The sequence below is a fragment of the Paenibacillus thermotolerans genome (assembly GCF_028745515.1).
GTDB classification, from domain to species: domain Bacteria; phylum Bacillota; class Bacilli; order Paenibacillales; family YIM-B00363; genus Paenibacillus_AE; species Paenibacillus_AE thermotolerans.
The window spans coordinates 56,924-101,681 of sequence record NZ_JAQZSG010000020.1 but is presented as its reverse complement, the minus strand read 5'-3'; the positions used below and the strand labels follow the sequence as shown (position 1 = coordinate 101,681).

The following is a 44,758-nucleotide window of genomic DNA, read 5'->3' as shown; positions in this document are numbered from 1 at the left end:
TCTGAAGTGGTTAGGAGTGTCCAAATGGATTAGGGGGCTATATAGACACGTTCCGTTACAACGCCGTATTATGTAAACTTTCCCTTTTTAGCGGACATTCGTTTCCGTTAGTGATTGTCAACTAGCAAGTGTCCGGCCCCCCGACGGGCGGAAGATGACCGGACATAAAAAAAGCCCCTTCGGGCTTTAAGATATTTCCGGCTCGGGCACGCTGCCGTTAAAAAGCAAACAGCGCCACCTTGCGCCGTCAAATTGCAGTATCGTTAATGATGCGTTGTCCAGCGCGCCTTCCGGCACGTCTTGATCTGTCAGCAGCGCCGGCAGCAGATGCCTGATGAAGGCGCCGTGGCTCACCGCGAGCACACGCTGATTCGCATGCCGCTTCAGAACTGCGTCAATAAACGCCATTCCGCGCTTCAATACGTTCTCGGAGGTTTCTACCTCCGGGTGTTCCAGCGCACGCTCTCCCCATTGGGAGAAGCGTTCCTCGCGGGTTAAGCCTTCAAGCAGTCCGAACGAACGCTCCCGCAGCAAGATGTCGGCTCGAACCGGTTCTAATTTCGTATGTATGCTTACAATGTGGGCCGTCTCCGCCGCTCTGGACAAATCGCTGCTGTATAGCACATCCCAAGCCCGAGGGGGGATTCTTCGGCCAAGCGCATGCGCTTGCCGCCTGCCGGTTTCGTTCAAAGGAATGTCCCGCTGACCTTGCGTTCGTCCGAATTCGTTCCAATCGGTAATTCCGTGTCGGATTAAGCCTAGAATCAGCGTCATCTTTGAAGCCTCGAAAACCAATTTAAAGTGAGCAGCGCGCAAACGAACCCAAGGAACGAGAGCACCAGCATCAAGTCGGGATAAGAATCGACTGACGGTATGGCGAGTACGACCGGATCGCCGATCGAGGCAATTTCCACTTCACCGAAGCCTTCGATAGCGAATTCGTTATCCTCATCCCCGCCTAGCGATCCAACCGAAATGACGCCCGAAGTCGGCCGGGAGGACAGAGCGTCGCCGGGTGTAACGATTTGATATAAAAATCCGCAAACGAACAGTGCGAGACAGCATGCAATGATGGCGGTAAAGCGTACGCGAAGGCGTTGCGGAATAGAGTAAATGCGGGAAGCAACCGGAATGCGCCACGTTTCGTCCGCATAAATCCGATCCATCACTTTACGGGACATGACGCCCTCGGTATTCGGAAGCGATTCGTCGGGTACGAAAACGGCGGACGATTGAATCAATTCGACGCTTTCCTGCCACACTTTAAACTCTGCCGCGCATTCGCCGCATCGTTTAATATGCTCATCCACCCGAATCCGGTTCCAGTCGTTCTCGGGCAAATCCCAGTAATCCCCGAACATTTCGCGGATCTCGTTGCACTTCATCGCTGCTTCATCCCTTCATATTCCTCATGAATCGGTTCCAGAACATAAGACTCAAGCTGAGTCTTCACGCTCGCTCTTGCCCGGAATAACAACGATTTTACCGAGGAGACGGTTTGCCCGAGAATGCCGGCAATCTCCTGGTAGTCCAATCCGTCGTACTCCCGCAAAATCAGCGCCGATCTCTGCTTCTCCGGCAAGCTGTTAATCGCTTCCCGCACCATGTTGACCTTCTCGCTTCGAAGCACGGTTTGCTCAGGCATCGTCTCCGGAGGAGTGAGCGGCACATGAGCCGTATCCTCCAAATATACGTTGCCGTTGCGCCCCTTCCGCAATTCGCTTAGGACCGTATTTCGTGCAATCGTATAGAGCCATGTCGAAAAGGAGGCTTCAATTTCCCGGAAGGAATGCAGGCTTCGATACGCTTTATAAAACGTCTCTTGGCACATATCCTCCGCCATATGCTCCATCCGCGAGTTTTTCAACATATGAAAAATAAAAAGCAGGATTTTCCGCTCGTAACGCGAGACCAGTTCCTGATAGAGCTGAACGTTTCCGTCTTTTATTTCCCGAATCAGCTGGGAATCGGTCATGGAAAAGCCTCCTTGCTCATCCTTGCTCGTTCCCCGTTCAGCTATACAATATTACACCGGGGAACTGAAAAAGTTGCGCCGCATAATAAAAATCAAAAGTTGATTGAAATTTCATGAATATTTAAAATAGTCCGAAAAACCTATTGCGAATATGTATTCTATTATTCTTCCTATTTCGATAAAATCCTTCACGATTCGACGAATTGCCATTCGATTCCTGAATTCACCCACCCTATTTTACTATACAATTCCAAAATTAGGTACTGAAATGTATGTTAAAGACAAAAAAAATACCGCCTTTCGGCGGTTGCACATTGTGCCATATATCGGATAGGAGTGGAGAGAAACCATACTGTACTTTTAGTATATGTATACGCTTCCATTTTGTCAACAACAATTTTTAAAACGCTTTCTTTTTTGTTAAAGAAAAAAACGGACGGTAGTCCCGCCGTTTTTCCTACTTCTATATTTCAAAAATGGACCCGATATCCTAAATGTCTTAGCAGCTTGTCCGCTTCCTCCATTTCGGACGCATTTCCGAACGACAGCTTGAGCGCTCCCGGATACCCGGGCCCCCGCTCGAAAATACCGATGTTCCGCAAATTGATGGAATGCTCGCCGAGCAGCATCGTCAGCTTGCCGATCGTCCCCGGCTGATCCGCGACCTCGACGTAAAATTCATGGTGCGTATGCGCGAAGCCTTTGCGTCTTTCGGGGAGTCCGCTCCGGAAAGTCGCGGCATCGGCGAACGCCGACTCGATTCCCCGCTCGTCGCTTTGCTCCAGCAGCGCTATAAACCGTTCGGTTTCGCGAATCCATTCCTTAAGCAGCTTGAGCAGAACCGGCCGGTTGCTCATGCTTATGTCACGCCATATGACGGGATCGCTTGAAGCAATCCGCGTAATGTCGCGGAAGCCGCCGGCAGCAAGCTTTTCATATGCGTCATTGTCGGAATTCAGCTTGGATATCATATTCACCAAGGATGCGGCCACGATGTGCGGCAAATGAGAGACTGCCCCTACGACTTCATCATGTACGACGGGATCGAGCCTTACAATGTTCGCTTTCGTTTCGGCCAGCAGTGCTGAAAGCCTCTCATACGCTTCTTCCGGCGTCCGAATGGAGGGAGTAAGCACATAATAGGCGTTCTCGAATAAATAGGAGGTCGCCGCTTCAACGCCGGACCGTTCCTTGCCCGCCATCGGATGGCCTCCGATAAACACCGCTTCACCGAAGTCGAGCCGGCTTGCTGCGGCGACGACGTCCCCCTTTGTGCTTCCTACGTCCGTAATGACGGCCCCCGGCTTCAAGGTTATCCGCGCCAATGCCTCCAGATAATCCGGCAGCATGCCGACCGGGACGCAAAGGAACAAAAAGTCCGCATCGGACGCCGCCTCCTCCAGCGATGTCGTACCGCGGTCCACTACCCCGCGCTTCACATATTTCTCGACGGAGGCGGGGTTTGGGGAATGGCCGACAACCTCATACCCGCTCTTTCCTTTAAAGCATAACGCAAGAGAGCCCCCGATCAGTCCGACGCCGAAAATGGCGATTTTGGTCATTCCGCCACCACGGCCGTTTCGGAGAGCACCGCTTCCAATGCTTCAATGAATGCGCGGTTTTGCTCTGCCGATCCGACCGTTACGCGAATCATCGTCGGGAAGCCGATGGATGCCGTATGCCCTCCCCGTACGATAATGCCTTTGCGCAGCAGCGCCTCGAAGACGGTTTTCGCGTCACGTTTGACGTCCGCGAGAATGAAGTTGCCGTACGCAGGGAAGTAGGTTAGCCCCATGCGGCCGAATTCCTTGGTCAAGTATGCGATACCTTCTTTGTTTTTTTCGCGGCACGAACGGATGAATTGTTGATCCTTAATTGCTGCAAGAGCCGCCGCCTGGGCAAAGCCCGTCGTATTGAACGGCTCCCGGACTTGATTGATCGAGCGGATAATGTCCGGCGAACCGATGCCGTAGCCGACTCGCAGGCTCGCCAGGCCGTATGCCTTTGAGAACGTGCGCAGCAGCAACAGGTTCGGGTATTTTTTGAGAAGCTCAACGCCGTTCGGATATTCGCTTTCCGTTTCGGCATATTCGGCATATGCCTCGTCAAGGACGACCATAACGTTCTGCGGTACGCGCTCTAGGAATCGCTGGAGCTCGTCCGAAGTGACGATTGTGCCTGTCGGATTGTTCGGGTTGCATACCCAAACGATTTTCGTGCGGTCGGTCATTTTCGCGAGCATCGCGTCCAAATCGTGAACGCCGTTCTTCAGCGGCACCTCGATGACGGTTGCAGCCTCGACATCGGCGTTATGCTTGTACTGCGGGAACGTGCGGTCGGCCATAATCGTCTCGTCTCCAGGCGAGAGGTACGCTCTGGCGATCATCATAATCAGCTCGTCGGAGCCCGCTCCGAATACGATTTGATTCGTCTCTACGCCGAAATGCTCGGCAACCGCGGCGGTCAATTCGACGCTGGCCCCGTCCGGATAAATATTCGCATAATCCACATAGTTTACAATGGCTTCTTTCGCCCTAGGCGAGCAGCCGAACGGATTTTCGTTGGAAGCAAGCTTAATGACTTCGCTCAAGCCCAATTCTCTTTTTACTTCGTCAATCGGTTTTCCGGGCTGGTACACCGGCAAATGCATGATATGAGCTTTTGGCTTCATCGTTCCCACTCTCCTGCATGTCATCTATGAGTTTATATCATATTGTAGCTTATCGGCGTGCACCTTGCCACGATTTTTTGCTACAACGCGTTGATTCGGTAAAGAATGAGCTTAAACCGCCGATCCGAAGCGGGTTGTTCGCACCAAAACTTGATACTAGCTCGCACATTTCTCCTTCACCCGAGTCACTTTGTACCAATATTTGGTGCTAACTCGCACCTTTCACCCACCATCGATCTGCTTAGCACCAAAACTTGGTACTAACGCATACCTTTATCCCTCAACCGACTTACTTAGCACTAAAAACTGCTTATATCCTTGCGGACACAACCATTTCTTTGAAAGACGAAGGCTCTAACGGAACTAATTTCCGTTGGAGGCAGCTAGTTTGGGCGGTGGAGAGGTGGCAGCGGAATAAAGTTCCGTTCGAGGTCGGCGGTCAGGCGGTGCGCTAGGGTGCAACGGAACTAAGTTAAAACTAAGTTCTGGTGAAGCCAGCTAGTTCGGGCGGGTGTTAAGGTTGAAACGGAATAAAAATAACACCCGGCAACGAAAAAATCGGACCCTTAATCGAAGGTCCGATTTCCCGAAAAAAAACGATTATGCCCCTTTTAACTCGCGCACAAACGCGCCTACGCGCCGCACACCCTCGTCACGGTTGGAAGGATCGCGCAGCAGCTCCAGCTGTTCCTCGATTTTGCGCACGATGGCGCTGCCGACGATAACTCCGTCGCATTTGCCTGCAAACCGCTCCACCTGCTCGCGGCTGCTGATGCCGAAGCCGACGGCGATCGGCACGGAAGCCGCGCCGCGCACCGTGTCAAGGAACGCGTCGATATTGGAAGCGAATTGCGTTCTCTCCCCGGTGACGCCCAGCGACGACACGCAGTACACAAAGCCGCGCGCCTTGCTTGCGATCGATTCGACGCGCTGCTGCGAAGTAGGAGCCACGAGCGGAATGAGGTGGACGTTATGCTCCTCCGCAAGCGCGCGAATTTCCGCATCCTCTTCGAGCGGCAAATCCGGGATAATTAGACCGGAAATATCGTTCGCTTTCACCAGATCGAAAAACCGGCCGAAGCCGAGCTGAAGCACCGGATTGTAATAGGTGAACAAAATAAACGGCAGCTTCACTCCGCTCTCCCGCGCGCGCCGCGCCACACCGATCACATCCACGATCGTCGTCAGCCGGCCGGATAAAGCGCGCTCGGACGCCCGCTGAATGACGGGCCCGTCCGCCAGCGGATCGGAATACGGCACGCCGAGCTCGATCAGATCGGCGCCGGAGCGCTCCAGCTCTTGAATCAAAGCGACGGATGTATCCAAGTCAGGGTCTCCGATCGTCAGAAACGGGATCAACGCCGTCCCGCCGCTCTCCTTCAAACGCGCAAAAACCGCATCAATGGCGTTCATAGCCGAAGCCCTCCTTCATGTATTTCATAATCGATTCGACGTCTTTATCGCCGCGGCCCGACAGGTTGACGACAATCGTCTTGTCTTTTCCGAGCGTCGGCGCGAGCTTGATCAGATGCGCTATCGCATGCGCGCTCTCCAGCGCCGGAATGATACCCTCTTTGCGGGAAAGAAGCTGCAGCGCATCGAGCGCTTCTTGGTCCGAGCAAGGGACATATTCCGCCCGTCCGACATCTTTCAAGTACGAATGCTCCGGACCGATGCCCGGGTAGTCGAGCCCGGCCGAGATCGAATGCGCCTCCTGCACTTGACCGTACTCGTCCTGCAGCAAATAGCTCATCGAGCCTTGGAATACGCCGGGCTTGCCGTGCGTCATCGTCGCCGCGTGGCGGTCGGTGTCCACCCCCGCGCCTGCCGCTTCGACGCCGATCAAGCGGACGCTCTCGTCGTCGACGAACGGATAAAACATGCCCGCCGCATTGCTGCCGCCGCCGACGCATGCGATCACGACGTCGGGCAGGCGGCCTTCCGTCTCGAGAATTTGCTTCCGCGTCTCGTCGCCGATAACGCGCTGAAAATCGCGCACCATCATCGGGTACGGATGCGGGCCGACGACGGAGCCGAGAATGTAGAACGTATCGTCGACATTGCTTACCCAGTACCGCAGCGCTTCGTTGCCCGCGTCCTTCAGCGTCCTCGTTCCGGAGGTGACCGGTACGACTTCCGCACCGAGCAGATTCATCCGGAACACGTTCAATTGCTGGCGGCGAGTATCCTCCTCGCCCATGAACACCTTGCATTCAAGTCCGAGCAGCGCGGCAACCGTCGCTGTGGCAACGCCGTGCTGGCCCGCTCCCGTTTCCGCAATGACCTTCTTCTTGCCCATCCGCTTCGCCAGCACGCCTTGTCCGATCGCATTGTTGATTTTGTGAGCGCCGGTATGGTTCAAATCTTCCCTCTTCAAAAAGATGCGCGCTCCGCCGAGATGCTCGGTCAGTCGCTCCGCATAGTAAAGCGGGGTCGGACGCCCGGAGTATTGAACCAGCAGCTCGCGAACCTCACTCACAAATTCGTCGTCCTTCGAATAACGGCGGTACGCCTCCTCCAGTTCAAGGAGAGCGTTCATTAACGTTTCCGGCACGTAACGTCCTCCGAATTTGCCGAAACGTCCCTGTATGTCCGGAACTTGCGAAATGCTCATCTTCCCTTCACCCTTTCCGTGAATGTACGAATTTTCTCTATATCTTTCACGCCATCCGTTTCCACGCCGCTGGATACGTCCACCGCGCCGACCGCGTAGGCATCCAGCAAATCGCCAACGTTGCCGGAATTCAATCCGCCGGCCACAATGAGCCGGACGCCATTGGAATCGCACCAGTACTGATACGCCGGAATCGCTTCCCATCGAAACGTCGTGCCGGTGCCTCCGATCGTCTTCGGGTCCCATGCGTCGAGCAGAACCGTGTCGACGGCGCCTTCATACGGCCCAAGCCGATCGGCCGCAGCCGTCTCGCCATGAAGCGAATCGCCCGAAACGCCGAGCGCCTTCCACACCTCGACGCGAGGATGCCGCCGCTTCACTTCCCGGCAATACTCCGCCGTCTCGTCACCGTGCAGCTGCACGGCGTCCAGCGGAACGGCTTTAACGATCGCATCCAGCTCCTCCGGCTCGGGATTCACAAATACGCCGACGAAGCGCGGCACAGGGGCAGTCCCGCCCCCGAACGCCTGAGCGATTTCCTTCGCCCGCGCCGCATCGATCCGGCGCTTGCTCGGCGCAAACACGAAGCCGATATAATCGACGTCCGCTCCGGCCTCCTGCATCTGCTTCGCCGTCTCCGGCAGCATGAGCCCGCATATTTTCACCTGAGGACTTTCCAGCTTCAGCTTCAGCTTCAGCTCCAACTCCGGCTCCCTCATCGGACCAATGCTCCCATCAGCTCGTTCACCGCGGCGCCGATATCGGCTTGACGCATAAAATGCTCCCCTACCAGCACCGCGGCGGCGCCAACCGATCGCAAGTATTCGATTTCCTCCGACCGCGAAATGCCGCTTTCGCTGACCACGGTCTTCCCTTCCGGAATATGCCGGGCAAGCTCCTCCGTCACCTTCACATCGGTCACAAACGTATGCAAATTCCGGTTGTTGATGCCGATAAGCGGCGCATCCAGCTCCAGCGCCGTCTCCAGCTCCGCCCGGTCATGAACCTCGAGCAGCGTATCCAGTCCTAGTCCGGAAGCAAGCTCCATAAACCGCCTCAGCTCGTCCTTCGTCAGGATGGCCGCAATAAGCAGCACCGCGTCGGCCCCGATCGCTCTCGCTTCATAAATTTGCAGCGGATCGATCGTAAAATCCTTCCGCAGCAGCGGCAGCGCTACCGCCTTCCGGACGTTCGACAAATAATCGTTTGCCCCTTGGAAATGCGGCGCGTCGGTAAGGACGGACAAGCAGTCCGCCCCTGCCGCTTCATACGCCTTCGCGATCTCCACCGGATCGAAGTCCGGGCGAATCAACCCTTTCGAAGGCGATGCCTTCTTTACTTCCGCGATGAGCCCCATCGGTCTCTTGCGATCTTTCAAAGCCGCATGAAACCCTTTCGTTCCCGGCAATACCGATATAGCCCGCTCCAGCTCCGCAATCGAGGTTTTCTCCCGAAGCTCGGCCACTTCCTTCTTCTTCACTTCAACAATCCGATCAAGATACATGAGCCAGTTCCCCCGTCAGCTTCACCAAGTCGTCCAGCTTTTGCAGCGCCGCCCCCGAATCGATCGCATCCGCCGCACGCTTCACGCCTTCCTGCAGCGTGCCGCTGACGCCGGTCACATAGAAGCATGCCCCGGCGTTGGCAAGCACGACATCGCGGTATGCGCCGCGTTCTCCGGCAAGCAATCTGCGGATTTTCTCCGCGTTTTCCTTCGCGTCGCCGCCTCTTAACTCTTCTATTTTACACGATTTCAGTCCAAGATCGTCAGGAGCGATATCGTATGTGACCACATTGCCGTCCTTCAGCTCCGTCACCCGCGTCGCTGCGGACAGGCTGATTTCGTCCAGCCCGTCGTGGGAGCCGACGACGAGCGCGCGCCGCGAACCGAGCCCCTTCAGCACGTTCGCCATCAGCTCGGTTAAGTTCCGATCGAACACGCCGAGCAGCTGCCGGTCGGCGCCTGCCGGATTCGTAAGCGGTCCGAGCAGGTTGAACACGGTGCGCATCCCAAGCTCCTTGCGGGGAGCCGCCGCGTATTTCATCGAAGGATGATACACCTGCGCGAACATGAAGCAAATGCCAATCGCCTTCAAGCACCGCTCCGCAGACTCGCTGCCGAGATGAATATTGACGCCGAGCGCCTCAAGCACGTCCGCGCTGCCGCTCTTGCTCGACATCGCGCGGTTGCCGTGCTTGGCGACCCGAACGCCGCCGCCTGCGGCTACGATCGCCGCGGCGGTCGATATGTTGAACGTATGCTGCCCGTCCCCGCCGGTGCCGCACGTATCGAGCAGACCCTCTGCAGCCGTACTGACCCCGTTCACCTTCGAACGCATGCCTGCAGCCAAGCCGACCACCTCGTCGACCGTCTCTCCCTTCATGCGCAGCGTCGCCAGCAGCGCTCCGATCTGCGACTGCGTCGCTTCGCCCTCCATGATCGTCTCCATGACGGCTTGCGCGGTTTCCCGGCTTAAGGAGCGCCCGCCGATCAACGTTTCAATCGCTTCCTGCACAACCGTTTTGTTCGACATGTCCCTCATCCCCCGTCCTCAGTTTACCGGTAATAATCTTGATTGACCGTAACGGCCGCGTAGCGTTCCCCGCCGAAAATCGCTTCCGCCGTCCGAATCGACGACAGCAGCGCCTTCGCCTTGTTGACCGTCTCCTCGTATTCCCGGATCGGCACGGAATCCCATACGATTCCGGCCCCCGCTTGCACGTACGCTTTATGTCCTTTGAAAATAATCGTTCGAATCGTGATGCACGTATCCAGGTTTCCCGAAAACCCGAGATAGCCGATCGCCCCCGCATAAGCGCCCCTGGACTCCCGCTCCAGCTCCGCAATAATCTCCATAGCTCTCAGCTTCGGAGCGCCGGATACGGTTCCGGCCGGCATGCAGGAAAGGAACGCATCGTAGAAATCGCGGTCTTCTCTAAGCGTGCCGGATACGTTCGATACGATGTGCATGACATGCGAATATTTCTCGATATCCATGTAGGCATCCAACTGCACCGTACCCGGCTTGCTTACGCGGCCGATATCGTTGCGGCCAAGATCGACGAGCATCAGATGCTCCGCAAGCTCCTTCTCGTCGGCAAGCAGCTCCTGCTCGAGCCTCTGGTCTTCCTCCGGCGTCGCTCCTCTCGGCCGCGTGCCCGCGATCGGTCTCGTTTGCACTTTATCCCCTTCCACTCGCACCAGCAGCTCGGGGGACGTTCCGACAATCGTGTCTTCGCCCATTTTTAAATAGTACATATACGGAGACGGGTTCATCGTCCGAAGCACACGGTATACATGCAGAGGGGATACGTCGGTATCCATCTCGAACCGTTGGGAAAGCACCACTTGAAAAATGTCCCCCGCGCGAATATACTCCTTCGCACGCTCCACGTTCGCCAAAAACTGCTCCTTCGTCACATTCGACGTCAAATCGGCCGCATCGACCGGTACCGGTCCGGACACGGTTCGCGCCGCAGCGGTATAGCCCGCGGCAACGCCGCCGTGCAGCCTTCTTAGCGTCCCTTCAATCCGTTCGCCCGCCTCGGCGTACGCTGCGTGGATTTGCCCTTCGTCGGCTCCATCCGGGACATGCGCATTGGCGACGACATGCATCTGCTGCTTCAGATGATCGAAGACGATAATTTGGTCGCAGAACATAAACTGAATATCGTCCATCTGCAGGTCGTCCACACGGTGCGGCGACAGCTTTTTCTCATAATATTGAAGAAGATCGTAACCGAAAAACCCGACCGCCCCTCCCATGAAGCGGGGAAAGCCGTCCAGCTGCGGGCTTGCGTATCCGGAAAGCAGCTTTCTTAAATAATGGATCGGCTGCTCGGATACGTGCTCGACCGAGCCTTTGCGTTCCACTTCGATCGTGCCGCCCTTGCCTCTGACGACAAGAAACGGATCGGTGCCGATAAACGAATATCTCGCCCACTTCGCGCCGCCTTCGACGCTCTCCAGCAAGAAACAATACGGGTCGTCGCTCAATTGCTGGAACACCCGAATCGGCGTTTCCGTATCGGCCATAATCGTTTTGGTTACCGGGATCAAGTTATACCGGCCGCAAAGCCGCTTAAATGCTTCCATTCCGGGTTGGATCAAGGTCGGTTCCTCCTCTTGGTTTTTGCCGAGGAAAATAAAAAAGCCTCTACTGAGCGTAGAGGCCGTAATAGTTCATATGTGGATAAAGGACGAATCGTATATGTATGCGAAAACGAACACCCTTAATCGATTAAGGACGCGCATACAAACATATTCAACAAAGCTCTCGTCTCTTCTCGTCTCCACTAAACTCTACTCGGCTCTAACTAACTCGGCTGATTCTCACTATACACTATGTTCTTGCAAAACGTCAACGGTTCAATAGATCGGGTCTGAGCTTCTTTGCATCGTTTAAATATACATGTACGATTTCGTTTTGCCGCTTTGTCGTGTTGGCGTGCACCATCAGCCGGATGCAAAGCGGCAGCGAGCCCGCCACGGCAATTTCCAGCGAGCACATGACCGGCACCAGCTCCCATCCCGGCAAATTGCGAATCGCTTTAGCCGGAAAGGCCGCGTCGATGTCGGGGGTCACCGTTACCAAGACGCTGCAGATGTCTTCCGGAGCCAAGCTGTTCTCGGCAATAATGGCGGAAAGCAGCTCCGCGGTGTTCGTCAAAATTTCCTGCTCTTCATTATGCTTAACGGTAGTCGCGCCGCGAATTCCCCTAACGTACATCGCTCTGCTCCCCTTCCTTCAATGATTCCACGACGGAGCGGACAAGCTCCGACGGAATGCCCTTGCGAATTTCCACGTCGCCGATGCGCGTCGGCAGCACGAACACCATTTGTCCGCCGCGGAATTTTTTGTCGTGCATCATGGCGTCCATAATTTGATCGGTATCCATCGGTGCCGGAATCGCCGTCGGCAAGCCGAAGCGCGTCAGCAGACGCCGCGTTTCCCTCTCCACGGCTTCGTCCGCCGCACCGAGCCGCGCCGCAAGACGCGCGGAGCCGCACATGCCGATGGAGATCGCTTCCCCGTGCGTCAGCTCGCCATACCCCGCAACTGCTTCCAGCGCATGGCCGATCGTATGGCCCAAGTTAAGGATCGCCCTTAAGCCGCCTTCCCGCTCGTCCTTCGAGACGACGTCCGCCTTCACGCGGCATCCTTCGAACAGCGCATACGCGAGCGCTTCGCGATCAAGAGAAAGCAAAGCGTCCGCATGCTCCATGCACCAAGCGACGAACGACTCGTCGCGGATGAGCCCGTGCTTGGCAACCTCGGCAAGTCCCGAGCGCACTTCTCTGGCGGGAAGCGTTGCCAGCGTGTCGGTATCGTATAGGACGAATTCCGGCTGGTGAAACGCTCCGATAATGTTCTTGGCAAGCGGGTGATTGACCGCGACCTTGCCTCCCACGCTGGAATCGTGCGCCAGAATGGTGGTGGGCGCCTGCACGAAGCGAACGCCTCTCATATAAGACGCGGCGGCGAAGCCGGCCAAGTCGCCGACGACGCCTCCCCCGAGCGCGACAATCGTAGAATCCCGGTCGAGCCCGAGCTCCAAGGCGCTCGTCACGATGCCTTCGAGCTCGGACAAATTTTTCGAACGCTCCCCGGAGGGGACGACGCGGCTGCCGGCCGTATAGCCGGATTCCCGCAGCGAATCGAGCACCGTCTGCAAATAGCGCGGGCCCGTCTCCTCATCCGCAACGATCAGCAGCGGCGATTTCTTAGGCAGGCCGTTTCGCACGGCATATTCTCCGAACCGGCGGAGCAAGCCCGTTCCGATATAAATCGGGTACGACCGCTCGCCTAACTCAACTTGCAGTTCCTTCACCTGGCCGCTCATTCTAGTAATTCCTAACTTGTTCCAAGTAGCTTTCATAGTTTCGGCGAATTTCCTCGATGGAATCCCCGCCGAACTTCTCGAGAAACGCGTTCGCCACTTCCCACGCCACCACGTTCTCCATAATGACGCTTGCCGCAGGCACGGCACACGTATCGGAACGCTCCACTTGGGCGGTGTATTGCTCCTTCGTATCGATGTCGACGCTTTGCAGCGGCTTATATAGCGTAGAGATCGGCTTCATGACGCCGCGAACGACGATCGGCTCGCCTGTCGTCATACCGCCCTCGAAGCCGCCGGCACGGTTCGTGGCTCTCTTGAAGCCCGTCTCCGCTTTATATAGGATTTCGTCGTGAACTTTGGAGCCGCGCAGGCGCGCCGCTTCAAAGCCGATGCCGACCTCGACGCCCTTAAACGCCTGAATCGAAACGACCGCTTGAGCGATTCGCCCGTCCAGCTTCCGATCCCACTGGACGTGGGAGCCTAAGCCCACCGGGCAGCCTTCCACGATCGTCTCCACGATGCCGCCTAGCGTATCGCCGTCGTTCTTCGCCGCATCGATGGCGGCAATCATCCGCTCTTCCGTTTCTTTATCCGCTACGCGAACCGGCGAGTCTTCGGTCACGGCGCGCAGCTCATCAATCGGCAGCTGCACCGGTGGCGCCTCTACCTCGCCGATGCGAAGCACATGTCCGGCGATCTTGATGCCGAATTGCGCAAGAAATTCGCGGGCAAGCGCGCCGACAGCCACTCTGACCGTCGTCTCTCGTGCGCTGGAGCGCTCCAGAATGTTGCGCAGATCGCGCTGATTGTATTTCAGTCCGCCGTTCAAATCGGCATGCCCCGGTCTCGGACGGTTGACGCGGCGCTTCGCTTCCGCGTCGCCCTCCATCGGCTCGATGCCCATAATGGACGTCCAGTTTTTCCAGTCTTTATTATGAACGACCAACGCGATCGGAGCGCCCGTCGACTTGCCGTGGCGCACCCCGCCGACAATTTCGACCTCGTCCTTCTCGATTTGCATGCGCCGGCCTCGGCCGTAGCCCTTCTGTCTTCTCCCCAGCTGCTCGTTAATCGCTTCCGCTGTGACCGGCACATTGCTCGGCATTCCTTCCACAATCGCCGTCAGCTGCGGACCGTGCGTTTCCCCCGCTGTCAAAAACCTCACGTAAGGTTCCTCCCTTTTATGCCTTTAACGCTTTTATGCGCGAACGTGTTTTGAATCATTATAGAGGACGTCTCCCGATTTGACAAGGAGCATCGTTCTTTCGAATGCGGACAAAAACCGCATATTTTATGATCATACCAGAAAGACAGGCTGCAAAGAAATCAAAAGAACGGCAAAAACCCCGGACGCTTTATTGTCCGGGGGTCCGTGGCCAATGAAAAGCTGCTCTACACGGAAGTCGCCGTCGGCTTTTGCAGCTTCAGCGATTTCTCGGTCATCTGCGGATCGTTCACCAGCTTCATGATTTGCGGCGAATCGATGCCCAAAATTTGCGCGCATTCCTGAATCGTCAGAAAGCCGCGGCGGTATGCGGTAATGACCTTGCGTTTGTCCATGCGGTTGATCCTCCTGACCGAGTCGAAAGGCAAAAACGTGTGAAAGCCTTTTTCCTTAGTATAGGAATTGTTGGAAATCGTTATACATGGGCCGCGGTCACATTTTTCGGTAAAAGAACGTATCCGCCGATTCCAACCCGTATTGCCCCGGCGTAAAAATTTGTTCCGTGGAGCCGACAAACAAGAGGCCGCCGGTTCGCAGCGCCTTGGCGAATTTATGATACAGCTCGTGCTTCGCTTCTTCCGTAAAATAAATCATAACATTGCGGCAAATGATCAGATCGTGCCCGGTTTCGAAAGTGTCCGTGAGCAAATTGCCCTTCTTGAACACCACCGTTTTCTTCAAATCTTCCGTGACGGCAAACATGTCGCCTTGGGGTGTAAAGTAAGCGTTCCGATAATCCAGGGGAACGTCTCTAAGGCTCGCCGCCGCATAGACGCCCAGCTTCGCGCGAGCCAAAGCGTTATCGTCAATGTCGGTTGCCGTAATTCTGCTATCCTTCAAGGCGCCCAGCTTCGAAAGGATCATCGCCAGCGAATAAGGCTCCTCGCCGGTGGAGCAGGCCGCGCTCCAGCATTTCAGCCGGCCTGTGCTCTTAAGCAGCTCCGGCAAAAAAACGGTCCGCAGCAGCTCCCAACGGTTCGGGTTGCGCCAAAATTCCGATACGTTGATCGTCATCCGATCCAGAAATTCGGCCATAAGCGCCTTGTCCTTCGACATCGCAACAAAAAAGGAAGCGAACGAACCGAACCCTTTGCGTTCCCGCAACGTCGTCAATCGCCGCTTCATTTGCGCTTCTTTGTATAGCGACAAGTCGATTCCGGTCAGCTTCTTTACATCTCTAACAAACGCTGTGTAATCCGGATCGAGTTCCATAGGTTATATCCAGCTGTCAATGGCGCGGTCGTACGTAAGAAGCTCCTCGGGGCGGAAGAAGTTGTTAATTTCCCGCTCCGCGCTCTCCGGCGAATCGGAACCGTGAATCAAATTGCGCGGCGTATGTGCCGCATAATCGCCGCGGATCGTTCCGGGTTGCGCGTCAAGAACGTTCGTCTTGCCCATCATGGTGCGGGACAGCTGAATCACGTCGTCGCCCTGCCATACCATGGCGAATACCGGACCCGAGGTGATAAAATCGGTCAATTCGCCGAAGAACGGCTTTTCTTTATGCTCCTCGTAATGGTATTCCGCTTGCTCTTTCGTAACCTGGATCAGCTTCGCGGCAAGCAGCTTAAAGCCTTTGCGCTCGAATCTGGAGACGATGTCGCCGATCAAGCCTCTTTGTACGCCGTCGGGTTTTACCATCAGAAACGTCTTTTGCATCGTATGTACCCCCATCTAGAAATAAATAGAAATTTCTTTCTACGAATATTATCATACTTGTCGCAACGTTCGTTTGCAAACGGCTTCAATAAGAGCGGCTCGTTATAAAATGCGCGATTTGAACGAGGTCGTCTTTTTCCTTTTGGTCTGGAATGCCGTCGAGCGCATCGATCGCTTTATCGACGAACCGCTGCGCCAGCCGTTCGGCTTCCGCGACCCCGGGGCTGCGGCGGATGAGCCGTAACGCTTCTTCAAGCTGCGCCTCGTTCGGGTTTCCGTCTTGCGCCCCGCGCAGCGCTCGTTCCACGGAGCTGAACACGCTGCCGTCGCGCAGCGCGTACAGCACCGGCAGCGTAATGTTGCCTTGCCGAATATCGTTGCCCGGCGGCTTGCCGAGCTGCTCGGCCGTACCGCTAATATCGAGCAGGTCGTCTTGGATTTGAAACGCCATGCCTGCATTGTAACCGAACGAGTATAAACGCCGCGTCAAGTGATCGGGCACGTCCGCAGCCATCGCTCCCAGCTGGCACGATACCGCGATCAGAAGCGCTGTCTTTCTGCGGATCCGAAGCAGGTAATCCCGGACCGATTGGTCCAGCCGGTAAAACAGCCGAAGCTGCTCCATCTCCCCGATCACCATCTGAACGACGGCTCGCGAAAGTATGCGGTGAAAGTCGGGACGATCCACTCTGGTCGCTACCGTCAGCGCTTTTCCCAGTATAAAATCCCCCGTGTACATGGCGATTCGTTCGTCCCATTTTGCCTTGACAGTCGGCTTTCCGCGCCTCGTATCGGCATCGTCCACCACATCGTCATGAACGAGCGTCGCCATATGGATCAGCTCGAGCGTCACGGCGGCGTCGGTCAACCGCTCCAAATCGTAATTGCCGAAGCGTCCGGACAATAGTACGAACACGGGCCGCAGCCGTTTGCCGCCTGCTTTAAGCAGATGCGCCGCCGCTTCGTTCAGTTCCGCATCATCGGAACGGACGCTTTCTTCAAGCTTCTTCTCAATATATTGAATGTCGTCGCTTAGTCTGCCGAAAATTTCGAGAAGTTTCATTCGTTCACCCGCATTACATTGGGATGCCGCCACACGCGAAGTGACGGAATGTCCGGGAGAAGCCCCAGTTCGTACGCGTAAGAAAAGAAGAGAGAAAGTCCTTTCGCCTGTTCTTCCCCGAATTCATAGACAAGATTCGAAAAATAACGGCGCCAATACGCGGAATCGCCGCCGATCCGCTCTACGGCCGTATCCAGAAGAGCCGCAGGCAGCCGCAAACCGTCCCGCTTGGAAGAAATCAGCGCCTGATGCAGCAAAGCCGCCTGTTCGGGGTGCCGCTTTACCCATTGTTCACGAACGGCCCAGACGGCATACGTCATTCCGTGGCCTGTCCAATCTTTCCACATTTGCCCCAAATCCGAAACGAACAAGCCGTGCTCCCTCCAGCTCGCTTTAATCGCATCGTCCCCGATTAAGAGCGCGGCGTCGCAGCTTTCCAGCATCGAATCAAGGTCCGGCGGCATCGCTACATATTCCGGATTGTGGCGGTATCGTTTGGCCATAATGACTTTCAACAGGTGAACCGAGGTCGCCGATGCGTTCGTCAGCGCGATCCGCTCGGGCATATACTCATGCAGCGGCTTCTTCGAAAAGAGCAGCAGCGACCCGACCGCGCCTCGAGAGCTGACCGACAAATCCGGCAGCAACAACAGCTTATCGGAGTGTTTGGCGTAAGCGAACGAGGAAACGGCGGCGGCATCGATTTCTCCGCTTGCAAGCATCCCGTTCAATTCCGCGGGGGTGCCGGTAATCAGCTCGACCTTGTCCTCCATTTGGTGTTGCGGAAAGCCGTAAAAGACAGGCCATACGTTGGTGTACACGATTTTCCCCATCCGAATGCTCTCTGTCTCAGTGCCCGCTTTCGTTTGTGTCAGCTTCGGCAGCATCGCGTTTCTCCTCTCCCCACCGCTTGTAAAGCTCGTGCTCTACATCCAGGCTGTCCAATATTTTACCTATGAGAAAGTCAACCAATTCGTCCAGCGTTTGCGGACGATGATAGAAGCCCGGCATCGCCGGCAATATGCGAGCCCCCATCTGCGAAAGCGTCAGCATGTTTTGCAGATGAATGGAGTGCAGCGGCGTCTCTCTCGGGACGATCACCAATCGGCGCCCTTCCTTCAGCACGACGTCGGCCGCCCGTTCCAACAGGTTGTCCGACAAGCCGTTTGCAATCGCCGCAAGCGTCCCCATCGAGCAAGGGACGATAACCATGCCTTCGGTCCGGAACGAACCGCTCGCGATGCCGGCGCCGATATCGTTAATCGGATAATACGTGAATGTGCCCTCGAATCCGCCGAAATGCTCCAGAAGCGACTGCTCGCGACGCGCCGAATCCCATCCGTGCTCCTCGCGGAGCACGCGCCAGCCGGCATCCGAAATGACCAGGTGAACGTGCTTGCCGAGCGCAAGCAGCGCCTGAACGAGCCGAACGCCGTAAATGCCGCCGCTTGCGCCGGAAATCCCGACGATCCAGCCTCTTTCCGCCCTTCCGCTCATCCCAGCACCAGCACGTCAAGCAGCGTAAACGTAAAGACGACAATGCTGAGCGTTCCGTTCATCGTAAAAAACGCCGTGTTCATTCTCGACAGGTCGTTCGGCTTGACGATGATATGCTCGTAAAACAATATCGCGTAGCTGATAATTAGTCCCGCAGCGTACCACCACTGCAAATCGGCAAGCTTCCATAACGAGAAAAAAGCGACGGCCGTAATCAAATGAAACGACTTCGCAATTCCCAGCGCTCCTCGGATGCCGAAACGCGACGGAATCGAAAAGAGCCCTTCCCTGCGGTCGAAATCGGCGTCCTGGCAAGCGTATATAATGTCAAAGCCGGCAATCCAGAACGATACCGCGATATAAAGAACGAACGCCGTCAGGTCGAACGAAGCTGTAACCGCCACCCAGCCGCCCAGCGGCGCCAAGCCGATCGTAAGTCCGAGCACGAGGTGGCAAAGCCATGTAAATCGTTTCGTGTAGGAATATAGAGTAAGCAAAAACACGGCAATCGGCAGCAACTTCACGCAAAGTGAATTTAACTGAGACGCCGCGTAAAATAGAACGACAAAGGATACGACAATAAAAATGAGTACTTCTTTCTTAGAAAGCAGTCCGGCGGGAATGGCGCGAATTGCCGTCCGCGGATTTTTGCCGTCGATTGCGGCGTCGATGACGCGATTGAGCCCCATCGCGGCGCTTCGCGCGCCGACCATGGCGAGGGTGATCCATCCGATCTGCGGCCAAGTCGGAAGGCTGTCCAGCATGACGACCGCTCCGAGAATCGCCCCCATAAAAGCAAAAGGCAAAGCAAACACGGTATGTTCGAACTTGATCATTTCCATAAACGTTTTGATTTTGTGCAGCATTACTCCGACCCCTTCGTACCGATATGGAGCGCCGCAATTCCTAAGGACAACGGATAAATTTGAACGTCCTTCAGTCCCGCGGCTTCAAACCGCTCCCCGAGCTGAACCATATTCGGAAACACGGCCAGCGACTCCGGAAGCCACTTATATTGCTCGTAACGCTTGGCGAACAGTTTGCCGAGCATCGGGAGCATTTTCTCAAAATAGAAATAATATATCGAGCGGAACGGTTCTTTCATCGGTTTGGACAGCTCGAGGCAAACGACCTTGCCACCCGGCTTGACCACTCTTCTCATCTCAGAGAGCACCTTGTCCAAATCGGGAACGTTCCGAAGCCCGAAGCCGATCGTCGCGTAGTCGAACCGATTGTCCTCGAACGGGAGCTCCATCGCGTTGCCTTGAACGAGCTCGATCGTTTCGGACAAGCCTGCCTTGTCCACCTTCCGGCGCCCGACCTCCAGCATGCTCCGGCTGAAGTCGAGCCCGACGACATTCCCGCCGCCGCTTGCGTGCGCAATCGCGATCGTCCAATCGCAGGTGCCGCAGCACAGATCGATTGCGGATTGACCGGGGCGGACATTCATCTTGCGCATCGTAAACGAGCGCCAATATTTATGCTGGCGGAAGCTGAGCAGGTCGTTCATAAAATCGTACTTCGGCGCGATGCTTTCAAACACGGCGTGCACATGCTGTTCTTTATTCGTTCTATTCACCGCGGCAAATCACCTCGCATTTTCTCTAAGTGCGTTCAGTACAGGATGCTTCGAAAGTTGAAAAAGCGGCTGAACGAGCCGCCATATTTCGTCGGAAAACCGCTCCGGGCCGATGCCTTGGACGATCCCCTTCAGCTCGGCAAGCTTCGTCTCCAGCATTTCGGTGAGCTGCGGCGCAATCCGGTAGCGCTGAAGCATCGCGTCCACTTCGGCCTTCTTCGCGGAGCCCGAAAGCAAGGCGTCTCTTTCGGAGCTTGTACCGTGCTCAAGCACATACCACTGAGCCCAGCCGTCCCGAATGTTGCCGCTTTGAAGCCGGGACAGGTCGTCGGCGATCAGCTCGCACTCCGCGACGGCCCGGACGAGCGCCGGCCACGCTTTGCGGCGCATCTCCTCCATCCAGAACGTAAAGCTCAAGTATAGATGCGTCTTGATATCCACGGTTGCGCGAACATAGTCCTCTGCGGTCAGCAGCAGCTTCTTCGCCTTCCCGTACAACACCATCTTCATCCGGTTCACTTCGCAAATCGATTCGGAAAGCACTCCGATCGACTGCACGTCGCCCGCCTGCGACAGCAGCTGATAAAACCGGCTGCTGAAATAATCGCCGGCCAGCACCGTCATTTGTCTTGTGATGGTTTTCGCCGTTCGCTCCACCCGTTCATGCGTGTCCAGTCCCATCTGCACTAAAGACACGGCAATAGACACGATATCGCCGGCGGCCCGATTCGGTCCCGATGCTTCCGCCGCTGCGAGAAACGCCCGAAGCAATTTCGTTCGAAGCTCGGGAAAATCGGGAAGCGACGTATGATCCCGGATCATATCGTGGTTTATGTATTTATGCGCGGCACCCGCGATTTCTTCCATGTACGTGCACAATCCTTCCGATCGGTCAATAGCTGTTCGCTCATATTTAAGTTATTATAGCACAACCGAAAGTCGCGCGCACGGTCGGATGCCCGTCATAGGTTGCCGACAACGGTTCGCCACCGCTCGGTCGTCGTAATTTTCAGCTTGCCGCCGAAATAATCGGTCGCTTTCCGATTGCCTTCGCGCCATTCGGCAAGCTCGCGATCGGTAAAGTCGCTTCTTCCCGCCGACAGCGCCAGCAGAAGCGTTCCGTCCTTACCGGATGCGGCGTCCTGCTTTTTCTCGAGCACGCGGACGAACACGCGGGAAATATTGTCCGCGTCCGCAACGCCCAGCTTAGCCAAAGCGGCGATATCGTATTTGACTGTGCGCGCGGCCGGACCGGTCGGATCTATTTCGAGGTCCACTTCCAGCAGCCGATTGCCTACGCTCACCCTTCGAATATCCGAATGAAGCCGCAGCGAAACGAGCTCGTCTACGATCGTTTCTTCGGTGATCGCGCGGCTTTCGCCATGACGGAATACGACCATAGGCTCCCCGCTTTCGCCGGCGGCCTTCGGATCCAGTTCCGCAATCCAGGATATGCTTATAGCGATACCGATCGATATGAGCAATACGAAGCCAATGCGTCCGTACGCCGCCATGAGCTTTCGCCTCCTCTAAACTTCCTATATAACCATTGTACAAAAGAAAAAAGCAGGCTATGCCTGCTTAGCTCGCTTAGGATTCCGTGTCGATCTGCCCGTATTTCGTCATAATGACCGCTTTGCCGCGAATTTTGACGGCGGAGGTATGGTCGGTAAACTGGGCGATCATAACCTCTCCTTTATCCAGCTTTTCCGTGTGATGGAACCGGGTATCGGCGCCGCGGGTCAATCCGATGACGTGTACGCCGTTTTCTTTCGCCTTAATGACAAAATAATCGTTGCCGCCTGTATTCGTTTCCACGCAGCCAACCTCCTTAGAGTTACAAAAGAAAAAGACATCGGTATCGACCTTTGTCCCTGATACCCTGATTATAAAGGGGGCAAGCATGGAAGTAAAGAAAAGTTGCCAGGGTACTTGCCGCGCCTCGGGCCTACACGACAAAACCACTTTCCTCCGCATCGGTACAGCGCGGAAGAAAGTGGTTTTGGTTTAAGCATGGATACGGTTTACATATCGGAGTAACAGGATTTGAACCTGCGACCTCACCCACCCCAAGGGTGCGCGCTACCGGGCTGCGCCATACCCCGAAAAAAACGGTGACAAAGAACATTATATAGTCGTAAGGTGCGATTGTAAAGATGCCGGATATAAAGAGACCGCGGAGAACGTTTCTCCGCGGCCGCTTTCAAACCTTATGTATAAAGGCTTACTTGATTCCGTCCTTAAGCGCTTTGCCAGGCTTGAAGGCAGGTATTTTGCTGGCAGGAATGTCGATCTCCTCGCCGGTTTGCGGGTTGCGGCCTTTGCGTGCCGTACGCTCGCGAACTTCAAAGTTGCCAAAGCCGACCAATTGCACTTTATCCCCGTTTTGGAGCGCTTCTGCGATCGAATCGAATACGGACTCGACAACTGCCGTAACGTCCTTCTTGGACATGTTCGTCGCCTCGGCGACCTTCGTTACAAGCTCGGATTTGTTCATGAAAATCACCTCCCTGAGAAGTAATAGCCTTACTCCTTTTGTTTACGTTTTCTTATGAGAATATACATTCTTTTTTGTGAAAACGCGGCCTAATCCGCTTTTTTTGCGGAACAGGAACAAAACTATAGTAATATATCCGGAGAAGCTTTGGCAAGAGTGTGCGCCGATTGCGCGGCCTTTCGCGGGAAGGGAATCCGTATTTTCGAACCGGGAGACGAAGCTTTTTCCGGCTGGGCCGGCTGCCCACGGGGCGTTTGCACCATCTTTTGGCGCTAACGCCGGAGCGTCTCCGTCATTCGGTTTGCGATGCCGGAATTAACGGAACGAAGTGTCCGCTAATTGCCTGAAAACCGCAATTACCGGCGATTTAAGCGAATTAACGGACATCCGGTTCCGTTAGCGCCAAAGCGATTAGCGTCGTACTTAACATTTTCATACCTGGTGGTGTCCGCATACTAACTCACCCCGTTCGCCCACGACTTCCGGGTTTAGCACCAAGTTTTGGTACTAATACACTCGCTCCGTTCGATCACGTGTCCCGCTGGCCGGCCGCATAAAAAAACTCCCGCATCGCGACTCGCGAGCGGGAGAAACGTATCGGCCTGCTTAAAGAATGATGGCGATCAAGCCGCCGGAGCCTTCGTTGATGATGCGCGCCAGCGTCTCTTGCAGCTTGTATCTCGCGTTGTCCGGCATCATGGCGATCTTGCCTTGGATGCCTTCTCTCACGATGGAATGAAGCGAACGGCCGAAGATGTCGGACTCCCAAATTTTGACCGGATTTTCCTCGAAATCCTGCATCAGATAGCGCACGAGCTCTTCGCTTTGCTTCTCGGTGCCGATAATCGGCGCAAATTCACTTTCGACATCGACTCGAATCATATGAATGGAAGGCGCCGTCGCCTTGAGGCGTACTCCGAATCGGGAGCCTTGACGGATCAGCTCAGGCTCGTCGAGCGCCATTTCCTCGAGCGAAGGCGCCGCGATGCCGTAGCCGGTCGTCTTCACCATTTCAAGCGCTTCGGAGAAGCGGTCGTACTCTCTCTTCGCGTGCGTGAATTCGACCATCATCTGGAGAAGATGGTCCTTGCCGCGAATTTCGGTGCCGACGATCTCCATCAAAATTTTATCGTACAGCTCATCAGGAGCGTACAAATCGATCTCCGCGACGCCCTGCCCCATGTTCATCCCGGACAATCCGGCGCGATCGATAAAGTCGTACTCGCTGAACTGGCCTACTACGCGGTCCACATCGCGCAGGCGGCGAATGTCCTGAACCGTCTCGCGGACCGACTTCTCGAAGCTGGAGCGCAGCCAGTGGCGCTCGTCGAGAACCATCACCCAGCTCGGAAGATTGACGTTCACTTCATGAACAGGGAACTCGTAGAGCACTTCGCGCAAGCAGCCGTAAATTTCATCCTCGGTCATCGTCGCTACGCTGAGGGACATGACCGGAATGTCGTATTTCTCCGCAAGCTCGCTTCGCAGCGCCAGCGTTTCCGGCGAGCGCGGCTTCGTCGAGTTGATGATCATAATGAACGGCTTGCCGACTTCCTTCAGCTCGCCTACGACGCGCTCCTCCGCATCGACATACGAATTGCGCGGAATGTCGGAAATACTTCCGTCCGTCGTAACTACGACGCCAAGCGTGGAATGCTCCTGAATCACCTTGCGCGTGCCGATCTCCGCCGCTTCCTGGAACGGAATCGGCTCCTCGAACCAAGGCGTCGAGATCATTCTCGGACCGTTCTCGTCCTCGTAGCCTTTAGCCCCTTCAACGGCGTAGCCGACGCAGTCGACCATACGCACGTTGACGTCGAGCCCCTCGGTAACCCGCACGCGAACCGCGTGGTTCGGGACAAATTTCGGCTCGGTCGTCATAATCGTTTTGCCTGCAGCGCTTTGCGGCAGCTCGTCGATGGCACGTGCGCGCTCCGCCTCGTTCGGGATGTTCGGGAGCACGACCGCTTCCATAAACCGTTTGATAAAGGTGGACTTACCCGTACGGACCGCGCCCACGACCCCTAGATATATGTCGCCACCCGTGCGCTCCGCGATGTCCTTGAAGATATCGACTTTTTCCAATGAGATCTCCTCCCATACAAAGTAGTTTTCGTCATGAGGATGTCGCCGTACGCCGCTCTTGGCAAGGCCTTGTGAGACGACGGAACTCGTACATTCATTTGGACTAGTAAAAAATATATGTGTCAGACTTTCCGATATGACACATTTTTCAAAGAGTCCGCTCAAGTACTTGTGAACGTTACACGCCCAAGCGCACCCAAAGAAAAATGTATGTTGCGAATCGTTCGAATATGACGAAACGTTATTAGGATTTCGCTCCAAAGCCGTTATGGAAAAAAGTTGTCTATGATTTGCAGCGGTTTGGTCGACTTTTGGGGGCAATTTCTCATGAGGGGATATCGTTATGGCAAGTTCCTATTCAAATTAGGTCGTCTCCGCTGCAGATTATGAACACACTTTTTCCATAATGCCTGATGTTTTCGGAATTTCGGCGAGGTTTAGGAAAATGGACAACATCTAATAAACATACTTTTGCCAAAATGGTGCGCGGAGGAAGGGAAGTTATTCGAAATCATGCGCGAAGGAAGGGAAGTTACTCGAGATCGTCCGGTGAGAGAGAGAAAGTTGCAGCGAAACGTTCCATCACGCAAAAAAACGCCGACGGCGCACTGCCGTCAGCGTCATGTTACGGTACGATCTGTTCGCCGCCGATCACCGGAACCGGCTGCTCATCCTGCCAAACATAAGGAAACGAACGCACCGGAACGAAGAACGAATCCTGCACAAGCAATTCGCGCAAATCCGTTCCGGCTTTCGGGGAAGCCTCGCCGCCGCGCTGAATCGCTCCCATGATGTCAAGGCCGTAGTCGATCCCCACTTTGCCGGATTCGTGCAGCAGCAGCGGCAAATACTGATTCGAATACATGCTGCGGATTTGCTTCGGCTCCTGCTTCAGCGCTTTGAAATCGACGGCGTAAAACCCTTCGGCTACCTTCGTGCCGAGCGGCAGCTTGCCGCCGTTCTTGCTCGCATACTCCGCCGCGGACCGTTCGACGTCGGCTGCGGTCTGAAACGCAACGAGATCCATCAGCTTCACCTGCGGGTCCGTCTCCGCATCGATCAGCACATAATAATAGCTGCCGCCGCTTTCGTACGCATTCTTCGGAATGCTGCTCAAATACTGCAGCTGAACAAGCTTCCGCAAATCGACCACATATTTTTGATAAATCGGCGTCGTCATGTCGCTGTTTTTAATGGGCAGCACGGCACGGTCCTTCTGAAACGCATCCACCGCTCCTTGAACGCGGTAAATTTCTTCCCTGACCGCCGCCGGATTGTTCGCCTGGCGCTGTATCTCCGATTGGTACAGACAGCCGCTGAGCAGCCACGCCGTCAACGTCAGCACGGTAAACAGCGCGGCATAACGCGTTGCGGACGTTACCACCATTCATCCTCCTCCTGCTGCTGAAGCTTGCGCCGCACAGCCTCCTTCAGGGGATCCTCCGGCACTTGAACCTCCGCGTCCCCCTCGATGCGCGCTTGGCACGAAAGCCGTACGCCATCGTTCGCGAGCGGCCCGAGCTTCCATCTTTCTTTATCCGCCATCTTCGAAAGCTTTGCGCCCGGCATTGCGGTTACTTTGCACATTAAACAGCCCGCCATGCCGCCGCACCGGGTTCGTACGGGCACGCCGGCCTTCCAGGCTGCCGTAAGCACCGTTGTGCCCGGCTTTACGTCGATGCTGACATTACCGGGCTGAAACGTAATCTTAGGCATGAGAATCCGCCTCTCCGAGCAATTCCCTCGCCGTTACGCCAAGCAAGCCGCCAACGCGGCGCGTCCATGCTTCGTCGAAGTCGCTGCCCTTCAGCAGCGCCCCGACCGCAGGCAGATGCGTTTCCCGGTCGCGCTTAATCGCCTCGGCGATCGCCGTATAGCGGTCCGGCCGGTTGCGCAGCATGTTAAACAGCAGCTCGTGAGCCAGCGGCATAAGCAGTACGGTGCGCCCGCCAAGCGCGTATCGAGGAGCGAGCGCCGCCGCCTGTTCACGGATCCGCACCGTATAGTGCGCCCCCGGCGCTCTCACTTCAAAGCCCGCAACCAGCTCCACCGTTACGCCATGAAGCGAATAGTGAGATAAAGTGGAGCGATATTGCTCCGTACGGCTAAATTCCGGCTGATCGAGCGCAGCGTCCTTCAGCAGCAGGTGAGCGGCGCCGGAGGGCTCGTCCATATATACGTCAAGGTCCCGCGGGACGGATCCTATATTCACATCTTGAAGGAGGAGCCCGCTGCTGCCGCCTACGAGCCACAAGTCGGGGCAAGTCGCGAGACGTTCCGACAGCTCAAGCAGCGCGCGGGTTAAAGGTTCAGGTACAGTCATCAGCTCGGGCATCCCCTTTTCCCCCTAGAAATAAGTTTTGTTTCTCGCGCGAATGTTCCCGTCACGGGCAACCACCGCTTGGCAGCCGAGACGGTAGCCCTCGGCGATTTCGTCTTCTTCGAGCCGGTCAAGCTCCGCTTCCGTCGGTTCCGCCAAAAACTCCCGGCCTTCTTCTATATAACATCTGCAGCGGGCGCACGTTCCTCTAGTGCAGTTAAACCCGAAGTCAATTCGATTCGCAACGGCGATCTGAAGCAGGCTTCGGCCGATTTCCGCCTCCACCGTCTTGCGAACCGTGCGTCCTCGTAAATCCAGCATGATGCAGGTACCTCCCGGCGAATCAACTCATAGATATCAATGCATATAAAAGAATAGGAATAAACAAAAGAAATGCGATAAACGACAATATAAAACGAATGACGCCGCGCGTCTTTGCGCGGGCGAACGAGATCAGCAGCGAAGCGAGGATCATCAGCCCCAGCGCTACGAACGATGCCCACATCTTGTCCAATGAACTCATAGGTACGTGTGCTCCTTATCCGATATCCGAAAAATACGCGAAATTGATTCATTTGATTATATCATAACGAGCGGTGCGGAAACACAAACGCGGACGCTCCCCAAGATGGGGAACATCCGCGCAAGTTTACGTCCCTCTTACTTTTTCAACATCGACTTCATGAGCTGTTCCAAATTGTTCGCGCCGCTTTTCTTCACGGCGCTGACGATGTCGTTCATCGTCGATTCCGAAACGGGAACGCCGGCCAAGCTCGAAACCTGCTTGATCAGCTTCCGAAGCTCCGCTTCGTTCCTCATGGTGGACGGCTTGACGCCGCTTGCGAGTTTATTAATGTCAGACGGGGTAATATTTTTGCCCGTTTTCTTTTTTACCGTATTCAAGACGTCTTTGCCGATATTGTTGTTGGCCATTCGCTTTCCTCCTCCACAAGTTGCTTAACCACATCTTATGAGGAGGACGAGCGCATGGTGTAGGCGGATGGCTCTAACGTTCCCACTTGGGCGCATTTCCGCGCGCCACTTCTTCGATTTCATGGGTGCGCAAGCGCCCCATCAGCGATTCAACCGCCACTCGGGGGTCTTTCCCTTCGAACAGCACGGCGTGAAGCTCATTGGCAATCGGCATTTCGATCCCGTATGTACCGGCTAACGACACGGCCGCTTTCGTCGTCCGGACGCCTTCGACCACCATGCCCAGCGATTCAAGCACCTCATGCAGCGCCATGCCGGTTGCAAGCAGCGACCCCGCCCGCCAGTTGCGGCTGTGCCTGCTCGTGGCCGTAACGATCAAATCGCCCAGCCCCGCAAGACCTGCGAAGGTCATCATATGGGCGCCCATCGCCCCCCCCAGTCTGCTGATTTCAGCAAGGCCGCGGGTCAGCAGCGCCGCTTTCGCATTATCTCCGAAGCCGAGGCCGTCGGACATGCCGGCGCCTAATGCGATAATGTTTTTAAGCGCGCCGCCCAATTCGACGCCGAGCACATCCGGATTCGTATATACCCGGAAATACGAATTCATAAACAGATCTTGCGCCGCTTCCGCGTTGTCTTTGCTTTCCGAAGCGACCACCACCGTCGTCGGACATCTGCGGATGACTTCCTCCGCATGGCTCGGCCCCGACAAGACGACGATTCCGCCCGGATCGATCTGCGTCAGCTCGTCCGACAGCACGACGGACATTCGTTTCAGCGTTTCGGTCTCAAAGCCCTTCGTAGCGTGAATGATCAGCTGTTCGGGCTTAACATAAGGCTTCATCATGCGGGCGACCTCGCGCATGGCGGATGACGGAGCAACGATGATCAGCGTTTCGCCGTGCTTCACCGCCTCCTCCGCGTCAGTAGTCGCGCGAAGGCATTGCGGCAGCTGCGCCCCCGGAAGAAAGCGTTCGTTCGTATGCCGCTCGTTGATTTCCTGTACTTGCGCCGCGTTCCTGGACCAGACGACCACATCAACGCCGTTCTCGGCAAGCACGGAAGCCAGCGCGGTTCCCCAGCTCCCTGCGACGAGTACGGTTGCTTTTACGGCTGACACATGAGGTTCCTCCTATCCTTCGGTACGCCGGAAAGCAAGCTTGTTTTCCTTGCCCTTTACGATTTTAACAATGTTGCTTCTATGCCTGTAAAAGGCAAAGACGGCAATAATAAGGCTGGCGACGATCAGCTCCGTCTCCCGGTGCATGAGAATCAGCGCGATCGGCAGCAACCCTGTAAAGAGCAGCGAGCCGAGCGAAACGAAGCGCGTAAACACAATCGACAAAATACCGATCCCGCCGGCGATCACGCCCGGAATGAAGCATAGTGTCGCGACAACTCCGATCGTCGTCGCAATGCCTTTCCCGCCCTTGAACGCGAAAAAGACCGGCCAATTATGTCCCGCAATGACAGCAAGCCCGGCGGCAACCGCCAGCCATAAATTGTCCGGCTCCAGCCACTTGCCGACCCAAACGGCCAATACTCCCTTGGCGATGTCCAGCGCGAGCACGGTCAAGGCCGGGCCGAGCCCCAGCACACGAAGCGTATTCGTCGCACCCGCGTTACCGCTGCCGTGCTTTCGGATATCGATTCCTTTCCCCAGCTTGCCGAATAAAAAACTAAAGCTGACGGACCCGATCAAATAGCTGACTACAATCGCAATTACCCAATCCACGTTACCCTCTCCCCCGCAAGGAACATGTCTGTTATTTTACTTAATTCACGAATCCCCTTCGTTTTTCTTGCGAGTCCATATTTTCAGCGGAGTTCCTTCAAACGGAAACGCGGTCCGAATCCGGTTTTCCAAATACCGTTCATATGAAAAATGCATCAGCTCCGGATCGTTCACAAAAATGATCAGCGTCGGCGGCTTCACCGCAACCTGCGTCACATAATTGATTCTGAGCCTTCTGCCGCGGTCGGTCGGCGGCGGCTGCACGGCTACGGCATCGGAGACGACATCGTTCAGCACATTGGTCGGAACCCGCATGGAATGCTGCTCGGCCACATGGTCCACGAGCGGCAGGAGCTTATGGAGGCGCTGCTTCGTCTCCGCCGATACGAACAAAATCGGAGCATAGCTCATGAAAAGGAAGTGGTCGCGAATCGTTTCGGTAAACCGCTGAAGCGTTTTGTCGTCCTTTTCTACGATGTCCCATTTGTTCACGACAAAGATGGCGGCTCTCCCCGCCTCGTGCGCATACCCGGCAATATGCTTGTCCTGCTCGATGATGCCTTCTTCCCCGTTAATTACGATCAACGCCACGTCGGCGCGCTCGATCGCTTGCATGGCTCGCATTACACTGTATTTTTCCGTAGCTTCATACACCTTGCCGCGCTTGCGGATGCCCGCCGTATCGATAAGAACGTACTTTTGCCCGTCCCGCTCGAAAGGCGTATCGATCGCGTCCCGCGTCGTGCCCGCAATATTGGACACGATGACTCTCTCTTCACCAAGAATCGCATTGACCAAAGAAGACTTGCCTACGTTAGGGCGTCCGATCAGCGCGATCTTAATGACATCCTCGCCGTATTCGTCCTCCTCCTTCTCCGGGAGCCTCTCGACGAGCACGTCGAGCAAATCCCCGATCCCCGTTCCGTGGGTGCCGGACACGGCGACCGGATTGCCGAAGCCGAGCGAATAAAACTCATATACTTCTTCCATCTTCGACGGATTGTCCATCTTATTGACGGCGAGTACAATCGGCTTGTTCGACCGAAACAGCTGATTCGCGATTATTTCGTCCGCAGGCGTCATGCCCGCTTTGCCGTCGGCGACGAACAAAATGACGTCGGACTCCTCAATGGCAAGCTCCGCCTGCATCTTCACCTGCTTCAGCAGCTCGTCTTCCTCAAACACCTCGATGCCGCCGGTATCAATGATGCTAAAGGGCTTTCCGTTCCATTCGGCGGTGCCGTAAATCCGGTCCCTCGTCACTCCCGGTTTATCCTCAACGATCGCCAAGCGTTCTCCGATTATGCGATTGAATAGCGTAGACTTGCCTACGTTCGGCCGCCCTACGATGGCGACGATCGGTCTTCCCATACGTTCACTCCTTGCAACCATTGTCTCTGTTATATTAACAAAAATAAATTGTCTTGGCGATTTCCGGACGGCATTCGGGAGTGTTGCTCCTTTAAGGCCTACGTCCGCCTTCCGCCTTTGATTCGCAGCAGCTTTCCGGCTGCCGCATTCGCCGAAGCCCAAAGCCCGCCGTACATCCAGGAAGACATTCGAGTCAGCCCTGCGGCCAGCCACCATTCGTCCTGAAACGATCGGGAGCCGAGTTCAGGAGTCGTATATTCCTGATAAAACATCGCCATATAAGTATCGTTCACGATCAGCGCAACCGAAACGATGGCCAGCTGCACGACGCCTTTGCGGCTGTATCCGACGGTAAGCGCCGCGACGATCAATGCCGGATGAAACAGCGGGTGGACGAACAGCAGAAAAGGATCGACCGCATGAATCCGTTCGATCAGCGAATAAACCGCGCCGAGCAGCATGCCGAATGCAACCATCGAAACACGCTCGTGCAAAGCGCTCGCACTTGCCCAGACAACGGAAACCAGCAGCATAAGCGGGAGGTAGACAAGAGTGCCCGAGCCGATGCCCGATTTCCAGCATACAAGTGAGCAAGCGAACCACAAGCACAAGAACAAAGCAATCTGCCGATTGGAAAAACGGTCGTCCGCAACGCCCCTCCAGCCGCTCCAATGGAGGATGGCCGTAACAATCAGAGCAATATAGGAAAGATAGCCGGCGTTCATGCGCCCCCCTCCTCCGATACAAATATCCTCCATCATGACAATCAGGAAATATATTTTAGTATCGGACGGAAGTGTCCCTTTTACTCCACAGGCTCCGCCGCTCGGCGGCGGGCATATTTGCGGATATCGACGCCGCGGGCCCAGCACCAATGTGCCGTCTCCCCGGATATTACAAGCGGCGCTCGTCGCAGCTCCGCAAGATCCGCCGCTCCTGCCGCCGTCATGATCAGCTTGATGTCCGTTTGTAAAGAACGGATATCCTCGATCAGCGCTTCCACGCCCTCGGCGTTCAGTTTGCGGAGCATAGCCCCCGCCATGCCGACGGCGCCAGCTCCAAGCGCCAGCGCCTTCGCGGCATCAAGAGCGCTGCGGATGCCCCCGGAGGCTATGATTTTGGCAGCGTCCGCCGTCTCAAGCACCTCAAGCAGCGAAGCCGCCGTAGAGTTCCCCCAGTCGTTGAACATGGAGGCCGGCTTGTCCCTGCGGGCGTTCTCGATTTTCCCGAAGTTCGTCCCGCCGAAGCCGCCGCAATCGACCGCCGCCGCTCCAGCTGCGTATAGCTTTTCCGCGGTTTGCGATGTCATGCCGAAGCCGACCTCCTTGACGATCACCGGCACGTCCAAAGCGGCGGCAATCCGTTCCACCCGCTTCAGCACGCCCGTAAACGAACGGTCCCCCTCCGGCATGACGAGCTCTTGAACGACGTTCAAGTGGATTTGCAGCGCGTTCGCTTCGATCATTTCGACCGCCCGTTTCGCCTGATCCGCCGTCGCTTCGCTTCCTAAATTCGCAAGCACTACGCCGCGCGGGTTCATCTTGCGTACGATCGTATAGCTGTCCGTCGTCTCCGGCGATTTCAGCGCAGCCATCTGCGAGCCGACCGCCATCGCGGTGCCCGTTTCGCGAGCAGCTTCTGCCAAACCGCCGTTTATGCGCTTCGTCTCCTCCGCTCCGCCCGTCATCGCATTAATAAGAATCGGCGAACTCATAACGAGCTCGCCGATCGTTGTGGAAAGCGATATTTGTTCCAAGGACGTTTCGGGAAGCGCATTATGTACGAACCGAATGTCGTCCAATCCGTTCCGGTTCTCCGGCGGGATCGACAAAGCATATCGAACGTGATCCATTTTGCGCGAGGAACGCGACATGCGCTTTTCCCTCCAGAGCGGTTAATCTTTATTTCAGCTTGCTCAATTTGTCGCCGAAGCGTTCGCCGAGCGTAAGGTTCAGGCTTTGGCTCTCCGGAATGTCAACCTTCGGCTGTCTCGGAGCTCTTGGAGCACGTTCGCGCTCTTCGCGGGCCGGCTGCTCGGGAGCCTCTTCCGTCTCTTTAATGCTGAGGGAAATCCGTTTTTCGCCGATATTGACGTCAAGCACCTTCACATTCACTTCTTGGCCTTCCTTCAGCACTTCGTGCGGCGTGCCGATGCGGCGGTGCGCAATTTGCGATACGTGAACGAGACCTTCCACTCCCGGAGCGACTTCCACGAATGCGCCGAAGTCGACAAGGCGTCTCACGGTGCCTTTGACAATATCTCCGACATGGAATTGATCGGCCGCTTGATCCCAAGGACCCGGTTGAGCCGCTTTCATGCTCAGCGAAATACGATCGTTCTCCGGATCGACCTTCAATACTTTCACTTTTACTTTGTCGCCTTCTTTTACCGCGTCGGAAGGCTTATCGACATGCTGCCACGAAATTTCGGACACGTGCACAAGGCCGTCCACGCCGCCAACATCGACGAACGCGCCGAACGGAGTCAGGCGTTGAACCGTGCCTTCGATGATTTGATCCGGCTTCAAGCTTTCGAGCACTTGCTTCTTCGTTGCTTGATATTGTTCTTCAAGAACGTCTTTGTGCGACAAGATCAACTTATTGTTGGCCTTGTCGATTTCGCGTACTTTCAGCTTCAGCGTACGGCCTTTGTATCCGCTGAAGTCTTCTACGAAGTGGCGTTCTACCATGGATGCCGGAATGAATCCGCGCACGCCTACGTCGACTACGAGGCCGCCTTTCACGGCGTCCACGACTTTCGCTTCGAACGCTTCGCCTTTGTCGAGGTACTCTTGCATTTGCTCCCAAGCCTTCTCGCCTTCTACTTGGCGCTTGGAAAGAGTCAAAACTTCTTTCTCGTCGTTAATGCCAAGCACCTTGCAAGTAACCTCTTGGCCCAATTGAACGGCATCCCCGATATTTTCAATAGGAACCGAAGAAATTTCGCGGAGAGGAATCGTTCCGTCGTATTTATAACCGATATCGACAAATGCTTGATTGTTTTCTACCTTCACGACGGTTCCCGTTACGATATCGCCTTTCTTTATCGTCGACACACCCGCCATATCAACCGTTTCCGCGGTTTCTTCTCCGTTTCCGTTTACCTTCGTTTCTTCCGTCATTACGATAACCTCCTCAGTCTCCAACAGAACATTTTGATGTGTGTAGTATAAATCCAAAATACCATTTCCATACACTTGAATCAATTGTGCGGACGTAAGGTATTAGGACATCGGAAATTAAGAATGGCGTTCAATCAATTCGCGGATTGAAGCCATAATTTGCTCTGTCGCCGCTTCAAGCTGTTCGGCGGCCGGCAAATGTTCGGGCGGCGTTACATAGAAGGGCTGCCCGTAAACGACCTTCAGCGGACGAAAAAGCTTGTAGTTGCCGATGATTGCCGCTGGCAGAATCATGGCATTGGTGCGGATCGCGAACGTCGCGGCCCCTTTCTTGCCTTCGCCCAAATCGGCGTTTCGGCTGCCCTCCGGAAAGATGCAAAGCACTTGATTATCTCTAAGCAGGTTCAGCGTCGTCTTGATCGTTTCCTTGCTCATGCCGCCGCGTTTTACGGGAAAAGCGCCGAAATAACGAATAATTTGCGAAAAGACCGGTACTTTGAACAGCTCCGCCTTCGCCATAAACCGCATCTTCCTCGGCAGAGGGCATCCTACGATCGGCGGATCCAGCAAATTGCGGTGATTGCAGCACACGATGACCGGCCCCGACATCGGTATATTTCCGGCTCCGACCGCCTTCAAGCGGAACAGCAGCCAAAAGATGATGCGGAGCACGACTTGCGCGATTTTATACAACGGGGTCTCCCCCCTTTAATAAGGAGTCGCACAAATCCAAAATGCGTTCAGCCACTTCTTCGATATTGAGCTCGGACGTATCGATCTCCACCGCATCCTCCGCCTTGCGCAGAGGAGACGCCTCGCGCTGCGAATCGTGATTGTCGCGCCGGACGATCGATTCCATGAGCGATTCGATCGTTACGTTACGCCGCTCTTGTTCGGATATTTCTTGATAGCGGCGCTCCGCGCGGATGCGCGCACTCGCCGTCAAGAACACCTTCACCTCGGCGTCAGGCAGCACGTTCGTGCCGATATCCCGCCCGTCCATTACGACGCCTTTGCTTTGCGCCATCTTCTTCTGCAGTTTCACCAGCACGCTGCGCAACGGCGCAACCGCCGAAACGGCGGAAACGCTCGCGGTAACCTCGGAGGAGCGTATTTCCTTCGTCACGTCCTCACCGTCCATCAGCACATGCTGACCGTCCGGCTCCGCAACGAGACGAAGATCCGTTCCTTCCGCCAGCGCGACCAGCTCGTCGGCTTTCTCGGCCGGGACGTTGTTCCGAAGCGCCTTCAGCGTTACGGCTCGATACATTGCCCCGGTGTCGACATACACGTAACCGAGCCTGGAAGCGACCAAACGGGCGACCGTGCTTTTCCCGGCGCCCGCCGGCCCGTCAATAGCGACATTAATCTTGGATGCAATATGTAAATTCAAGCGGCTACTTCCTTTCGTCAACAAAAAAGCAGGCTAGGCCTGCGTTCGAACCGCCTTCAGTATAACACATTATTCCGATAAAGGCACGCCTTCCGCCCGATCGGTCGGAGAAACCGCATGTCTGATGCCGCCTGCGGCCAGCAGCAACTGGGACAACACCAGCAGCACGGCAAGCGTTACGATCGAGCGAACGATAAATCGCTCCACAGGCTCGCACAGCCGAATAAACCGATCGCTGTATTCGTCGGCTTCGCTTCTTGCGCTGCGCCGGCCGCAGCGCGTGTCTTCATATTCCCGCATCTCCATCCGATTCCCGCCAATTCGCCGTTTTTGCCGGTAGTATGCTCAGGAACGGAAAAACTATTCGCGCGCGTACGATTATTTTTTCCGGAAATCGAGCTGTCGTTCGAACGCGTATCGAATGATCTTTTGCTGCTCGGCTTGCGCGATGTCGGCAAAGCGCATCATGACCAGCTGCTTGCCGCCTTCTTGGTTTTTAACCCGAACGATTTCCCCTTTGAATTGCGCATGCTCGACGGAGCCGTTGCGGTAAGGAACGAGCAGCCAGCAGCTTAACAAATCGTTTACCTTCAGCGGAATATGATCGTCGCACAGGAAGGACACGCCTCCTCCGCCTACGTCCTCCGTTAACGCTAGAAACTGAAGGTGCTCTCCGATTTTCGCGGCGATTTCCAGCTGCGCCGCCACACGGAGAAACGTTCTCCGCTGAGTGCGGGTAATCGCGTTCGGCTCGGGCTTTCGTATGGCGACCAAACGAATTACGTCTTGGGTAAAACCGATCACTTCGGATTCGAAGAAATTTTTGACCCCGCCCTCGGTTATGAAATGAACGGCCAATTGATCGCCGATTTCAAGCCTTTTCAGCTTTCCCGTTTGGACATCAATCGGTATTTCCATATACAAGTGCTCGTCATCCAAATCGGCTATGCGGGACTTATATTCTTTCCCGGCTTCCTCTTCATCAGGGGACGCAACCTGGAATTGAAGCGTTTGATTGATTTTCATGTGTCCCCTTCCTTTCACGCCGTATTTGCTTCTTAAGACCTATGATGATATCCATTATATCAACGGAATGCCCGGAGCGGAAGAAGAAAAAAGCGCGTACGGCCAACAGCCGCAAGCGCTTCGATGTTACTTATTTTGTTGTTTTCCTGTGCCGGCATCGGTCTCTGCGCCTCGAATGCGCTCGATCTTTTCCTCATAGCCCGAGTCTGCGTTCAAATAAATGCGATATTGTTCGCCGTTGATGCTTCCGCGAAACTCGTAGCAGAGCACTTCTTCATCCAGATCGTTGTCGATCAGCGCGAGCGACTGGTCTGCAATCTTGAAGTTCGGGTTCAGCATGGCGGCCGCCTCTTCTTTCGAAAGCGTCGGCTTCGCGAGCTTTCGTTCCTTCGTATGGTACAGCATATCTCCGGCGGACAATCCCGTAATTTGTCCGTTATCCAAAGCAACCTTCACCGACAGCTTGTCCGGATAAATCGTTATGTCGTTCATGACTCTGGCGAAGGCAATGCTTGCTACATTTTCATATTCATCGAAGCTGATCGGACGCATACTTTCGTATCCGTTCTCCCGCAGAAACTGCTGGGCACGCATTGCCGCCTGGTCGGCCGACAACCGTTTGCCGTGCACGCTGCGCGACGTCAAATAGTAAATGAGCTTGCCGCCTTTTTTCGTATAATCGAGCTGAATCGGGCTATCGTGCCCGTCCGCGTCCAAAGTAACGCTATAGGTCGGAAAATCGGTTTGCGCGCCGTTTTCGACCACCTTCATCCGGCCTGTGTCTCTCGTTCGTAAAAATTCCGCCGCTTTCTTTTTCACTTGCTCCGCAGTTACATCAGGCCCGGACAACGATTTGGCCGACAGACGCATATTTTGATCCGATGTCGTCGGACCGAAGTTCAAATTGCCGAATTCCGCCACCTTGTCGTTCATTAGGCGAAACCCGTCAATAATGTCGTTATCGAAATTTTCGTTGCCGGAAGCAAGCGCCGTTTCCACATCCATCCATCGGAGTTGCTTCGTCAGCACCTTCTCTTGAACTTTGCGCAAGTCCGTTCTTATTTCCTTCGCGTGCTTGTACAATGCGGTCAACAGCTTCGTTTCTTCCGAGGTAAGCGGTTTTTCATCCAAATTTCTCATCGCCGTTCGGTACGAAAATTTTGAGATGTTCGCAAGCAGCTGCTCCGTCTCATGAAAGGGCATGAGCGTGAGAGGCAATTGATTGACCTCGGACTGCGCCTGGGAAGTAAGTCTCCATAAGTTGACGAAGTTTTTCTGATGGAACTTCGATTTGGAATTGACGGCGAGCGAAGCGCCCAGCTCCTCATGAACCTGATCCATATAATAAGACAAATCGTGAAACGCCCGCTGATACTGATTTTCCGCTTTTATCAAAATGTTGTTTTTTTCCTGATGCTCCTGGTAACCCCACATGGCGGTGCCCGCAAACAATAACGCGAATACCGGAAACAATATAGCGCTAAGCCGCTGATACATATGCCTGCTCCCTTCCGCAAAAACTTACGGCTAGTTTTCGTAGAAGGAAGCCCGGTTATACATTTTCTTCATGGACTTCAAAATCGTTCTCATTGTCGCAAAGGCAGCGCTTAAATCCGGTGTCGATCACGCCCTTCTCCCGTTTGCCGCGAAGGACGAAACGCTCGCCGCATTTTTTGCACCGAATCGCCACCTTGACCCGGTTCACCATATGTTTTCACCTACTCGACGCAAAAAAATAAACCTTGCCAACTTCATTATCGTCAGCAAGGTTACGTTTTAAACTCTTCTTCGCGCCGGATGAGACGCAGCGGGGAATGGTGGTTCGCCCGGCGCATCTTGGCAAGCCCGCGAATCCAAAGCACCGACATGAGCGGCACCATCAGCCAAACCCAATATGTGGTTGCCGTCAAGACGACGAAATCGAACAAACCGTGCCAGAACACCGGAAAAATAATCGAATACGCCAAGCTTCTCCCGCGTTCATCCTTGAAAAATTTCGCCCGGCCGAAATAATAGCCCATGACGATCGCGAACAAAGCATGTCCGGAAACCGGAAGCAGCGCCCGAACAAAAAGCGTGCTAAGCGAGTACGGCTCGGAAAGCGCGAACAGCAAATTTTCCGCTGTGGCGAATCCCAAGGATACGGCTGTCGCGTACACAATCCCGTCATAAGGCTCGTCAAATTCGCTGTGCCGAAACACCGCTATTAACACGATCAGCCATTTGGCGCCTTCCTCCAAGGCCGAGGTCGTGCCGAACGAAAAGAAAAGAGGGTCGTCGCCGAACCAAAGCGTAAACCCTCTCTGCAGTACCATGACCGGAACCACCGAAAGCGCGCCGAATACAAACAGCTTGGCAACCAAATGCAGCGGCTCCGACTCATATTTATCCTTCAGGTAAATATAGGAGAGCAGAGCGAGCCCCGGCGCGGCGGCCGCGGCAATCATCGAAAGTAAAACCATTCCGCTCCCCCTTCATTAATAAAATCGAAGCTATACCCATCCGCGGTAACGGGCGGCTTCCGCCGTCTTGCGAACGCCGACCATATATGCGGCAAGCCTCATGTCGACCTTACGGGACACAGATAAATTATATACGCTCTCGAATCCCTTGACCATCATATCTTCCAATCTGGTATGAACTTCTTCTTCCGTCCAGTAATACCCTTGGTTATTTTGAACCCACTCGAAATAAGAAACGATGACGCCGCCGGCGCTGGCCAGCACGTCGGGGACGAGCAAAATGCCGCGCTCCGTCACGATTTTCGTCGCCTCCAGCGTTGTTGGCCCGTTAGCGGCCTCTACGATGATCGACGCTTTTATTTGATTCGCATTATCGAGCGTGATTTGATTTTCAATCGCTGCGGGAACTAATATATCGCATTCCTGAATCAAGAGCTCTTCGTTGGAGATCGCCGTTTTTTCGAACAGCTTCGTCACGGTTCCGAAGGAATCCCGTTTATCGAGCAAATATTCGATATCGAGCCCGTCCGGGTCATACAATGCGCCGTAAACGTCGGAAATGCCGACAACCTTTGCGCCCGCTTCGTGCATGAACTTGGCCAAAAAGCTTCCCGCGTTCCCGAAGCCCTGTACAATGACGCGCGCATCCTGAACCTTAATTCCCTTTTTCCTGAGCGCTTGGTTGATCATGATCGTCACACCTTTGGCGGTCGCGGTTTCGCGGCCGATGGAGCCCCCTAAGACGAGCGGCTTCCCGGTAATGAAGCCGGGGGCGTCGAATTCGCGGATCCGGCTGTACTCATCGAACATCCACGCCATAATTTGCGAATTCGTCATCACGTCGGGGGCTGGAATATCCTTTGACGGACCTACAAGCTGCGAAATCGCGCGTACATACCCGCGGCTTAAGCTTTCCAGCTCCCGGAACGACATCTCCCTCGGATCGCAAATGATGCCTCCTTTACCGCCGCCATAAGGAAGATCGACGATGCCGCATTTCAAGCTCATCCATATCGAAAGTGCCTTCACTTCATCCTCGGTTACCCCGGGATGGAACCGTACTCCGCCCTTCGTGGGACCGACGGCATCGTTGTGCTGAGCGCGATAGCCTGTAAACACCTTGATTTTGCCGTCATCCATTCGTACCGGAATTCGAACCGTCAGCACCCGAAGCGGCTCCTTTAGAAGCTCGTACATTTCTTCCGGATAACCGAGCTTTTGGAGCGCCTCCGCGATAACCGTTTGAGTGGACTGAAGCACATTCAGGTTTTCTTTAGCAGACACCATAAACACCTCGTCAATTTTCTTTTGGCTATGTAAAGGATGATGTAAACCTAATGTCGGTCGTTCCGGGCAGAATCATTCCCGCGCCAAGAAAAAGCATCTTGCCAAACGCGTAAGGTTTGAAAGATGCTTATCTTTTGTGCGGATGAATCCGCAGCTATTAGGCGAAGCTCGTGCGAATGAGCTGAATCGCGTTCTCGCGAACGACCAGCTTGCCGTATTCCTCAAGAACGGCTTCGGTTAAAGAATTCGGTTCTCCAAATTCGGACAGTATGGAGATAAGATTATCATAATGACGTTCTTCTTCCGAATCCTCATATTCCAGCTGCAAGATCCACTTGTCTTTATATGAGTACAAAGAACCGGCATCCGTATAATTCGGTCCGATTTGCTTGGATGCGGAAATCAGGTGCTCCAGATCATGGAACGTATAAGATATCAGATCGCTCTCTTCGAGCGTTACCTCCATCTCGAACGTATCTTCGTCTTCCTCGGACAGGTGCGGCTTTCCACGAGTTACGATCACGACCATTCCTTGCGCGGGCATTGCGAATACTTCAACGGCCAGCGGTCCGCTGGCATCGAACCCGAGCTCGGTATAAGCGTGATCCATTAAATCGTTGAACAGCTCGTGCACCTTCGGAATTTCGTGCCAAAGTTCTTCCTTCCGGATGCCCCGCTCCGTCAAATCGTCGAACGTTAGGAAAATCCGAATTTTGTCTTGGCTCAACCGTTCGATTTTCATCGCAGGATCCTCCTTTTCCGATAAAAATCCGGTTACCACAGCGTATGATAGAACCCCGGATTGGTGACGCGCCGAACAACTGCATTGTAAAAAATGCGCTTGTCTAGCACACTACCATGTTAACATTATTTCTCGGCGAATGCACTATGTATAGCTGCCTATATTGAAGTAATTTGCAGGAAAGAACGAATGCAATCGATAAACAAGCAAAGCCGCGCCCGAAAGGACGTCGGCCTTGCCTGCAGCTTTCTTAACGGATCGTCGACGTGGTTGTCGTAGCGGCATTCGGAGCGTCGCTGTCGGCCAAAATTTCGCCTACCTGCTTGGACAATTGAGGGTCTTGGTTCACGATTTGCTGCACTTTGCCCAGTCCGCTGCCGGAGCTTGCATTCATCGTGCTGTTGGTCGTTCCGCCGGCGCTCGCGTTCATCGTGCTGTTGGTCGTTCCGCCATAGTACGAGCGGCGGTCCGGGTCCATCATCCGGCTTCTGGCCGTATCGATGAACTGGTCAAGCCTGGCTCCAGCATTGCCAAGCGTTGCCAGACTCAGCTTATTGTTTCCGCGGTTGAAAAACATTGCGGCGGCCGCGCCGAGCAACCCGCCGACAACAAATCCGGTCATTCTCACGGCAATCCCTCCATTTGAAGAATAACTGCATGCTTATTTTCAGCAGCCGCGCCTGAAATCATCCCTTGAGAAAAAAGGGAATTCGGGGGATTCCGCGCAAAACGAGCGCCGTGTTACAATGAAATCGCACCTATTTTACTCCGGGAGAAGAGCCCTATGAAGAAACCTTACATCATGCTGCTATCGCTCGGTCTGCTGCTCTCTGCATGCGGACAATCGGCCGGAGCGGACACGCTTTCGCCTGCAAAGCAGAATTCAATCGAAACGTCGCCGTCCGCGGAGCCCGCCCCTGAAGACGCGCCGGCGGAACAGACGAATTCGGACCCCGCGGACGAACCCGTCAATGAGCCTGAACAAGAGGAGCCGGCCGAAACAGCCGCCGTTCCGTTGCTGTACCGGATGAGCGACAATTTCATCATCAAGCCGATCGAGGAAAGCACAAGCTCCAAAGTAGTTCTGTTAACGTTCGACGACGGTCCTAAAAATACGGAGGTGCTGACCTCCCTTCTCGATACGCTGGACAAGCATAACGCCAAAGCGATATTTTTCGTCAACGGCTACCGGGTAAAGCAGCATCCGGAGCTGCTGACGCTGATCCGCGATCGTAAGCAGTTTATAGGCAACCATTCGTGGGACCATATCAATCTAAAACAATCGACCGACGAGCAAATCGATGCGCAAATCGGAGACGTTCAAAATATTGTGGAAAAATTGACGGGGGAACGGCCGCGGTTTTTCCGTCCGCCTTTCGGGGCGGGGAACGACTATGTGCGGCAGAAGGCTGCTGAAGAAAAGATGCTGTATATGACCTGGTCCAACGGATCCCAAGATTGGGTGAAAGGGTACGACAAGCCCGATAAAGTCATCGACAGCGTCTTGGAGCAGCTTCATCCCGGGAGCAACATCCTGATGCACGAGCTGCCTTGGACGGCGGAAGCGCTGGATGCGCTGCTGACCCGCCTGGAGGATAAGGGCTACGGCTTCGTCGACCCGGCAAGCATTGACACGGGCTACTCGATCAATTGATATCCCCATACGATCAGGCCTGCCGTCAGCGCAAGAAACAAGATGATTAACGTGTTGTAAAAGATGCGGACCATCTTCATTTTGTTGGACGGATGAACCTTTCTCCTCGGGGGGAGAGGTTCTTCTTTCATATCCTCCGCCGAAATTTCATTGTCAAGCTTCGTCACGATCAGTACTCCCCCGAAAACGAATAGTCAAGCCCATCACCAGATCAATAATAAAATGCGCGGCAATCGGTGTCCATAGGCTTCCGGTTTGAACCGCAATCCAGCCTAGGCCGTAAGAAATGGAAAAGGTTAGCCCCGTCATCAGCCAGTGGCGCAAATACCGCACGTGCAGCGTCGCGAACACGATGCTCGTCCAATAAGGACCGATCATATACTGAATGGCTCCGCGAAACAGCATTTCCTCGCAGACGGCCACAATCAGGCTGATCAGAGCGATATGCCATACGGGTCTTCGGCCGAACAGCTTTTCGTTGATGCCTCCGTCGTCGGAAAATTCCTCGGGAACCCACCGCGAAATGAGCGCGTCCGCCGCAAACACGACGCAAGCGAATACGAGCCCCCATACCCACGGAATATAAGAATCGGGCAAAGCGAGCACGCCCAGCGGATTTCGCTTTTGAAGCCACATTATGCCCAGCGCGGCAAGCAAGGTAAGAAGCTGAGTGAAATACAGATTGATCAGCAGCATCCGGTCGGTTATCTTAGTCAAATCCGCCTTCTGCAGGCGAATCCGTTTCAAACGCTCGAAGTCGAATTTTTTCATGAACAATTCCCTTTTTATGAAATATGGCCTATACTGAAAATGATTTGAACCACGGAATTTGAGGAGCCCGTATGAATAAGAAACTGACCCGTTATGACCTTATTATTTCACTCGGATTTATTTTCGCACTGATCGTCGGACTTGCCGCATTTTTCTACGGCCTCCAAACCGGGAAAGAGCAAACGGACCGGAAGTACAAGGCATTCATGGAACAGCTTCAGGACGAGCAGAGCCAAACCCGGGTAGCTTATCATCAGCAGCAATTAGTTTCATTTTACCATACCGTGCTGCTCCCGTTCCGGGATTTTCAGAAAGCTTGGTTCGAGAACTTGAGCATACTGGAAGCCGAAAGCAAATCGGCCGACTCATCCGAGCTCGTCAAACAGCTGGGCCGTTTGGCCGATGAGAAATATAAGGAAATCGAACCGTCTACGATCCCGGAGGTTTCTCCGAAATTAATAAACGCACACCGGAACTATTTGAAAAGCTTGAAGCTGTTTTCCGAAGCCGCCGGCCGGATCCGGCCCGGCTCGAAGACAAGCGGCGCGCTGCTCGCGGAGCGTCTGCGCAAGGATGAATATGTTCAAGAGGCGTACGCCTTCGCGCTTCAGGCGCAAAGCCAGTATTACGAAGCCATCCTGGAATGGAACCGGGCGAGCGACCCGAGCGTCCCCGAGATTGAGCGGCTCGGCCAGGATAACGTGACCATGAGCGACTGGCGCCATTGGAACTTAAATACGAAGAACGTACATATTTCGCGAATGCTGCTAAAGGACGGAACTTTTTTCGATTTTTATCCGCAAGACGTCTCTTCGCGAATCGATGATCTGGACGCAACCGGGGAAGCCGGGAAACTGAAGCTCGAATCGGTGCAGCAGACCGCGCACACGCTGCTTTCGGCAGGCGGCGTGCGAGCGGGCGACTATTTGCGGTTGAAAGAAAAGCTTTATAAGAACGAAGCGCTGCCCCAGCTCCCGTTTTTCTTTGAATAACGGGCCATGCCCGATCAGTCATAGGCGAATCCGCGCTCCGCGGCGACCGCCGCCATCCCTCCGGCTACGTTGACGATGTTCGCGAAGCCTTGCTCCGCCAAATATTTGCAAGCCCATTCGCTGCGCACGCCGTGGGCGCAAATGACGTAAATCGTCCGATCGTCCGGCAGCTCGCCGATTTTGGCGGGGAGCGTCTGCAGCGGTACATGAACGGATCGCTCCAAGTGGTAATAGTCCCATT

At 54.9% G+C, this 44,758-nt stretch carries 54 protein-coding genes and 1 tRNA gene (1 of these 55 only partly in view); 2 read left to right on the top strand and 53 right to left on the bottom strand.

Translation table 11 applies throughout. From position 1 onward, the window contains the following. Positions 1-186 precede the first annotated feature (186 nt). The 50 genes from PT964_RS16825 to PT964_RS16580 all read right to left on the bottom strand — a co-directional run bounded on the left by PT964_RS16825 (position 187) and on the right by PT964_RS16580 (position 41,728). Positions 187-774: a histidine phosphatase family protein gene (locus PT964_RS16825; RefSeq protein ID WP_274364526.1), complete on the bottom strand. Its 588-nt coding sequence runs from the start codon at positions 772-774 to the stop codon at positions 187-189. Further along, entirely contained in the window at positions 771-1,385 is a 615-nt protein-coding gene (locus tag PT964_RS16820; protein WP_274364525.1) for an anti-sigma factor family protein, read from the bottom strand. The genes PT964_RS16825 and PT964_RS16820 overlap by 4 nt, the downstream gene beginning before the upstream one ends. Next, a complete protein-coding gene (locus PT964_RS16815; RefSeq protein WP_274364524.1) occupies positions 1,382-1,975 on the bottom strand; it encodes an RNA polymerase sigma factor in 594 nt (197 codons plus the stop codon). The genes PT964_RS16820 and PT964_RS16815 overlap by 4 nt, the downstream gene beginning before the upstream one ends. 470 nt (positions 1,976-2,445) lie before the next feature. Then, the gene (locus PT964_RS16810) at positions 2,446-3,537 is read right to left on the bottom strand and encodes a prephenate dehydrogenase (RefSeq protein ID WP_274364523.1); all 1,092 of its coding nucleotides are present in this window, start codon (positions 3,535-3,537) and stop codon (positions 2,446-2,448) included. Then, positions 3,534-4,646, bottom strand: a complete 1,113-nt coding sequence (hisC, locus tag PT964_RS16805) for a histidinol-phosphate transaminase (protein WP_274364522.1) — start codon at positions 4,644-4,646, stop codon at positions 3,534-3,536. Before hisC ends, PT964_RS16810 begins: the two co-directional genes overlap by 4 nt. Before the next feature lie 600 nt (positions 4,647-5,246). After that, positions 5,247-6,059: a tryptophan synthase subunit alpha gene (gene trpA / locus PT964_RS16800; RefSeq protein WP_274364521.1), complete on the bottom strand. Its 813-nt coding sequence runs from the start codon at positions 6,057-6,059 to the stop codon at positions 5,247-5,249. Beyond that, the gene (gene trpB, locus PT964_RS16795) at positions 6,046-7,254 is read right to left on the bottom strand and encodes a tryptophan synthase subunit beta (protein WP_274364534.1); all 1,209 of its coding nucleotides are present in this window, start codon (positions 7,252-7,254) and stop codon (positions 6,046-6,048) included. The genes trpA and trpB overlap by 14 nt, the downstream gene beginning before the upstream one ends. A gap of 2 nt (positions 7,255-7,256) precedes the next feature. Further along, on the bottom strand, positions 7,257-7,979 hold the full coding sequence (locus PT964_RS16790; protein WP_274364520.1) for a phosphoribosylanthranilate isomerase: 723 nt from the start codon (positions 7,977-7,979) through the stop codon (positions 7,257-7,259). Further along, positions 7,976-8,764, bottom strand: coding sequence for an indole-3-glycerol phosphate synthase TrpC (gene trpC / locus PT964_RS16785; RefSeq protein ID WP_274364519.1), 789 nt, complete (start codon positions 8,762-8,764; stop codon positions 7,976-7,978). Before trpC ends, PT964_RS16790 begins: the two co-directional genes overlap by 4 nt. Next, positions 8,754-9,794: an anthranilate phosphoribosyltransferase gene (trpD, locus tag PT964_RS16780; RefSeq protein ID WP_274364518.1), complete on the bottom strand. Its 1,041-nt coding sequence runs from the start codon at positions 9,792-9,794 to the stop codon at positions 8,754-8,756. The genes trpC and trpD overlap by 11 nt, the downstream gene beginning before the upstream one ends. A gap of 23 nt (positions 9,795-9,817) precedes the next feature. Continuing rightward, entirely contained in the window at positions 9,818-11,356 is a 1,539-nt protein-coding gene (gene trpE / locus PT964_RS16775; RefSeq protein WP_274364533.1) for an anthranilate synthase component I, read from the bottom strand. Positions 11,357-11,621: 265 nt separating this feature from the next. Next, complete coding sequence (aroH, locus tag PT964_RS16770) at positions 11,622-11,990, bottom strand: chorismate mutase (RefSeq protein WP_274364517.1); 369 nt, start codon at positions 11,988-11,990, stop codon at positions 11,622-11,624. After that, entirely contained in the window at positions 11,980-13,140 is a 1,161-nt protein-coding gene (gene aroB / locus PT964_RS16765; RefSeq protein WP_274364516.1) for a 3-dehydroquinate synthase, read from the bottom strand. Before aroB ends, aroH begins: the two co-directional genes overlap by 11 nt. Next, positions 13,106-14,269 carry a chorismate synthase gene (gene aroC, locus PT964_RS16760; RefSeq protein ID WP_274364515.1) on the bottom strand — a complete coding sequence of 388 codons (1,164 nt, stop codon included), beginning with the start codon at positions 14,267-14,269 and terminating at the stop codon, positions 13,106-13,108. Before aroC ends, aroB begins: the two co-directional genes overlap by 35 nt. A 227-nt stretch (positions 14,270-14,496) precedes the next feature. Beyond that, positions 14,497-14,664 carry a hypothetical protein gene (locus PT964_RS16755; RefSeq protein WP_274364514.1) on the bottom strand — a complete coding sequence of 56 codons (168 nt, stop codon included), beginning with the start codon at positions 14,662-14,664 and terminating at the stop codon, positions 14,497-14,499. A 97-nt stretch (positions 14,665-14,761) separates the two neighbouring features. Then, a complete protein-coding gene (locus PT964_RS16750; RefSeq protein WP_274364513.1) occupies positions 14,762-15,541 on the bottom strand; it encodes a CheR family methyltransferase in 780 nt (259 codons plus the stop codon). A 3-nt stretch (positions 15,542-15,544) separates the two neighbouring features. Continuing rightward, on the bottom strand, positions 15,545-15,988 hold the full coding sequence (ndk, locus tag PT964_RS16745; protein WP_274364512.1) for a nucleoside-diphosphate kinase: 444 nt from the start codon (positions 15,986-15,988) through the stop codon (positions 15,545-15,547). A gap of 85 nt (positions 15,989-16,073) precedes the next feature. Then, entirely contained in the window at positions 16,074-17,051 is a 978-nt protein-coding gene (locus PT964_RS16740) for a polyprenyl synthetase family protein (protein ID WP_274364511.1), read from the bottom strand. Beyond that, positions 17,048-17,938 carry a menaquinone biosynthetic enzyme MqnA/MqnD family protein gene (locus tag PT964_RS16735; protein ID WP_274364510.1) on the bottom strand — a complete coding sequence of 297 codons (891 nt, stop codon included), beginning with the start codon at positions 17,936-17,938 and terminating at the stop codon, positions 17,048-17,050. Before PT964_RS16735 ends, PT964_RS16740 begins: the two co-directional genes overlap by 4 nt. After that, a complete protein-coding gene (locus PT964_RS16730) occupies positions 17,901-18,548 on the bottom strand; it encodes a UbiX family flavin prenyltransferase (RefSeq protein ID WP_274364509.1) in 648 nt (215 codons plus the stop codon). Before PT964_RS16730 ends, PT964_RS16735 begins: the two co-directional genes overlap by 38 nt. After that, on the bottom strand, positions 18,545-19,414 hold the full coding sequence (locus tag PT964_RS16725; RefSeq protein WP_274364508.1) for a UbiA-like polyprenyltransferase: 870 nt from the start codon (positions 19,412-19,414) through the stop codon (positions 18,545-18,547). The genes PT964_RS16730 and PT964_RS16725 overlap by 4 nt, the downstream gene beginning before the upstream one ends. Further along, positions 19,414-20,127, bottom strand: coding sequence for a demethylmenaquinone methyltransferase (locus PT964_RS16720; RefSeq protein ID WP_274364507.1), 714 nt, complete (start codon positions 20,125-20,127; stop codon positions 19,414-19,416). Before PT964_RS16720 ends, PT964_RS16725 begins: the two co-directional genes overlap by 1 nt. A 9-nt stretch (positions 20,128-20,136) precedes the next feature. Beyond that, entirely contained in the window at positions 20,137-20,994 is an 858-nt protein-coding gene (locus PT964_RS16715; RefSeq protein WP_274364506.1) for a heptaprenyl diphosphate synthase component 1, read from the bottom strand. A gap of 95 nt (positions 20,995-21,089) precedes the next feature. Continuing rightward, positions 21,090-21,641, bottom strand: coding sequence for a hypothetical protein (locus PT964_RS16710; RefSeq protein WP_274364505.1), 552 nt, complete (start codon positions 21,639-21,641; stop codon positions 21,090-21,092). 76 nt (positions 21,642-21,717) lie between these two features. Continuing rightward, positions 21,718-21,945, bottom strand: a complete 228-nt coding sequence (gene mtrB, locus PT964_RS16705) for a trp RNA-binding attenuation protein MtrB (RefSeq protein ID WP_274364504.1) — start codon at positions 21,943-21,945, stop codon at positions 21,718-21,720. 213 nt (positions 21,946-22,158) lie between these two features. After that, positions 22,159-22,232: transfer RNA gene (locus PT964_RS16700), tRNA-Pro, on the bottom strand. Between the two features lie 119 nt (positions 22,233-22,351). Beyond that, positions 22,352-22,624 (bottom strand): HU family DNA-binding protein, encoded by a 273-nt coding sequence (locus PT964_RS16695; RefSeq protein WP_274364503.1) that lies wholly within the window; start codon positions 22,622-22,624, stop codon positions 22,352-22,354. 606 nt (positions 22,625-23,230) lie between these two features. Beyond that, entirely contained in the window at positions 23,231-24,709 is a 1,479-nt protein-coding gene (spoIVA, locus tag PT964_RS16690) for a stage IV sporulation protein A (protein WP_274364502.1), read from the bottom strand. Positions 24,710-25,334: 625 nt separating this feature from the next. After that, complete coding sequence (locus tag PT964_RS16685; RefSeq protein WP_274364501.1) at positions 25,335-26,096, bottom strand: hypothetical protein; 762 nt, start codon at positions 26,094-26,096, stop codon at positions 25,335-25,337. After that, positions 26,087-26,425, bottom strand: a complete 339-nt coding sequence (locus tag PT964_RS16680) for a 2Fe-2S iron-sulfur cluster-binding protein (protein WP_274364500.1) — start codon at positions 26,423-26,425, stop codon at positions 26,087-26,089. Before PT964_RS16680 ends, PT964_RS16685 begins: the two co-directional genes overlap by 10 nt. After that, on the bottom strand, positions 26,418-27,044 hold the full coding sequence (locus PT964_RS16675) for a nucleotidyltransferase family protein (protein ID WP_274364499.1): 627 nt from the start codon (positions 27,042-27,044) through the stop codon (positions 26,418-26,420). Before PT964_RS16675 ends, PT964_RS16680 begins: the two co-directional genes overlap by 8 nt. A gap of 12 nt (positions 27,045-27,056) precedes the next feature. Beyond that, positions 27,057-27,350 (bottom strand): 2Fe-2S iron-sulfur cluster-binding protein, encoded by a 294-nt coding sequence (locus PT964_RS16670; RefSeq protein ID WP_274364498.1) that lies wholly within the window; start codon positions 27,348-27,350, stop codon positions 27,057-27,059. 22 nt (positions 27,351-27,372) lie between these two features. Continuing rightward, the gene (locus PT964_RS16665; RefSeq protein ID WP_274364497.1) at positions 27,373-27,552 is read right to left on the bottom strand and encodes a DUF2768 family protein; all 180 of its coding nucleotides are present in this window, start codon (positions 27,550-27,552) and stop codon (positions 27,373-27,375) included. A gap of 137 nt (positions 27,553-27,689) precedes the next feature. Next, a complete protein-coding gene (locus PT964_RS16660; protein WP_274364496.1) occupies positions 27,690-27,962 on the bottom strand; it encodes a stage VI sporulation protein F in 273 nt (90 codons plus the stop codon). A gap of 73 nt (positions 27,963-28,035) precedes the next feature. Beyond that, positions 28,036-29,082 carry an NAD(P)H-dependent glycerol-3-phosphate dehydrogenase gene (locus PT964_RS16655; RefSeq protein WP_274364495.1) on the bottom strand — a complete coding sequence of 349 codons (1,047 nt, stop codon included), beginning with the start codon at positions 29,080-29,082 and terminating at the stop codon, positions 28,036-28,038. Between the two features lie 12 nt (positions 29,083-29,094). Then, positions 29,095-29,697, bottom strand: coding sequence for a glycerol-3-phosphate 1-O-acyltransferase PlsY (gene plsY / locus PT964_RS16650; protein ID WP_274364494.1), 603 nt, complete (start codon positions 29,695-29,697; stop codon positions 29,095-29,097). A gap of 45 nt (positions 29,698-29,742) precedes the next feature. Beyond that, the gene (gene der, locus PT964_RS16645; protein WP_274364493.1) at positions 29,743-31,068 is read right to left on the bottom strand and encodes a ribosome biogenesis GTPase Der; all 1,326 of its coding nucleotides are present in this window, start codon (positions 31,066-31,068) and stop codon (positions 29,743-29,745) included. Between the two features lie 98 nt (positions 31,069-31,166). Further along, positions 31,167-31,793, bottom strand: coding sequence for a YphA family membrane protein (locus PT964_RS16640; protein ID WP_274364492.1), 627 nt, complete (start codon positions 31,791-31,793; stop codon positions 31,167-31,169). 80 nt (positions 31,794-31,873) lie between these two features. Further along, positions 31,874-32,941 (bottom strand): type 2 isopentenyl-diphosphate Delta-isomerase, encoded by a 1,068-nt coding sequence (gene fni / locus PT964_RS16635; RefSeq protein WP_274364491.1) that lies wholly within the window; start codon positions 32,939-32,941, stop codon positions 31,874-31,876. Positions 32,942-32,969: 28 nt separating this feature from the next. Then, complete coding sequence (gene rpsA, locus PT964_RS16630; protein ID WP_274364490.1) at positions 32,970-34,190, bottom strand: 30S ribosomal protein S1; 1,221 nt, start codon at positions 34,188-34,190, stop codon at positions 32,970-32,972. Positions 34,191-34,307: 117 nt separating this feature from the next. Further along, the gene (locus PT964_RS16625) at positions 34,308-34,883 is read right to left on the bottom strand and encodes a lysophospholipid acyltransferase family protein (RefSeq protein WP_274364489.1); all 576 of its coding nucleotides are present in this window, start codon (positions 34,881-34,883) and stop codon (positions 34,308-34,310) included. After that, entirely contained in the window at positions 34,876-35,571 is a 696-nt protein-coding gene (gene cmk / locus PT964_RS16620; RefSeq protein WP_274364532.1) for a (d)CMP kinase, read from the bottom strand. The genes PT964_RS16625 and cmk overlap by 8 nt, the downstream gene beginning before the upstream one ends. 81 nt (positions 35,572-35,652) lie before the next feature. Beyond that, positions 35,653-35,889 (bottom strand): hypothetical protein, encoded by a 237-nt coding sequence (locus PT964_RS16615; protein ID WP_274364488.1) that lies wholly within the window; start codon positions 35,887-35,889, stop codon positions 35,653-35,655. Between the two features lie 72 nt (positions 35,890-35,961). Further along, positions 35,962-36,609: a flagellar brake protein gene (locus PT964_RS16610; protein ID WP_274364487.1), complete on the bottom strand. Its 648-nt coding sequence runs from the start codon at positions 36,607-36,609 to the stop codon at positions 35,962-35,964. Positions 36,610-36,735: 126 nt separating this feature from the next. After that, positions 36,736-38,106: a germination protein YpeB gene (gene ypeB / locus PT964_RS16605; RefSeq protein ID WP_274364486.1), complete on the bottom strand. Its 1,371-nt coding sequence runs from the start codon at positions 38,104-38,106 to the stop codon at positions 36,736-36,738. A gap of 55 nt (positions 38,107-38,161) precedes the next feature. Next, complete coding sequence (locus PT964_RS16600) at positions 38,162-38,317, bottom strand: hypothetical protein (protein ID WP_274364485.1); 156 nt, start codon at positions 38,315-38,317, stop codon at positions 38,162-38,164. Between the two features lie 61 nt (positions 38,318-38,378). Beyond that, positions 38,379-39,071: a glutamic-type intramembrane protease PrsW gene (gene prsW / locus PT964_RS16595; RefSeq protein WP_274364484.1), complete on the bottom strand. Its 693-nt coding sequence runs from the start codon at positions 39,069-39,071 to the stop codon at positions 38,379-38,381. Positions 39,072-39,101: 30 nt separating this feature from the next. Beyond that, on the bottom strand, positions 39,102-40,358 hold the full coding sequence (locus PT964_RS16590; RefSeq protein ID WP_274364483.1) for a Glu/Leu/Phe/Val family dehydrogenase: 1,257 nt from the start codon (positions 40,356-40,358) through the stop codon (positions 39,102-39,104). 157 nt (positions 40,359-40,515) lie between these two features. After that, the gene (locus tag PT964_RS16585; RefSeq protein WP_274364482.1) at positions 40,516-41,100 is read right to left on the bottom strand and encodes a genetic competence negative regulator; all 585 of its coding nucleotides are present in this window, start codon (positions 41,098-41,100) and stop codon (positions 40,516-40,518) included. 250 nt (positions 41,101-41,350) lie between these two features. Beyond that, positions 41,351-41,728, bottom strand: a complete 378-nt coding sequence (locus PT964_RS16580; protein ID WP_274364481.1) for a hypothetical protein — start codon at positions 41,726-41,728, stop codon at positions 41,351-41,353. 156 nt (positions 41,729-41,884) lie between these two features. On the opposite strand from PT964_RS16580, the gene PT964_RS16575 reads away from it, so the two are divergent. Further along, positions 41,885-42,754: a polysaccharide deacetylase family protein gene (locus tag PT964_RS16575; RefSeq protein WP_274364480.1), complete on the top strand. Its 870-nt coding sequence runs from the start codon at positions 41,885-41,887 to the stop codon at positions 42,752-42,754. Here the strand turns inward: PT964_RS16575 and PT964_RS16570 are convergent. Further along, entirely contained in the window at positions 42,739-42,921 is a 183-nt protein-coding gene (locus PT964_RS16570; protein WP_274364479.1) for a hypothetical protein, read from the bottom strand. The genes PT964_RS16575 and PT964_RS16570 overlap by 16 nt on opposite strands. Continuing rightward, entirely contained in the window at positions 42,908-43,525 is a 618-nt protein-coding gene (locus tag PT964_RS16565) for a CPBP family intramembrane glutamic endopeptidase (protein WP_274364478.1), read from the bottom strand. The genes PT964_RS16570 and PT964_RS16565 overlap by 14 nt, the downstream gene beginning before the upstream one ends. Before the next feature lie 71 nt (positions 43,526-43,596). Here PT964_RS16565 and PT964_RS16560 point away from each other — a divergent pair, with 71 nt between their 5' ends. After that, positions 43,597-44,517: a hypothetical protein gene (locus tag PT964_RS16560; protein WP_274364477.1), complete on the top strand. Its 921-nt coding sequence runs from the start codon at positions 43,597-43,599 to the stop codon at positions 44,515-44,517. Positions 44,518-44,531: 14 nt separating this feature from the next. Here PT964_RS16560 and PT964_RS16555 read toward each other — a convergent pair whose 3' ends face one another. After that, on the bottom strand, positions 44,532-44,758 hold the 3' portion of the coding sequence (locus PT964_RS16555) for a rhodanese-like domain-containing protein (protein WP_274364476.1). 100 nt of this gene lie beyond the right edge of the window; the window shows 227 of its 327 coding nt (coding positions 101-327); its start codon lies off the right edge, out of view; its stop codon occupies positions 44,532-44,534.

Bases quoted from the DNA above. Each gene is read 5' to 3' on its own strand.
- trpE (WP_274364533.1), bottom strand. From the start codon at position 11,356: ATGGAAGCATTTAAGCGGCTTTGCGGCCGGTATAACTTGATCCCGGTA.
- PT964_RS16585 (WP_274364482.1), bottom strand. From the start codon at position 41,100: ATGAAAATCGAACGGTTGAGCCAAGACAAAATTCGGATTTTCCTAACG.
- trpA (WP_274364521.1), bottom strand. From the start codon at position 6,059: ATGAACGCCATTGATGCGGTTTTTGCGCGTTTGAAGGAGAGCGGCGGG.
- PT964_RS16730 (WP_274364509.1), bottom strand. From the start codon at position 18,548: ATGAGCGGAAGGGCGGAAAGAGGCTGGATCGTCGGGATTTCCGGCGCA.
- PT964_RS16665 (WP_274364497.1), bottom strand. From the start codon at position 27,552: ATGAGTTCATTGGACAAGATGTGGGCATCGTTCGTAGCGCTGGGGCTG.
- PT964_RS16710 (WP_274364505.1), bottom strand. From the start codon at position 21,641: ATGGCGGCGTACGGACGCATTGGCTTCGTATTGCTCATATCGATCGGT.
- fni (WP_274364491.1), bottom strand. From the start codon at position 32,941: ATGTCGCGTTCCTCGCGCAAAATGGATCACGTTCGATATGCTTTGTCG.
- aroB (WP_274364516.1), bottom strand. From the start codon at position 13,140: ATGAAAGCTACTTGGAACAAGTTAGGAATTACTAGAATGAGCGGCCAG.
- der (WP_274364493.1), bottom strand. From the start codon at position 31,068: ATGGGAAGACCGATCGTCGCCATCGTAGGGCGGCCGAACGTAGGCAAG.
- PT964_RS16755 (WP_274364514.1), bottom strand. From the start codon at position 14,664: ATGGACAAACGCAAGGTCATTACCGCATACCGCCGCGGCTTTCTGACG.
- PT964_RS16810 (WP_274364523.1), bottom strand. From the start codon at position 3,537: ATGACCAAAATCGCCATTTTCGGCGTCGGACTGATCGGGGGCTCTCTT.
- PT964_RS16790 (WP_274364520.1), bottom strand. From the start codon at position 7,979: ATGAGGGAGCCGGAGTTGGAGCTGAAGCTGAAGCTGAAGCTGGAAAGT.
- PT964_RS16685 (WP_274364501.1), bottom strand. From the start codon at position 26,096: ATGGTGGTAACGTCCGCAACGCGTTATGCCGCGCTGTTTACCGTGCTG.
- PT964_RS16660 (WP_274364496.1), bottom strand. From the start codon at position 27,962: ATGGCCAACAACAATATCGGCAAAGACGTCTTGAATACGGTAAAAAAG.
- PT964_RS16590 (WP_274364483.1), bottom strand. From the start codon at position 40,358: ATGGTGTCTGCTAAAGAAAACCTGAATGTGCTTCAGTCCACTCAAACG.
- PT964_RS16680 (WP_274364500.1), bottom strand. From the start codon at position 26,425: ATGCCTAAGATTACGTTTCAGCCCGGTAATGTCAGCATCGACGTAAAG.
- ypeB (WP_274364486.1), bottom strand. From the start codon at position 38,106: ATGTATCAGCGGCTTAGCGCTATATTGTTTCCGGTATTCGCGTTATTG.
- PT964_RS16600 (WP_274364485.1), bottom strand. From the start codon at position 38,317: ATGGTGAACCGGGTCAAGGTGGCGATTCGGTGCAAAAAATGCGGCGAG.
- PT964_RS16695 (WP_274364503.1), bottom strand. From the start codon at position 22,624: ATGAACAAATCCGAGCTTGTAACGAAGGTCGCCGAGGCGACGAACATG.
- PT964_RS16740 (WP_274364511.1), bottom strand. From the start codon at position 17,051: ATGAAACTTCTCGAAATTTTCGGCAGACTAAGCGACGACATTCAATAT.
- PT964_RS16575 (WP_274364480.1), top strand. From the start codon at position 41,885: ATGAAGAAACCTTACATCATGCTGCTATCGCTCGGTCTGCTGCTCTCT.
- rpsA (WP_274364490.1), bottom strand. From the start codon at position 34,190: ATGACGGAAGAAACGAAGGTAAACGGAAACGGAGAAGAAACCGCGGAA.
- prsW (WP_274364484.1), bottom strand. From the start codon at position 39,071: ATGGTTTTACTTTCGATGATTGCCGCGGCCGCCGCGCCGGGGCTCGCT.
- PT964_RS16820 (WP_274364525.1), bottom strand. From the start codon at position 1,385: ATGAAGTGCAACGAGATCCGCGAAATGTTCGGGGATTACTGGGATTTG.
- hisC (WP_274364522.1), bottom strand. From the start codon at position 4,646: ATGAAGCCAAAAGCTCATATCATGCATTTGCCGGTGTACCAGCCCGGA.
- PT964_RS16715 (WP_274364506.1), bottom strand. From the start codon at position 20,994: ATGGAAGAAATCGCGGGTGCCGCGCATAAATACATAAACCACGATATG.
- aroH (WP_274364517.1), bottom strand. From the start codon at position 11,990: ATGTACGTTAGGGGAATTCGCGGCGCGACTACCGTTAAGCATAATGAA.
- PT964_RS16640 (WP_274364492.1), bottom strand. From the start codon at position 31,793: ATGAACGCCGGCTATCTTTCCTATATTGCTCTGATTGTTACGGCCATC.
- trpD (WP_274364518.1), bottom strand. From the start codon at position 9,794: ATGTCGAACAAAACGGTTGTGCAGGAAGCGATTGAAACGTTGATCGGC.
- PT964_RS16610 (WP_274364487.1), bottom strand. From the start codon at position 36,609: ATGAAAATCAATCAAACGCTTCAATTCCAGGTTGCGTCCCCTGATGAA.
- PT964_RS16735 (WP_274364510.1), bottom strand. From the start codon at position 17,938: ATGCTGCCGAAGCTGACACAAACGAAAGCGGGCACTGAGACAGAGAGC.
- trpC (WP_274364519.1), bottom strand. From the start codon at position 8,764: ATGTATCTTGATCGGATTGTTGAAGTGAAGAAGAAGGAAGTGGCCGAG.
- PT964_RS16670 (WP_274364498.1), bottom strand. From the start codon at position 27,350: ATGCTGGATTTACGAGGACGCACGGTTCGCAAGACGGTGGAGGCGGAA.
- PT964_RS16750 (WP_274364513.1), bottom strand. From the start codon at position 15,541: ATGGAACTCGATCCGGATTACACAGCGTTTGTTAGAGATGTAAAGAAG.
- PT964_RS16725 (WP_274364508.1), bottom strand. From the start codon at position 19,414: ATGCTGCACAAAATCAAAACGTTTATGGAAATGATCAAGTTCGAACAT.
- ndk (WP_274364512.1), bottom strand. From the start codon at position 15,988: ATGCAAAAGACGTTTCTGATGGTAAAACCCGACGGCGTACAAAGAGGC.
- PT964_RS16560 (WP_274364477.1), top strand. From the start codon at position 43,597: ATGAATAAGAAACTGACCCGTTATGACCTTATTATTTCACTCGGATTT.
- PT964_RS16675 (WP_274364499.1), bottom strand. From the start codon at position 27,044: ATGCCCGAGCTGATGACTGTACCTGAACCTTTAACCCGCGCGCTGCTT.
- PT964_RS16615 (WP_274364488.1), bottom strand. From the start codon at position 35,889: ATGGAGATGCGGGAATATGAAGACACGCGCTGCGGCCGGCGCAGCGCA.
- PT964_RS16815 (WP_274364524.1), bottom strand. From the start codon at position 1,975: ATGACCGATTCCCAGCTGATTCGGGAAATAAAAGACGGAAACGTTCAG.
- PT964_RS16565 (WP_274364478.1), bottom strand. From the start codon at position 43,525: ATGAAAAAATTCGACTTCGAGCGTTTGAAACGGATTCGCCTGCAGAAG.
- PT964_RS16825 (WP_274364526.1), bottom strand. From the start codon at position 774: ATGACGCTGATTCTAGGCTTAATCCGACACGGAATTACCGATTGGAAC.